Source organism: Candidatus Competibacter denitrificans Run_A_D11, assembly GCF_001051235.1.
GTDB classification, from domain to species: Bacteria; Pseudomonadota; Gammaproteobacteria; order Competibacterales; family Competibacteraceae; genus Competibacter_A; species Competibacter_A denitrificans.
Map to the genome: position 1 here is coordinate 57672 of NZ_CBTJ020000001.1, position 57671 is coordinate 115342.

At 55.2% G+C, this 57671-nt stretch carries 47 protein-coding genes and 1 pseudogene (2 of these 48 cut by a window edge); 22 read left to right on the forward strand and 26 right to left on the reverse strand.

Going from position 1 to position 57671, the window contains the following annotated elements:
* On the forward strand, positions 1-1005 hold the 3' portion of the coding sequence (locus BN873_RS00170) for a TRZ/ATZ family hydrolase (protein WP_048669842.1). Its footprint begins 324 nt before the window's first position; 1005 of the gene's 1329 nt are visible here — the last part of the coding sequence; the start codon falls outside the window, past its left edge; it ends in the stop codon at positions 1003-1005.
* 65 nt (positions 1006-1070) lie between these two features.
* A complete protein-coding gene (ubiG, locus tag BN873_RS00175; RefSeq protein ID WP_048669843.1) occupies positions 1071-1790 on the forward strand; it encodes a bifunctional 2-polyprenyl-6-hydroxyphenol methylase/3-demethylubiquinol 3-O-methyltransferase UbiG in 720 nt (239 codons plus the stop codon).
* Positions 1791-1919: 129 nt separating this feature from the next.
* On the opposite strand, the gene BN873_RS00180 is transcribed toward ubiG, so the two are convergent.
* Genes BN873_RS00180 through BN873_RS00205 form a run of 6 tightly spaced genes read right to left on the reverse strand, consistent with a single transcriptional unit; the run spans position 1920 to position 8030 of the window.
* Positions 1920-2738, reverse strand: a complete 819-nt coding sequence (locus BN873_RS00180) for a PP2C family protein-serine/threonine phosphatase (protein ID WP_048669844.1) — start codon at positions 2736-2738, stop codon at positions 1920-1922.
* Positions 2739-2755: 17 nt separating this feature from the next.
* A complete protein-coding gene (locus BN873_RS19970) occupies positions 2756-3286 on the reverse strand; it encodes an FHA domain-containing protein (protein ID WP_139031613.1) in 531 nt (176 codons plus the stop codon).
* Positions 3287-3317: 31 nt separating this feature from the next.
* Entirely contained in the window at positions 3318-3671 is a 354-nt protein-coding gene (locus BN873_RS00190) for an FHA domain-containing protein (RefSeq protein WP_048669846.1), read from the reverse strand.
* On the reverse strand, positions 3668-5743 hold the full coding sequence (locus tag BN873_RS00195) for a serine/threonine protein kinase (protein ID WP_048669847.1): 2076 nt from the start codon (positions 5741-5743) through the stop codon (positions 3668-3670). Before BN873_RS00195 ends, BN873_RS00190 begins: the two co-directional genes overlap by 4 nt.
* 33 nt (positions 5744-5776) lie before the next feature.
* On the reverse strand, positions 5777-7177 hold the full coding sequence (gene asnS, locus BN873_RS00200) for an asparagine--tRNA ligase (protein ID WP_048669848.1): 1401 nt from the start codon (positions 7175-7177) through the stop codon (positions 5777-5779).
* 52 nt (positions 7178-7229) lie between these two features.
* Positions 7230-8030 (reverse strand): helix-hairpin-helix domain-containing protein, encoded by an 801-nt coding sequence (locus BN873_RS00205; protein WP_048669849.1) that lies wholly within the window; start codon positions 8028-8030, stop codon positions 7230-7232.
* 277 nt (positions 8031-8307) lie between these two features.
* On the opposite strand from BN873_RS00205, the gene cysE reads away from it, so the two are divergent.
* From cysE to BN873_RS00220, 3 genes are read left to right on the forward strand one after another with little or no spacing between them, the layout of a single operon-like run.
* Complete coding sequence (cysE, locus tag BN873_RS00210) at positions 8308-9138, forward strand: serine O-acetyltransferase (RefSeq protein ID WP_048669850.1); 831 nt, start codon at positions 8308-8310, stop codon at positions 9136-9138.
* A gap of 13 nt (positions 9139-9151) precedes the next feature.
* A complete protein-coding gene (locus tag BN873_RS00215) occupies positions 9152-9568 on the forward strand; it encodes an iron-sulfur cluster scaffold-like protein (RefSeq protein WP_048669851.1) in 417 nt (138 codons plus the stop codon).
* 21 nt (positions 9569-9589) lie between these two features.
* Positions 9590-9913, forward strand: a complete 324-nt coding sequence (locus tag BN873_RS00220; protein ID WP_048669852.1) for a HesB/IscA family protein — start codon at positions 9590-9592, stop codon at positions 9911-9913.
* An 84-nt stretch (positions 9914-9997) separates the two neighbouring features.
* Here the strand turns inward: BN873_RS00220 and BN873_RS00225 are convergent, their stop codons facing one another.
* Together BN873_RS00225 and BN873_RS00230 are read right to left on the reverse strand one after the other, a co-directional pair.
* Entirely contained in the window at positions 9998-15742 is a 5745-nt protein-coding gene (locus tag BN873_RS00225) for a hypothetical protein (RefSeq protein ID WP_048669853.1), read from the reverse strand.
* Positions 15743-15789: 47 nt separating this feature from the next.
* Complete coding sequence (locus BN873_RS00230; protein WP_048669854.1) at positions 15790-16467, reverse strand: PspA/IM30 family protein; 678 nt, start codon at positions 16465-16467, stop codon at positions 15790-15792.
* 223 nt (positions 16468-16690) lie between these two features.
* Here BN873_RS00230 and BN873_RS00235 point away from each other — a divergent pair, with 223 nt between their 5' ends.
* Positions 16691-17491, forward strand: coding sequence for an inositol monophosphatase family protein (locus BN873_RS00235; RefSeq protein WP_048669855.1), 801 nt, complete (start codon positions 16691-16693; stop codon positions 17489-17491).
* On the opposite strand, the gene BN873_RS00240 is transcribed toward BN873_RS00235, so the two are convergent.
* The 3 genes from BN873_RS00240 to sucC form a co-directional block, all read right to left on the reverse strand.
* Complete coding sequence (locus tag BN873_RS00240) at positions 17488-19122, reverse strand: NAD+ synthase (RefSeq protein WP_048669856.1); 1635 nt, start codon at positions 19120-19122, stop codon at positions 17488-17490. The two genes, BN873_RS00235 and BN873_RS00240, sit on opposite strands and share 4 nt — an antisense overlap.
* Positions 19123-19241: 119 nt before the next feature.
* Complete coding sequence (gene sucD / locus BN873_RS00245) at positions 19242-20117, reverse strand: succinate--CoA ligase subunit alpha (RefSeq protein ID WP_048669857.1); 876 nt, start codon at positions 20115-20117, stop codon at positions 19242-19244.
* Positions 20118-20160: 43 nt separating this feature from the next.
* A complete protein-coding gene (gene sucC, locus BN873_RS00250) occupies positions 20161-21321 on the reverse strand; it encodes an ADP-forming succinate--CoA ligase subunit beta (protein WP_048669858.1) in 1161 nt (386 codons plus the stop codon).
* A 167-nt stretch (positions 21322-21488) separates the two neighbouring features.
* Here sucC and BN873_RS00255 point away from each other — a divergent pair, with 167 nt between their 5' ends.
* The 6 genes from BN873_RS00255 to BN873_RS00280 all read left to right on the forward strand — a co-directional run bounded on the left by BN873_RS00255 (position 21489) and on the right by BN873_RS00280 (position 29616).
* Entirely contained in the window at positions 21489-23204 is a 1716-nt protein-coding gene (locus BN873_RS00255; RefSeq protein WP_048669859.1) for a sensor histidine kinase, read from the forward strand.
* The gene (locus BN873_RS00260) at positions 23183-24655 is read left to right on the forward strand and encodes a sigma-54-dependent transcriptional regulator (RefSeq protein ID WP_048669861.1); all 1473 of its coding nucleotides are present in this window, start codon (positions 23183-23185) and stop codon (positions 24653-24655) included. The genes BN873_RS00255 and BN873_RS00260 overlap by 22 nt, the downstream gene beginning before the upstream one ends.
* A gap of 487 nt (positions 24656-25142) precedes the next feature.
* Positions 25143-25574: a pilin gene (locus tag BN873_RS00265; RefSeq protein ID WP_048669862.1), complete on the forward strand. Its 432-nt coding sequence runs from the start codon at positions 25143-25145 to the stop codon at positions 25572-25574.
* Between the two features lie 68 nt (positions 25575-25642).
* A complete protein-coding gene (locus tag BN873_RS19975; protein WP_139031614.1) occupies positions 25643-27619 on the forward strand; it encodes a tetratricopeptide repeat protein in 1977 nt (658 codons plus the stop codon).
* 16 nt (positions 27620-27635) lie between these two features.
* Complete coding sequence (locus BN873_RS00275; protein WP_048669864.1) at positions 27636-28856, forward strand: glycosyltransferase; 1221 nt, start codon at positions 27636-27638, stop codon at positions 28854-28856.
* A gap of 16 nt (positions 28857-28872) precedes the next feature.
* Positions 28873-29616, forward strand: a complete 744-nt coding sequence (locus BN873_RS00280; protein WP_048669865.1) for a class I SAM-dependent methyltransferase — start codon at positions 28873-28875, stop codon at positions 29614-29616.
* Positions 29617-29638: 22 nt separating this feature from the next.
* On the opposite strand, the gene BN873_RS00285 is transcribed toward BN873_RS00280, so the two are convergent.
* The 12 genes and pseudogenes from BN873_RS00285 to argE form a co-directional block, all read right to left on the reverse strand.
* A complete protein-coding gene (locus tag BN873_RS00285) occupies positions 29639-30751 on the reverse strand; it encodes a glycosyltransferase (RefSeq protein WP_048669866.1) in 1113 nt (370 codons plus the stop codon).
* 11 nt (positions 30752-30762) lie between these two features.
* Complete coding sequence (locus BN873_RS00290) at positions 30763-31683, reverse strand: glycosyltransferase family 2 protein (RefSeq protein ID WP_048669867.1); 921 nt, start codon at positions 31681-31683, stop codon at positions 30763-30765.
* Positions 31684-31705: 22 nt separating this feature from the next.
* Positions 31706-32806 (reverse strand): UDP-galactopyranose mutase, encoded by a 1101-nt coding sequence (gene glf, locus BN873_RS00295; RefSeq protein ID WP_048669868.1) that lies wholly within the window; start codon positions 32804-32806, stop codon positions 31706-31708.
* Positions 32807-32857: 51 nt separating this feature from the next.
* Positions 32858-33082, reverse strand: a pseudogene (locus BN873_RS00300) (IS701 family transposase); the annotation flags it as partial.
* 247 nt (positions 33083-33329) lie between these two features.
* Positions 33330-34787 (reverse strand): glycosyltransferase family 2 protein, encoded by a 1458-nt coding sequence (locus tag BN873_RS00305; RefSeq protein ID WP_048669869.1) that lies wholly within the window; start codon positions 34785-34787, stop codon positions 33330-33332.
* A gap of 6 nt (positions 34788-34793) precedes the next feature.
* Positions 34794-35519 carry a class I SAM-dependent methyltransferase gene (locus tag BN873_RS00310; protein ID WP_048669870.1) on the reverse strand — a complete coding sequence of 242 codons (726 nt, stop codon included), beginning with the start codon at positions 35517-35519 and terminating at the stop codon, positions 34794-34796.
* A complete protein-coding gene (locus tag BN873_RS00315) occupies positions 35519-36763 on the reverse strand; it encodes an ABC transporter ATP-binding protein (RefSeq protein WP_048669871.1) in 1245 nt (414 codons plus the stop codon). The genes BN873_RS00310 and BN873_RS00315 overlap by 1 nt, the downstream gene beginning before the upstream one ends.
* A gap of 22 nt (positions 36764-36785) precedes the next feature.
* On the reverse strand, positions 36786-37613 hold the full coding sequence (locus tag BN873_RS00320) for an ABC transporter permease (RefSeq protein ID WP_048669872.1): 828 nt from the start codon (positions 37611-37613) through the stop codon (positions 36786-36788).
* A 72-nt stretch (positions 37614-37685) separates the two neighbouring features.
* Positions 37686-38336 (reverse strand): hypothetical protein, encoded by a 651-nt coding sequence (locus tag BN873_RS00325; RefSeq protein WP_242434332.1) that lies wholly within the window; start codon positions 38334-38336, stop codon positions 37686-37688.
* 178 nt (positions 38337-38514) lie between these two features.
* Positions 38515-39399 carry a glycosyltransferase family 2 protein gene (locus tag BN873_RS00330; RefSeq protein WP_048669874.1) on the reverse strand — a complete coding sequence of 295 codons (885 nt, stop codon included), beginning with the start codon at positions 39397-39399 and terminating at the stop codon, positions 38515-38517.
* Between the two features lie 174 nt (positions 39400-39573).
* The gene (locus BN873_RS00335) at positions 39574-40491 is read right to left on the reverse strand and encodes an AEC family transporter (RefSeq protein WP_048669875.1); all 918 of its coding nucleotides are present in this window, start codon (positions 40489-40491) and stop codon (positions 39574-39576) included.
* Positions 40488-41651: an acetylornithine deacetylase gene (gene argE / locus BN873_RS00340; protein ID WP_048669876.1), complete on the reverse strand. Its 1164-nt coding sequence runs from the start codon at positions 41649-41651 to the stop codon at positions 40488-40490. Before argE ends, BN873_RS00335 begins: the two co-directional genes overlap by 4 nt.
* 228 nt (positions 41652-41879) lie before the next feature.
* Between argE and BN873_RS00345 the strand changes: the two genes are divergently transcribed.
* Together BN873_RS00345 and BN873_RS00350 are read left to right on the forward strand one after the other, a co-directional pair.
* Positions 41880-43016 (forward strand): peptidase C39 family protein, encoded by a 1137-nt coding sequence (locus BN873_RS00345; protein ID WP_048670088.1) that lies wholly within the window; start codon positions 41880-41882, stop codon positions 43014-43016.
* A gap of 30 nt (positions 43017-43046) precedes the next feature.
* Entirely contained in the window at positions 43047-44528 is a 1482-nt protein-coding gene (locus BN873_RS00350) for a RimK family protein (RefSeq protein WP_048669878.1), read from the forward strand.
* Positions 44529-44592: 64 nt separating this feature from the next.
* Here the strand turns inward: BN873_RS00350 and BN873_RS00355 are convergent, their stop codons facing one another.
* Positions 44593-44922: a high-potential iron-sulfur protein gene (locus BN873_RS00355; protein ID WP_048669879.1), complete on the reverse strand. Its 330-nt coding sequence runs from the start codon at positions 44920-44922 to the stop codon at positions 44593-44595.
* 652 nt (positions 44923-45574) lie between these two features.
* Between BN873_RS00355 and kdpF the strand changes: the two genes are divergently transcribed.
* The 8 genes from kdpF to BN873_RS00395 all read left to right on the forward strand — a co-directional run bounded on the left by kdpF (position 45575) and on the right by BN873_RS00395 (position 56875).
* Complete coding sequence (gene kdpF / locus BN873_RS00360) at positions 45575-45664, forward strand: K(+)-transporting ATPase subunit F (RefSeq protein ID WP_048669880.1); 90 nt, start codon at positions 45575-45577, stop codon at positions 45662-45664.
* Complete coding sequence (gene kdpA / locus BN873_RS00365; RefSeq protein ID WP_048669881.1) at positions 45661-47451, forward strand: potassium-transporting ATPase subunit KdpA; 1791 nt, start codon at positions 45661-45663, stop codon at positions 47449-47451. The genes kdpF and kdpA overlap by 4 nt, the downstream gene beginning before the upstream one ends.
* A gap of 18 nt (positions 47452-47469) precedes the next feature.
* Entirely contained in the window at positions 47470-49536 is a 2067-nt protein-coding gene (gene kdpB, locus BN873_RS00370; protein ID WP_048669883.1) for a potassium-transporting ATPase subunit KdpB, read from the forward strand.
* Positions 49537-49558: 22 nt separating this feature from the next.
* The gene (kdpC, locus tag BN873_RS00375; RefSeq protein WP_048669885.1) at positions 49559-50146 is read left to right on the forward strand and encodes a potassium-transporting ATPase subunit KdpC; all 588 of its coding nucleotides are present in this window, start codon (positions 49559-49561) and stop codon (positions 50144-50146) included.
* On the forward strand, positions 50143-51831 hold the full coding sequence (locus BN873_RS00380; protein ID WP_053085187.1) for a CorA family divalent cation transporter: 1689 nt from the start codon (positions 50143-50145) through the stop codon (positions 51829-51831). The genes kdpC and BN873_RS00380 overlap by 4 nt, the downstream gene beginning before the upstream one ends.
* Before the next feature lie 2 nt (positions 51832-51833).
* Positions 51834-54566 carry a two-component system sensor histidine kinase KdpD gene (gene kdpD / locus BN873_RS00385; protein WP_048669886.1) on the forward strand — a complete coding sequence of 911 codons (2733 nt, stop codon included), beginning with the start codon at positions 51834-51836 and terminating at the stop codon, positions 54564-54566.
* Between the two features lie 13 nt (positions 54567-54579).
* Positions 54580-55281, forward strand: a complete 702-nt coding sequence (gene kdpE / locus BN873_RS00390) for a two-component system response regulator KdpE (protein WP_048669889.1) — start codon at positions 54580-54582, stop codon at positions 55279-55281.
* A gap of 241 nt (positions 55282-55522) precedes the next feature.
* Positions 55523-56875 carry a deoxyguanosinetriphosphate triphosphohydrolase gene (locus BN873_RS00395; RefSeq protein WP_048669890.1) on the forward strand — a complete coding sequence of 451 codons (1353 nt, stop codon included), beginning with the start codon at positions 55523-55525 and terminating at the stop codon, positions 56873-56875.
* 2 nt (positions 56876-56877) lie between these two features.
* On the opposite strand, the gene BN873_RS00400 is transcribed toward BN873_RS00395, so the two are convergent.
* Together BN873_RS00400 and BN873_RS00405 are read right to left on the reverse strand one after the other, a co-directional pair.
* Complete coding sequence (locus BN873_RS00400) at positions 56878-57558, reverse strand: protein-L-isoaspartate(D-aspartate) O-methyltransferase (RefSeq protein WP_048669891.1); 681 nt, start codon at positions 57556-57558, stop codon at positions 56878-56880.
* Positions 57537-57671, reverse strand: partial view of a succinylglutamate desuccinylase/aspartoacylase family protein gene (locus tag BN873_RS00405; protein WP_139031615.1) — the final stretch only. Its footprint extends 855 nt past the window's final position; only the last 135 of its 990 coding nucleotides appear in the window; its start codon lies off the right edge, out of view; its stop codon occupies positions 57537-57539. Before BN873_RS00405 ends, BN873_RS00400 begins: the two co-directional genes overlap by 22 nt.

Sequence of the window (57671 nt, forward strand, 5' to 3'; positions counted from 1 at the left end):
CGTGACGGTGCTCGATTAGCGATGGCCGAAATGCTGCGCGGCGGCACCACCTGTTTCAACGATATGTATATGTTCCCCGATGTGGTGGCGACGGCAGCGCAAGAATGCGGAATACGGGCCTGCGTGGGCCTGATCGCCTTCGATTTTCCTACAAGTTACGCAAGCCACATGGATGAATATTTGACCAAGGGTTTGCAACTACACGAGAGTTTACGCGCCGATCCCCTGGTCCGCACCGCGCTGGCACCTCACGCGCCTTACACCGTTTCAGCGTCAGCCCTCGAACGGATCGGTCGGCTGGCAGAAGACCTTAACCTGCCGATTCATATACACGTCCACGAAACCGCTGCGGAAGTTGAGCAATTTCAAGCCAAGCACGGCTGCCGACCCTTAGCCCAACTCGAAAAGCTAGGCTTGTTGTCGCCACGCTTGTTGGCTGTCCATATGACCCAATTGGAACCGGCCGAGATCGAAACGCTGGCGCATACCGGCGTGCATGTCGCCCATTGCCCAGAATCTAATCTTAAATTGGCCAGCGGCTTTTGCCCGTCCGCTCGCCTGGACGCCGCCGGTGTCAATATCGGCATCGGTACCGACGGCGCGGCCAGCAACAACGATCTTGACCTATTCGGCGAGATGCACATTGCCGCTCTGCTGGGCAAAGCGGTGGCCGGCGATCCCACCGCCTTGCCGGCGGCCCGCGTATTACGCATGGCGACCCTCAACGGGGCGCGTGCGCTCGGCCTGGCTGATCAAATCGGTTCGCTAGAACCGGGCAAAGCCGCTGATATCGTCGCCATTGATTTATGCCAGCCCGAAACTGAACCGGTCTATCACCCGATTTCACAATTGGTCTACGCCACCAGCCGCCATCAAGTCACCGATGTCTGGATTGCCGGCCAACGAGTGCTCGCCAACCGCGAGCTGATGACCCTGGATGGCCCGGATTTGATTCAGCGGGCGCGAGGCTGGCGGAAAAAAATCGCCATCGAACGCCGGGCGTAAAATCTCCCCACCTCGGTCTACATTGTTAGCCTTTTCACCCTCATTAACCCTCAGTGAATCCGGATATGACGACTGCCCACCCGAATGTGGATTTTCAGGAAATCGCCAAATTTGAGGAACTCGCCAGTCGCTGGTGGGACCCGGACAGTGAGTTCAAACCGCTGCACGATATCAACCCATTGCGCCTTCATTACATCGACGAGCGCAGCGGCGGCCTGGCCGGCAAACGAGTGCTTGATGTAGGCTGCGGTGGGGGTATCTTGGCCGAAAGCATGGCCTTGCGGGGCGCCGAAGTCACCGGCATCGACATGGGGGAAGCACCGCTGGCGGTGGCGCGGCTGCATCAACTGGAATCCGGCGCAACCTTAAGCTATCGCCAGATTACCGCCGAGGAACTGGCCGACAGTGAACCCGGCCGCTTCGAGATAGTAACCTGCATGGAGATGCTGGAGCATGTACCCGATCCGGCGTCCACTATCGCCGCCTGCGCCCGGCTGCTTAAACCCGGTGGCCATGTATTTTTCTCCACCATCAACCGTAATCCGAAAGCCTATTGGCTGGCGGTCATCGGCGCAGAATATGTTTTACGACTCCTGCCGAAAGGCACGCACGATTACCGAAAATTTATCCGCCCCTCGGAACTGGCAAGCTGGGCACGATCCGCCGGGCTGACTGTCCAGCATCTCATTGGTATGCATTACAATCCTTTGTTGCACCGTTATTGGCTAAGCGCTGGTGTAGCGGTCAACTATTTAGCCCATTGCCGGGAAGCAGACAACGCTTAACTCCGTGCCGAGTGCGCCAACTCCACAGTGCCGTACCCTCCGGTAGCGGCAACAACCCCTACGCGATCATCCAAACCGACCAGGGCCGGCGGTGGCCAACCGTCAATCACTGTCAGCCACGCCCAGAGACTAACCATTCAAAACGCCGCGCGTCCATTTCAGCGGCCAAAACGACTTCTCCGTCGGCGCACAGGCCCGTTTAGCCCAAAGAACCGTAGTATTGTCCTGATAGGGATGCTCATGCGATCCGACTGCCGCCAATAATCGCTGACAGGGGGAGCGCGAGCTACGGGCCGCTTTGAGCGCGGCGGCGATTTCCCGCTCGGTCAGCGTCAGTAATCCATCGCTGGCCAGCAAGATCTGATCGTTTGGTTCCAAGGGAAACGGCTCGCGCGATAGATCGACCAGTTGCAAGCTTTCTCCAGTGACGACACTGATCAATGCGTTACGATCTGGATGACAGGCCGCCTCCTGCGCACTGATCTTGCCCACGCTCACCTGTCTAGCCAGAACTCTCCGATAGGCATGATCCTCATTTAACCGATGCAAACTGCCCCGCCGCCACAACCAGAGCGGGGAATCTCCGACGCTGATCCAATATAAACCTTCCTCAGCCAAAACCACTGCCAAGAGCGTGCAGCCCATGCCGCTCAAATGCTCTGGATCGGTCGTCACCTCCAAGGCCATCCGCCCGTTGACGTGGTGTAAGGTGCGCTCAAGACGCTCAGGCACACTGGTCGGCGGCACGATGTCATAGGTTTCGATAAAACTGCGAACCGCCAGTGCGCTAGCCAGCGCACCCGCCTGTTCGCCGCCCATCCCATCGGCAAGAACGAGTAGCATGTCGCCCGCTTCCAACTGAGGCGGTAATTCGAACACGCCGTAGTCATCCTCTTGCTTGGAACGCTGACCCTGCACCATGCCTCCGTCATGCACCCACGCCACCATAATGTTGCCCCCACAACTTAGTCGTCGTCGCGCCAGTCGAAGTCCGCACCGCACAGCGGCACAAACCGTAATCGGGTTTGCGCCAATTGCAATATTGCACCCCCAGCTAATTCCAAGGACTCTTGGGCCGGTTGGCCATTCAGCTCGACTTCGGCGGTCAGCGATTGCAGATAAAATCGGCGCGAGCGCGCGGTATAGATAATGGCTGCGTGGCTATCCGGCATGATGGCGCTGTCGCCGAAATCCAACCGGACCCGCGATTTATCGCTGCGACCGATATCATTGACTCCGTAGTGCAGTGCCAGCACTTGACCACGCCCCGGACCTGCGATGACCGCAAGCCAGCCTACGATTGGACCTGACGAAACGGCTGGAGCCGCCGAGAGACCCGTCAAAGGCGCCCTGGAGGTCCCCTTGAGGCGGGATGTTTTAGAGCATGACTTGGCCGCTGCCTCGGGGCGGGCGATACGGCGGGTCGGCTCGCCCACTAAAGGAGGCACTAATCCTGTATTCAGATTTCGACTATTCAGATTTCGATAGAGGGGCATCTCTGTTCTCCAGCCAAAAACGCATGGCCATTCAGTTTTTCTCAGACCGGAAGTAGAGGCGCACTTCGCCTAATTCCACAATGTCACCGTTTTTCAGTAGCACGGCGCGAATCCGTTGGCCGTTCACCCAAGTTCCGTTGGTAGAATCGAGGTCACAAATCTGAAAGGTCCCATCTGGAAGATGGTAAATCTCTGCATGATGACCTGAGACTGTATCGTTATCGAAACGAATATCGTTTCCAACAGCCCGACCCACTCGGCACGACGGTGAACGTAACCGAAGTGCATCCTTTTCCAGCGCATCAGTCCGAATAAAGCGGGCCGGGGCAAAGACGACTTTCGGCGTTCGCTCGCGTTGGGAAAACGGCCACTTAGGGAATTTCATTTTGAGTTAAACCCGGTCGAAGTGGGCGTCTCCCAAGGATTAGCAACTATCGGGCCAGAAGTTGATTTTGCTGGAGCGGCCGTTCCGTGGGCAACTCCTACCGGCTGGGTCCGGCTACGTTTTTTGGCTGCCTGCCGGCGAGCCGTGCGGGACTTGGGGGTATCAGCCTCGCTCGGTCGGGCATTCCCCTTACCGGCGACCATGCCTTTACCGGCTGGCTTGATGTCTGGCTCCTCCACCAGTTTGACGGTCGATGCAGATTTTGGCGATGAAGAACGCCCAGTCACGGCTGGAGCAGGCTTGTGAGAATTGCCAGCGGGAGGCGCTGCAACTGCCTCAGATTCAATCGTTCCATCTCTTACGCCAACCTTTTCTCCTACTGGCGCAACCCTTGTTCCAGTCGGCGCTACCTCTGGACCCGGACTCTCGGTCGGCGCTACGCCCACCGCAGGCTCGCTGATTGGCGTTTTCACAACGGGGGGTTCAGTCAATGCAGCCGGCACCCCAGGCGAGGGCGTCGGTGTGGGCAATGCCGGCGGCACGGGTTCAGGTGCCGACGCAGGCTGAACCGCCAGGCTAGGCGAAGGAGATACTGGAGGCGTTGCTATCGATGGCGACGATGCCGCAGTCGATGCCCCCACAGTCGGATTAATCGCCGCAGGATCAGGAGCGGGTATCGCCGGTATGCTCGGAGAGGGCGGCGCAACCGCGATGACCGCTGGTTTAGTGGGCTGTAATGGAGTTGCCGGGCTTGAACGGACAACGGCTGGGGGCCGCTCCGGTGGAGCTTTAGGCCACAGCCACACCAGGGCTACCGCTGTGATGGCCAGCGTCAACCCACCACCGAGCAGTGGTAGCCAGAATCTGCGGCGAGTGCCGTCTGCTGTATCTGATGACCCGCGCGGCTCCCCATATCCGCTCTCTTGTAACATCCCCTGCTGTTGCTCAGATGCATGACGTTCGGTTTCAAGAGGCGGTAACAGCCGCAAATCGTCGTCATCCAGCATCACGCTTTCAGTGGCGAGCAACGATTCCGTCGCCGGTAACACGGATAAAGTTGGCTGGGTCGATTTGTTACTAGGCCGCGCCAACGGCCCAAGAATCAGGGTATCGTCAGCATCCTGTTCGTTAACCAGCGATTCGTTCAAGGCGGCTTGCATCTCCGCCACGGTATTAAACCGATGTTCAGGGCGAACTGCCAACGCCCGGTCAATCATCCTCAGCAAACCGGCGCTGTAACGACCGGCACACGCGCGCGCCGCCGGCTCCATTGAGTCATCCAACAGCCTTTCAGCCGCTTCCACCGGTGGATCGCCGGTGACGCAGCGATACAACACCGCCCCCAAAGCGTAGATATCGCTCCAGGGTCCGTGACGATCATTGCGGGCGGCATATTGCTCCGGCGGCGAATAGCCCGGCGTGACCAAGCTGATGATATTTTTGCTGTGACGGCCCACAGCCTCGCGCGCGGCACCGAAATCGATCAAGATCACGCGGTGGTCACTGGCCCGCACGTACAGATTGGAGGGCTTGATATCGCGGTGCAGAAAACCCTGTTCATGCACCGCCTGGAGCGCCGGCAACACGTCTTCCAACAACCCACGCAATTCATCTTCGCTTAAAGTGTCGCTATCTTGTAAAACCGCATTCAGCGACTCCCCTTCCTCGTAATCCATAACGATATAGGCTGTACCGTGCGCCCGGAAATACCGCTTCACCCGGACCACAAACGGGTGTTGGACCCGCGCCAAAACTCGTGCTTCGTCTAAAAAGCGTTCCAGACCCCAGAGATACTCGGACATCTGGCCGTTGCCGCCGGTATTACCTCCCTGGGCATTGGAATGAACGGTCACACCGTCGGCGTCGCGGAAAGACCATTCCACCGGAAAGTATTCCTTGATGGCGACCCAGGTCTCTAACAAGGTATCCCACGCCTTGTAGGTAACGCCGAACCCGCCCGCCCCCAAGATGGTATCGATACGGTATTCGTCCAATCGGCAACCTGATGCCAGTGCATTGGCGGGGCGCGCGTCGCTCTGGAAGGGCACAGTTGGCGTGGCGGTATCGATCATGGCAACACCTGAGCAGTAACGCGGCGCAAACCGCTAATAGTCCGCGCCGCGAGGGGTGCGCGGGAATGGAATGACATCTCTCACGTTACTCATACCGGTTACATAGCTGATGGTCCGTTCAAACCCCAGCCCGAATCCGGCATGGGGCACACTGCCGTAACGGCGCAAATCTCTGTACCAATTATACGCCATTTTGTCCATCCCCGACTCATCAAGTCGTGCATCCAATAGATCCAGGCGCTCCTCGCGTTGACTACCACCGATAATCTCACCGATACCCGGCACCAGCACATCCATTGCTGCCACGGTGCGACCATCATCATTCAAGCGCATGTAAAAGCTTTTGATCTCTTTTGGATAATTGATCAGCACCAACGGCCCTTTCACATAATCCTCCGCCAGATAGCGCTCATGCTCGGACTGTAGGTCCATACCCCAGCGTACCGGAAACGCGAAAGATTGAACCGAGCGCTCCAAAATACCGATGGCTTCACTGTAATCAAGACGTTCGAAGGGTGAATTGACCACCTGCTCCAGACGCTGAATACACGTCTTATCGATCCGCTGAGCAAAAAAAGCCATATCGTCAGCACGCTCAGACAACACCACGCGAAAAATCTCTTTCAACAGCGCCTCAGCCAAATCGGCGTTGGCGTACAAATCCGCGAACGCAGTTTCTGGTTCAATCATCCAAAACTCGGCCAGGTGGCGGCTGGTGTTGGAATTCTCGGCGCGAAATGTCGGGCCAAAAGTGTAAACTTTGGACAGCGCCAGACAATAAGCTTCAACATTGAGCTGCCCAGAAACGGTCAGGAATGTCTCGCGGCCAAAGAAATCCTGACTAAAATCGATGCCACCCTCCGGCGTGCGTGGTGGATTGACCAGATCGAGCGTACTGACCCGAAACAAGGCACCGGCACCCTCGCAGTCGCTGGCCGTGATGATCGGTGTATGTACCCAAAAATAACCGTTTTCGTGCAAGAAGCGATGAATCGCCTGGGCCAGGCAATGACGCACCCGCGCCACAGCGCCGATGCTGTTGGTGCGTGGCCGCAGGTGGGCTACGCTGCGCAGATACTCGAAACTGTGCGCTTTCGGGGCGATGGGGTAGGTTTCGGGATCTTCGACCCACCCCACAACCTCGATCCGAGCAGCCCGCAACTCCACCGTTTGCCCTTTGCCGGATGAGGCGATCAGTTCGCCGGTCACGCGCAGCGCACACCCGGCGGTCAGATGGAGCACCTCACCTTGATAGTTGGGCAATTCAGCGGGAGCAATGATCTGCAACGGCTCGAAGCTGGAACCGTCATGCAGCGTCACGAACGACAGGCCCGCCTTGGAATCACGCCGGGTCCGCACCCAACCTTGCACGGTGATCTCTTGGCCCAATGGGGTTTTGCCGCCCAACACGGCAGCGATGGTGTGTACCGACATCGGCAAATCTGCTCCCGATCACGCGGGCACCAAGCCCGGTTAGAAAAGATGTTTAAACCTGTTCTTGGTATTTTTGCCCATGTTGGGCTTTGGCTTGGCCGATCCAGTCATCCCGACGAATGCGGCCCGTTGCTTTGATGGCGGCTTCCAGTTGATCGATGTCAGCCTCTGCCAAATTCGCCAGTTGACGAAAGGTGTTAATCCCTTGGGCGTGCAATTTCTTCTCCAAGGCAGGGCCAACGCCAGAAATCAATTTCAAATCATCAGGTTCAAGTTCAGCGGACACAGAGGCCGATGGTGTTTCAGTCAGGATGTCAGCCGGCGCGACGGGCCGGACCGGCCTGGGTTCAGCCGGTGCGACAGGTGGGATCGGCTTATTCTCAGCGGGGGCAACGGCTGCGGCTGCTTTAACTGCGACCGGTTTGATTGCCTTGTCCGGTTCGATTTCCGCACGCGGTGGGGCTACAGAGATCGATCCCACCCCGGCCTGATCGGGGTCCATGAACCGGCTGCCGCGCCGCAAAACCATGAAGTATTCATCCCACCACTGGTTTTGGGTTTGTACCCAGCGCTGGAGGACTTCTTCCATCTGCCGGACCCAAGCCGTCATTAATTCGGGCGCACCTTTTTCCTGAGCGACCTGTTCTACCCAGCGTTGGACCCAACTGGCTTCTTGTGACAGGGTTCGCCTGACGGCTGCTTCCCAGACATCCAGATTTTTCAGATAGGTTTCCCGCCATGCTTCGACCCCCGCCGGCGGCTGAAACGGCACCGCCGAGCACAAGCTATTCCATAAGCGTTTCTGCGCCTGGGTCCAACTTTTAAAAATATCTTCATTGATCCACGGCTTCATTCTGGCTACCCTCCACACTCGTTCAATTATTCAAATTATTATTCAGTGACCCGAAGCACCTGCTCCAGGAGCACGGTTATCGTCTCTCCGCTCACAATCTTAGGCCGGGTGGCGTTAGAAACCAATTTTGTCGGTTTTCCACGCCTTTTTACCCACCATGGGGTGCGGTTTCGTTAATACCACAGAACAACCAGACCACGAGCCGCTGCTATAATTCTCGCCCCACCCCGCCTGGGACGAGCGGTTTTTTTACTTCAGCTATCTGGATGAATTGGCTATGCGGTTTTGGCAACGTCTCCGCGAAGATATCACTTGTGTGTTCGACCGTGATCCGGCTGCGCGCACGGTCTTTGAAATTCTCACTGCGTACCCCGGCATTCACGCCGTGCTATTGCACCGGGTCCATCACGCGCTCTGGAATCTGGGCTGGAAATGGTTGGCCCGTTTCCTCTCCGCCATCGCTCGCTGGCTGACCGGGATCGAAATTCATCCCGGTGCCAAGATCGGCCGGCGCTTCTTTATCGACCACGGTATGGGTGTGGTGATTGGGGAAACCACCGAAATCGGCGACGACTGCACACTCTATCAAGGTGTCACTCTCGGTGGCACGAGCTGGAACAAAGGCAAGCGCCATCCCACCCTCGGCAACAATGTGGTGATCGGTGCGGGCGCCAAGGTGCTGGGGCCGTTTAAGGTCGGCGATAACGCCCGTATCGGCTCGAACTCTGTCGTCATCAAGGAAGTGCCAGCCAGCGCCACCGTAGTGGGCGTCCCTGGTCGAGTGGTGGAAGCCGGTGAACCTGAAGCCGACGTGCGCCGTGAAATCGCTCGCAAGCTGGGTTTTGATGCCTACGGTGCCACCCCAGACTTGCCCGACCCGGAAGCACACGCCATCAATCGGATGCTGGATCATATCCAATCGCTCGATTCAACCATCCGCCAACTCTGTCAAGCACTGCGCAACGCCGGTATTGATCCTGGTCATCTGTGCCTCGCAGCCGAACTGAAAGGGTGCGAGCTGCATTCGGCCGCCAGCCAGAACGGCTGGCACAAGACCTCCGACGGTGGCACAACCACCACCGCACCCACCGATAAAGCGCCGGTCTGAGGAAAAGATCATCATGCGGGAATTGAGCGCCGCCGCGTGGGCGCATTTCGAGCGGCCGCGCAATGTCGGCGGTCCGGCAACTGACCAACCCAATACAGTCGAGGTCCAGGTAGGTGAGCCGGTCAGCGGCGCTGTGTTACGACTGCATTTACAGATCAACGAGCAAAATGTGATCAACCAGGCTCTGTTTCAGGCTTACGGCTGTGGCTGGCTGATCGCCTGTGGCTCGCTACTGACCGAACTCCTCCAAAACCAGACTATGGTCGAAGCCGGGCACTTCCGTCACCATACGCTGGTCGAACGCTTGGAGATACCGCCGGAAAAACTGTACTGTGCAGTACTGGCGGAAACTGCGCTCAAGTCAGCGTTGCGGGCCTTCGCCGCCAAGAATTCGGCGTGCGTTGACCCGGAACCGACTGCATCACCTTAACCGCTTGAGAGGAAAAACCTTATGACAATCACTCTGACCGAAAAAGCGGCCGCTCGCGCCCGCGATCATCTCGCCCAAAAAGGGCAAGCCCAAGGCTTGCGGCTGGGCGTGCGTAACACCGGCTGTTCGGGCTACATGTATACCGTCGCTCTGGCCGAGGCCATTGAACCGGACGATCAGATTTTCGAATCCCAAGGTGTCAAAATCGTGGTGAGCACCAAAAACCTGCCTTATCTCGAAGGCATGGAAGTGGACTACGCCAAACAGGGCTTGAATGAGGGCTTTCGCTTTAACAACCCTAACGCCAAGGCGATGTGTGGCTGCGGCGAAAGCTTTAGTGTTTGACCCCTGGCCAGAAGGGCGCGGGATTTTTGCCAACCCGCGCCAGTTTCACCGCCATAGCAGATCACTATCGGTTAGCCGCTCGGCTTATTCCCATGCCGCCAAATCAGCGCGCACGATTCGAATCCGTTGCATGATTTCCTCTCGCTTGAGGTTGAACAGCACCATTCCGACCGTGATCAAGGCGCCCAAGCCGATCAAGATCAGCGCTCGGCTCAAACCTTGATCCGGGTAAAAGCGGAGCAACTGCCCCAGCACGTTCAGCACCAGAAACGCCACGCCTGCATAAAGAAAAGCCCGCACGCGCAAGGCGATACCTAAAATTACACCAGCCAGCGCCAGTGCCAGCGCCAACACAAATACCCACAGTTCCGGCCGCAAAAATACATCCAGTCCCGCCCCGGCGTACAGGGCGCTCAAAGCTGCCAGGCGTGCGGTGCTCAACACCTTGGGTCGCAACTCCCGCCGGTGCAGGTGCAAGAGCACCAGCACCGAAACCGCCGCCGGGATGAGGTAAAACTGCCACAAGCCATAACGGCCCGCCCACAGCGGCGCCCACAAATAGACTGCGCCATTGAGGGCCAAAACCCCTAAATACAGCGGCAGCGGATTACGCAGCGTGCCAGCCAACGACAAATACAACACGGCCACTGCCAACAAGGCCCCACCGGTCCACGCCGAGGCGAGTTGCCACGGAACGGTCATCAGCGCCAGCAAAGGCAACAGCAACGCCAGCCGGTACAGAGGTCGGGATGCAGTCCATTGGTGCAGTAGAAAGGCGGTATAAGCGGCAGCCAGGAGAAGGACAGTATCGCCGACCATCAACGGCGCCAGGCCGAACCACACCAGGCGCCCGTAAGCTCCCAGCAAGCCCAGCAATAAGGCCGTTGCATAAATCCAGCGGGCTTCATTCGGCTGACGCCAGGCTCGAACTCCCGCTAACCCCACCAGCAAGAGCATGGTCATCCCTGCCGGCAGGGAATTGGCGCTTGGGTCAAAATTCCAGGCTACCGCTCCCCAACCCGTTTCATAAGCCAACCTGGCGCCGACATGGGCACCGAGCCAGAGCAGCGTCAGCGTCAATAACCAGGGCAACGCTTCCTGCAATGCCTGCTCGACCTCGTACAGCCGCCCGCTGATCCCTTCATTCACCCTCGCGATCTGATCGCTTAACCAAGCCGTCAAGCGTGATTGCACAGACATCAAGATCAACATCAGAAATACTGTCTGTAAGGCGTACCAAGGTGTGAGAGCACCTAACACTCTAACCGGCAACCCCGTCGTACCGATCAACCACGCTGTATAGCTGGCAGCCAAGCCCAGCACTAAGCCCAATTTCAAGCGGGCCGCTTCGCTCTGCCACCAGCCCTGCGCCAGCACCACCACCGATAGCACCCCTAGAGTTGCCGTAATACTGCCCCACTCGAAACCGGTTAGGGTCCACAATAAGGCGAGAATGAGCGCGGGCAACACAGCCAACCAGTGCCCCAAAGCCGACCGCCAAACCAGCCAGCGATCTGCTCGATAATGCCACGCCAATAACAAAGCACCATTCCAGCAGGCCAGCACGAGCGGCATCCAAGGCAATGGCAGTGCCAATTTTAGAAAAATGGCGGCCAACAGCAGGACCAAGGCCAGCAACACGCCATGCGCTTGCAACGTTTTTGGCCGGAGATGGAAGGCGTGGCCTGCCGTCGCAGTTAACAATAAAGTTGCCGCGATCAATCCCCACAGGGCCGGTTCCGGCAAGGCCCAACGCCAAAACAATCCACACTCTAGCCAGCCTAAGCGCACTAACAGCAACACAAAGACGGCAAAGGGTAGCCAAAATAAAGGGCCGGCCAGATTAGCTTGCCGCCAACCCAGCCCGTGCGCCCACCTTTGCCCGTGGCGCTGCCAAAGTGCGCCCAGGAAAAAAATACCATTGAGCCAGAGCAAGGCAACCACTACTCTGACCAAAACCTGGCTCAAGCCAGAGATGTCAGCAGCGGAACTCCACCACGCCAGATCAGCACCAGCGAACAAGCCGACGGCGGTCAGCGTCCCGACCGCTAACCAAGCCATCCCTGGCCAAGCGGTATTTCTCAACACCAGAAATAAATAGAGCGCAACCGCTACCAACCCCACGGCAGGGGACAAAACCCCGGCCATTACACCGAACACACCGCCACCCAGCACGCAAACTAACCCCAAAAGCGGCCAGATATCGGGCGCAACCGCCCATCCTGGGTGGCGGGCATTCCAACGTGGCAACAGCAGATTACCGTCAAACCAAAGCGCGTAGCCCCAGCCCACCACCAGCCAGACTTCCGTTAACCGACTGAAATCGCCCCAGCCGGCCAAACTCCAGGCCAAGGCGCTCGACAGCAGCGCCAGGCCAAAACCGCGCCAGGCGGCAGCGTTTGGCCATGGCCGCGCCACCGGCAACAGGGCAACGCAGAGTAATGCCAGCAAAATCGGCAAGCGAATATCACCCAGCAAACCCGCCAGCAGCGCGCCGGCCAACGCCAATAGATACAGCAGCGTGCTCGACCGCTGGACAGGCAACCGCCAATAGGCCAGTGGCACGGCTTTTTCTGACTCCAGCCCTAGCCCGACCAGCGCCATACCGGCGCTCAATAAGGCATTGACCAGCGGTTGGCCCAAGCCCAGCCAACTGGGAGAGGTCCAGTCAGCCTCCAACAACCAGCCGATCACTGTCAGGGTGATCAACACCGCATAGGCATAACGCGCTGAGCGGTAATGCCAACTGCCAACCAGGAATAGCAACCCAGCGAGCACCAGCGCGGGCAATAACGCCAGAGCCGGCAAGCCCAAAAACGTCAATCCTGGGCTGGCCGCCACCAACAGCGCCGCCACCAGCAGGGCAAAGCCAAACAGGCTTTCTTCCACCTGCCGCCGTCCATCAGCGCCACCGGGAACCGTAAAATCAAGCACCTGCACCAATCGCTCAATCGCAGGCTGTGCCAGCATCACCACCGCCACGCGCCAGACGAGCAAGACGTAGAGAACAGCGACCGTCGCCAGCCAGGGCAAGGTAAACCCCATGCGCTCTAACCCAACCAGCAACCCTACTAAGCCCAGCACGAAGGGCAGCGCCGCCCAACGGAACAACCGGAAATAGCCGATCAGTAGCAGACCAGTCACTACCCCTAACCCCACAGTCACCGGCCAACGCGCTGCAAGGCCACGATTTAGCAAAGCCAAGCCAAGCTGCACCAGACCAACGGCCCAGAGCAGCGCCATCGCCTGTTCCAGCGGTTGGCGGATTAAAGTGGTAACGGATAATTCCGCAGATTCCGACAGCGATTCAACCGAGGGATTGTCGAGATCCTCCGCAGCTAACATGCGGCGCACCCGCAACCTCCAGGCCAAACGCCATAAAATGACCCATAGCGCCGCCACCAAAATAAACTCGATAATCCCAGTGCCTGGTTCTGGGAAATAACCCCGCTTGACCAACAACCCAGCACCGGCGATGCAAGCCAGCACCCCATAGAACAACGCTTGCCGGTGCAAACTTAAGCTCAGCCATAACAGCAGCGCACCCGCCAAAATGAGTAGCAGGATCGGCTCCAGGCGGCCAAACAGCGCAGGCCACAAGGCCAAGCCCATCAGCAAGAGCGCTAAGGCCACCGTCGCCAGCGCGCTCGTAACCCACACGCGGCGGTTCTCAGGCGATTGTCGGGGAGCGTGCAAGCCCAATGCGGCCCATAATCCCGCCAGGGCCAGCCAGCCGTAAGAGGTCTGCATGGCCCAATCCAGGCCGAACAGATCCGGTAGATACCCGATGGCGACCGCTGCCAATCCTGCGACCCCGTAACCGGCATAGCGCCAACGGGTATGAACTTCCGACGACGGCAACAGCCACTGAGTAGCGAGATAGGCGAGTCCCGCCGCCAAAGCAGCCGTCGTGAAACCCAACCAACCCGGCGCATTGTGCGGCAAACTCCAGGCCATCAGCCCGACCAGAAGCACCGCAAAAGCTGCTATACACTGCTGGGCCATGAGCGGCCAACGGGGGCCTGCCCAGCGGCCTAACAGCAATAGCGCCAGCAACCCTGGCGCTCCGGCTAAACCGTGCCAAGCCGGTGGCAGCCAATGCAGTAGAGCCGATCCATACAGCCCCACCGTACAGCCAAATAGAAGATACAACGGCGGTAACGTTCGATAGCGCCACGCCATCCAACCGTATAACAACACCCCCAAAGCGAGTGTCAGCAACAGCGGCAGCGTGGACTGAAAGGCTATCGCGATAGCTACCGCTGATAAGCCGTAGAGGACAAAGGTGAAGCGGGACAGGAACGCATATTTGTTGACCCACTCCTTAAGAGCGGCGTCCACCGGACAGAGCAGACCGCACAGTGCCATCAGGAATGGCCCCGTATAGCCCACCGGCAAAGCGTCAGGCCACAGCCAGGTCAAATGCACAAATGACACGATAGCGGTATAAGCCAGCATCCCAACGGCGTAATACGTAGTCAGCCGACGATCCACGAATAAGCGCCGCAACCACTCGCTGGCAAAAATCCATAAACCGTAACCAAGTAGTCCTAACAAGAGAGCGTGCAGCACCATCAAGACTCGCCAGTCAGGCACGAATCCAGCCAGTGGCGCGGCCAGTTGCACCGCCACCAATGCGGTCAAGAGCCGGGCATAACGGCCCTGCAACACTCGGTCGATCAGGGCAGCGGCCAGATTGGCCGCCCAAGCAAAGGCCACTAATGTCCCCATCGCCAGCACCAAACCGACGGTCATCGGTAGTGCATCACCGTGGCCTGTAACCACCAAGCGCGTGGACATTCCCAGCACCAAGGGTGCTAATAGCATCCCAAGCGTCACCAACATATTGCCGGCAACCGCCAGTTCCGGGCGCTTGCGTCGGAACTGATAACCGGCCCACAGCAGGAAAGCACTCGCAACGAATAAACTGGCGAAGACCACCAGTGCGTTAAGAAAGCCGGAGGTGTTAGCGATCAAGAACAACGCACCGGCGATAAAACAGAAGCCGCCCACGAACCAGCCGACGTTCTGCGCTAGAAACGGCGCAATCAGCTTCGGCCAACCAGACATGGCCTGCAATGCCTTTTCCAGGGGACTTGGTGGCGCAGGCCGCCAAGCGGTGGCGTCCAGTGCGGTCATGTCCTTGACCACTCGCCCAGCAGGTAGCGCCGCCTCCACCACGGGACGCGCTATCGGTCGCTTAGCCGATTCTTCGGCATCACTTGGGCCAGCCGGAATAGCAGGGGGCACCGGCGAGGCCGCAGCCGACGGAGCGACCGTCCAGGCTGGCAACGGCGGTATCGTCACCGGCAAGGGTTCTTCATCGGTGACATGCTCTGGAGCGGCTCTCTTCTGAAGATCCGGGACAGCCGCTACGGTGGCCGGCGACCAGGGCGGCAATCCTGGCGGCGTTTCGGCTCCTTGTGCTAGCAACCGCCACGCCGCTAGCCGCCGCCGCTGCCAGTTGGCATCCTCTGCCTGTACTCCACTTTCTCCCAGATGCCGTTGCCAAAGCCGATCCAATCCGCTGGCGAGTTGCTGGTGCTGGGCTGAAGCCAAGGCGCCCGAATCGAGCAACCGGTTTAACTCCAGCCGTAACAGCACCAGATTTTCCATATCGACCGGCCCATAGCGCGAATCACCGCCGGCCAAATCGAGAATTGGCGGCGACCGCTCAAGCGGTGGTGACGCTTCTATCGGCCTGGACGGCTCCGCTAATCCGTCGCGTAATAACCGGACCTGACGACGCGCGATGACCAAAGCGATCAATAGGATGATCGGTGAAATCAGCCAGGCTCCAAGCAGTACTATCAAGAAGACTAATTCCATGATCGCTCTTTACTCCACAGATGAACCCGTCACCCCGCAGCGCCCGCTCATTCCTTGCGGGTCACTTGCTGCTTGAGCGCAGCAAGTTCTAGCTCCACTTCAGTATGGGTTTCCATCTTCAGGAACTCCCGTTCGATTTGGCTGTACTCTCCGTATAGCTCTTCGCGTGCTTCCATCACCGATTCCATTTCGCTCACCTTATCTGCCATCCGACCGAACGAATTGTTGAGATCAAGGCCGGTCTGGAAGCGGTCGCGGACGTAATCCATCTGTTCACGCGCTTGCGCCGCCCGCTGCCGAGCGACCAAGCTGCCTTTTTTCAATCGTGCTTCTTCTAGCTTCATCTCCAGCGCCCGTAATTGGGTTTTGAGACGTTCGCTAGTCCGCCGTGCCGATTCCCAAGACATCTCCAGATTGGCAACGATATGATCGTGGTCTTTCTTGCGCATCAGCGCCTCCCGCGCGAGCGCTTCATTGCCAGATTCCACTGCGCGTCGCGCGCGTCCATGCCATTCTTCAGCCTGCCGTCGCTGGCTCTCTAGCTCCTTGGCCAACTGCTTTTCGCTGGCAACCGCATCAATCACTCCTTCGCGAGCACTGTTGATGTTCTCCTCCATCTCGCGAATGAGTTGTTTGATCAACCGTTCCGGGTCCTCGACCCGATCTACCAGATCATTGAGATTAGCGGTAATAACGTCGCTGATACGCTTGAATAGATTAGCCATATTCGCCTCCAATGAGTGACAATTTAGGGAAAGCATAGTCGGATTATAGGGGAGAATTAATCTTATGAACAGTGTTTAATTTTAATTTTTTAAGAATCTGTCAAATCATCGATACCCAGCCATTCCAGGAATTCCGCTAGCCGCCGAGCGGGTTTTAGTCTGCTATCATGACGCGCTCGCACCGGACACCCCGGCCCCTGTTCCGCACATCACCCGAACCGCCATGAACCCAGTTTTAACGATAGCTCAGCGTGCCGCTCTCAGCGCCGGCCGCATCCTGCTTCGCCATTTCGATCACCTCGAACGGCTCAATGTCACCGCTAAACAGCGCAATGACTTCGTTAGCGACGCCGATCTGCAAGCCGAGCAAGAGATCATCCAAACCTTGCGCAAGAGTTATCCCAATCACGCCATCCTCGCCGAGGAGAGCGGTGCCCAACCGGGACAAGAAGAGTATCAATGGGTCATCGACCCATTAGACGGCACCACGAATTTCCTGCACGGCATTCCGCACTTCGCTGTTTCCATCGCTTTGCGCCATAAAAACCGTCTGGAAGCGGCCCTGATTTACGATCCAATCCGGCAAGAGATGTTTACCGCTGCACGCGGTGGCAGCGCGCAGATGAACGACCGGCGCATCCGGGTCAGCGGCGTCAACGCGCTGGAAAACTCGCTCTTAGGCACCGGATTTCCGTTCCGCCATCCCACCCATCAGCCGGCTTACCTCAACATGTTCAGTGGCCTGTTCGGTAAGTGCATGGAGATTCGCCGGGCTGGGGCCGCGTCGCTGGATCTAGCTTATGTCGCTTGCGGCCGCTTAGATGCGTTTTGGGAGATTGGCTTAAAACCGTGGGATATCGCGGGCGGCGCTTTGTTGGTACAAGAAGCAGGCGGGCTGGTTAGCGACTTCGGCGGCGGCAACGACTTTATGCAAACGGGCAATATCGTTGCCGGTAATCCGAAACTATTCAAAGCGTTGCTACAAGAGATTCAGCCTCACCTCACCTCTGAGCTAGCCCGTTAGCGCCGAAACCCTGAAGTGATCGGATAGCGGCGGTCGCGGCCAAACGCGCGCGGCGTAATGCGTACGCCAGGCGCCGCCTGACGGCGCTTGTATTCATTGACGATCACCAGCCGCGCCACCCGCTCCACCGTCGCCCGATCAAACCCTGCCGCGATCAATTCCTCAACCGAGCGGTCTTGCTCCACGTAGCCGTGAAGAATGGCGTCCAATACATCGTAGGGCGGCAGGCTGTCCTGATCGGTTTGATCCGGCCGCAATTCCGCTGACGGCGGCCGGTCGATTACCCGTTGCGGAATCACCGGCGACAGGCTGTTGCGATAGGCCGACAGTCGATACACCATCGTTTTCAGCACATCCTTAATCGGCGCGAAACCGCCCGCCATGTCACCGTACAATGTGGAATAGCCGACCGCCGTTTCGCTCTTGTTGCCGGTGGTCAACACCATCTTGCCGGTCTTGTTGGAAATCGCCATCAGCAACACACCGCGGCAGCGGGCTTGGATATTCTCCTCGGCGATACCCGGCGGCAACCCGGCAAACACCGGCTGCAACACCTGCAAGAAGGCTTGAAAGGTCGGCTCGATGGGCAGCGTGTAATAGTTAACGCCCAAGGCGTTGGCTTCCAATTCGGCATCGGTATTACTCATATCGGCGGTGTAGCGCGAGGGCATCGACACCGCCTCGACCCGCTCCGCACCCAAAGCATCCACCGCGATGGCCAGGGTCAGCGCCGAGTCGATACCGCCGGATAAACCCAGCACCACGCCGGGAAAACCGTTTTTCTGCACGTAATCGCGCACGCCCAGCACTAAGGCTTGATAGATGCCTTCTTCCAAACCCGGCTCGGCGGCAATTGGCCCCTGAACGGGCACCAGACCGGTCTCAGTGTGCTGAAAATCGACTGGATAGAGACCTTCTGCAAAGAAAGGCGCTCGTTGGATCAACGTACCGTCCGCACCGACCACCATCGACCCGCCGTCGAACACCAATTCGTCCTGGCCACCGAGCAGGTTAACGTAAACGATGGGAACGCCGTTCTCCGCGACCCGCTGGCGCAGCACATCCAGCCGTTGATTGCCTTTACCAGCGTGGTAGGGCGAGGCGTTGAGGTTCACCAACAATTGTGCCCCAGCCTGGGTGGCTTGCGCCATCGGGTCAGGCTGCCAGGCATCTTCGCAAACCGTCATGCCGACCCGAACGCCTTTAACCGTTGCGATGCCCGGCTCGGTCCCGGCGATAAAATAGCGTTTCTCGTCGAACACGCTGTAGTTCGGCAGTAGTTGCTTGCAGTAAGTCGCCTGGATCGCGCCATCGTCCAGCAGCACAGCCGCATTACGCAACCCTGCCGATGTCCTATTGGGGCAACCGATCACGGCGGCGATGCCTGGCATCGCTTGGCGCAGCCGCTGTAGCGCCGGTTCGACCTGAGCGATAAAGCCAGGACGCAACAGCAAATCTTCCGGCGGATAGCCGGTGAGCGCCAGTTCGGGAAAAACGATCAGATCGGCCTGCAACCGGTCGCGCGCCGCCAGCGCGGCGGCGATGATTTTGTCGGTGTTACCGGCGATATCGCCGACCAGGAAATTCAACTGGGCCATCACGACCCGAAAAGGGGTAGCGGGAGCGATCATGGCGGACGGCGATCTCCTCGGCGACTGTCGGTCAATAAACCAACATTAAGGCTTGCAGATAGCAAAAGGGGCGCTTTCGCGCCCCCGATTGGCTGTAAACTCGGACAGGAATCCGACGATTACGGGAAGAACTTCTTCATCGCCGCGCCGATATCGGCCGGAGAACGGACGATAGTCGCGCCCGCCGCTTCCAGCGCCGCGAACTTGTCAGCCGCCGTACCCTTGCCACCCATGATGATCGCGCCCGCATGGCCCATACGCTTGCCGGGAGGTGCGGTGACGCCGGCGATGTAGGCCACCACCGGCTTTTTGACATTGGCTTTGATGTAATCAGCCGCTTCTTCCTCGGCGCTGCCGCCGATTTCACCGACCATCACGATGCCTTCAGTCTGCGGGTCGTCCTTGAACAGGGTGATGACATCGATAAAGCTCATGCCGTGAATCGGGTCGCCGCCGATGCCAACGCAGGTCGATTGCCCCAGCCCGGCGCGGGTGGTCTGATCGACTGCCTCATAAGTTAGGGTGCCGGAGCGGGAGACGATGCCGATTTTGCCAGGCTTGTGGATATGGCCGGGCATGATGCCCATCTTGCAGCCGCCGGGGGTGATCACACCCGGACAGTTGGGGCCGATCAGATAGGTGTTGGGATAGTTGTTCATCAACACCGCTTTCACTTTCAGCATGTCCGTGACCGGAATGCCCTCGGTGATACAGGCGATAACCTTAATACCAGCCTCAGCCGCTTCCAAAATCGCGTCACCGGCGAAGGCCGCCGGCACGTAGATCATACTGGCCTCGGCCCCGGTGGCCTCGACCGCTTCGCGCACGGTGTTGAACACCGGCTTGTCCAAATGCTTGGTGCCGCCCTTACCGGGGCTGATGCCGCCGACCAGATTGGTACCGTAAGCGATGGACTGTTCAGAGTGGAAGGTGCCCTGCGAGCCGGTGAAGCCCTGGCAGATGACCTTGGTGTCTTTGTTGATCAGAATGCTCATGGTCGTCTCGTTCTCTCTAAATCGTGGAAACCGAATGCGCCGATTACTTGACGGCGGCTACCGCCTTTTTGGCGGCATCGGTGAGATCGTCGGCGGCCATGATGTTCATGCCCGATTTGGCCAGCATCTCACGGCCCGCTTCCACGTTGGTGCCTTGCAGGCGCACCACCACGGGCAGGGTCAGCCCCACTTCCTTGACGGCGGCGATAATGCCTTCGGCGATGGTGTCGCAGCGGACGATGCCGCCGAAGATATTGACCAGAATCGCCTTGACCTTGGACGAAGACAGAATCAGTTTGAAGGCGCGAGCGACACGCTCAGCGGTGGCACCGCCGCCCACATCCAGGAAGTTGGCTGGTTCGCCGCCTTGCAGTTTGATGACGTCCATAGTCGCCATCGCCAGGCCAGCGCCGTTGACCATGCAGCCGATACTGCCGTCCAGCGCCACGTAATTGAGGCCGATTTCGTGGGCAATATGCTCGCGCTCGTCTTCCTGGGTGGGATCGCGCATCTCGGCGGTGTCCTTGTGCCGGTAGAGGGCGTTGTCGTCCAGGCTGACCTTGGCGTCCAGCGCCATCACCTGACCGTCGGTAGTCACGATCAGCGGATTGATCTCGACCATGCTGCAATCCTTTTGCGTGAACAGGTTATAAACCCCGCTCAAAACTTTAACCAGTTGATCAACCTGCTTCTTTTCCATGCCCATGCGGAAACCCAGATCGCGCGCTTGGTACGGCTGAATGCCAGCGACCGGATCGACGGTAATGGTCAGAATCTTCTCGGGCGTCTTGGCGGCAACTTCTTCGATGTCCATGCCGCCTTCCGAGGAGCCGATCAGGATCACGCGCTTCTTGCTGCGATCCACCAGCGCACTCAGATAATATTCCTTGGTGATGTCCACCCCGTCTTGAATCAGCAGGGCGTGAACTTTGACACCATCCGCGCCGGTTTGCTTGGTCACCAGGGTCGATCCCAGCAGCTTGCCGGAGATATCCTCGACATCTTGCAGGCTGCGCGCCAGCTTGACGCCACCCGCCTTACCGCGACCGCCCGCGTGAACCTGGGCCTTGACCACCCAAAGTGGGCCGCCAATTTGCTTGGCCGCTTCGACCGCTTCCTGCTGGGAAGTGACCTTAATGCCGCGGGGTATCGCCACGCCGAATTGCTGTAGGAGTTCTTTTGCTTGGTATTCGTGCAGGTTCATGCGGATTACATCCCCCTTTTTCAGTGAGGTTGTGATTGTACCCCGAAATCTCTCATCGTTCACGCCCGCCTTAAAATCGGTGACGGCCGGCCCATTCGGGCGCCGATGGAGTTACAATTATAGCTGATCATAACCCTTTCAGAAAAATCCCTTCCTCTTGCCTCGCTATGGCCGCCGCTGAGTATTCCGCTGGTCTATCCGCCGAGCTTCATCTGGATCGTCGCCATCGGTGGCGAGCTTTCCGGGTCGCTAATGTTTACCGAGTAACCCTGGCTATCGTCCTATTAACGGCATTGGCCCTGGGTGAGCAAAACCGCCTGTTCGGCAAGCAAAATCCTTCACTTTTTCTCACGACTGTCCTTGCTTACATGGCCTTGGCGTTGGCAGGCATCGCCGGCAGCTACTGGCGACGACCAGCACTGATGATCCAGGCCCATGTACAGATGCTGGGGGACTTGATAGCGCTAACGCTGATGATCCATACCTCTGGGGGCCTAGCCAGTAGTCTGAATAACTTGATGATTACCGCTATTGCCGCCAGCAGCATCCTGTTACCACTGAGTTCGGCCTTGCTGTCCGCCGCAGTGGGATTTTTTCTATTGGCCGGCTCCTGGGCCATCACGCAATGGCAAGCCAGCGACCGGACAGGGCAAGGGTTTCGCCTGCCTGATGGTGGGTTCGATATTCCTTCTTGGCTGGGCGTCTCCGACGATCTGGTGCGGTTGGGGGTTTTAGGGGCCGCCTTGTTCATTGCGGCTGGCCTGAGCCATGCTCTGGCGGAACGGGCACGCCGTAGCGAGGCCCTCGCGCGACGGCGCACCTGGGAGCTAGTGGAAATCGCCGAGTTGAACCAGGGTATTATTCAGCGTTTACAGAGTGGTGTGGTGGTGGTAGACCGAGCCGACCAAGTGCAATTGTTGAACGACACCGCACGAGAATTGTTGGATTGCCGTTGGGCACAACCCCCCGTACCCTTAGGGGAGCTATCGCCACCGCTGTATCGGCAGTTGCAAGCTTGGCGCGCCAATGCTGGCGATATTCCAGTGTTCCGAGCGGTCGAGCATCGACCGGAACTGATCCCACGTTTCGCTCATCTTGGTGGTAGTAATGAAGCGAATACATTGATTATGTTAGAGGATTCTGAACAGGCCGCCGAGCGGCTCCAGCAGATCAAGCTAGCCGCTTTAGGCCGCTTGACGGCGGGTATCGCCCATGAAATCCGTAACCCGCTCGCAGCCATCAGTCACGCCGCCCAACTTTTACAGGAATCTACTGATGCCAGTACCGGCAACCGCCGGCTCGGCCAAATTGTCCATGACAACGTCCAGCGCGCTAACCGCATCATCAACGATGTGCTTGATCTTGCCCGGCGAGATCGGGTACGGTCAGAGCGACTGGGGCTTGAGCCTTGGCTCGCGACGTTTGTTCGGGAGTTTCGGCACGGACCGGAAGGAGTAACGCCTACTTGGCAATCAACCGTTGATCCCGCCGATCTGGAGATCATGTTCGACCCCCACCAGTTACGGCAAGTGCTTTGGAATCTCTGCGCTAATGCGTGCCAGTACGGCAGCCAGCCCGGCCAAAGCCCGATAATTACTTTGAATGCCGGCCTAGAAGCAGAACGTGGCCGGCCGTTTCTGGATGTACGCGACGCAGGTCCTGGCGTCAGGCCAGAAAATATTGAAAAGCTATTCGAACCGTTTTTTACTACCCGCTCGAAAGGCACTGGCCTCGGGCTTTATCTGGCACGCGAACTGTGCGAAGCCAACCGCGCCCATTTACAATATTTAGCTATTGCTGAAGGTGGTAGCTGTTTCCGTATCACCTTCGCTTCCGCGAGTTCAGCTACCGAGATGGATTTATGGACGACCGCAACGCCCTGATCGTGGACGATGAAGCCGATATCCGCGAATTGATTGAACTGACTCTGGCACCGCTGGGGGTGACATGTTTTTTGGCCGAAACCCTGGATGAAGCACGGGCTTTGCTTAAACGCCAACCCCTCAGTTTCTGCATTACCGACTTGCATCTGCCCGACGGTAACGGTCTGGAGCTGGTCGCGCATATTCAAAAACATCACGCGGCATTGCCCGTCGCGGTGATCACCGCCCATGGCAATGTCGAAAGCGCGGTGGAAGCCCTGAAATTGGGCGCGTTCGATTTCATTTCCAAACCCTTTGAGCTTTCAACGCTGCGTGACATCGTAGCAACCGCCCTGCGCCTGAATCGAGGTAGCGAAACGCGCGCCGGTGAAAACCGCCCCAGCGACAGCCGCTCCGGCGATCTGCGGCAACCTGTGTTACTCGGTCATTCCGTGGCGATGCAGGATGTTCGGGCGCTGATCGCCAAACTGGCCCGTAGCCAAGCCCCGATCCTGATCACTGGCGAATCCGGCACGGGTAAGGAGGTGGCCGCTCGGCTTGTTCATCTGTCGGGGCCGCGCGCTGACAAGCCTTTCGTGCCTGTGAATTGCGGCGCAATTCCCGAACAACTGATGGAAAGCGAGTTGTTCGGCTATAAAAAGGGCAGTTTTACCGGCGCCACGCAGGATAAAAGCGGCTTATTTCAGGTCGCTCGCGGCGGTACGTTGTTTCTGGATGAAGTGGCCGAATTACCAATGCACATGCAAGTGAAGCTGTTGCGAGCCATCCAGGAGCGAGCGGTGCGGCCGGTCGGTGCCCCATCCGAAATTGCCATTGATGTGCGGATTCTCAGTGCGACCCACAAAAACCTAGCGGCTCTGGTGCGTAATGGGGCTTTCCGCCAGGATTTATTCTACCGTTTAAATGTCATTGAGTTACAGATGCCCAGCTTGCGTGAACACCCGGAAGATATTCCTGAATTGGTCGCGGCCACCTTCGAGCGGCTGAGCCAGCAACCAGGAGCACCCAAACTAGGGGTCACGCCTTCCGCACTGGAAGCGCTGCAACGCCATACTTTTCCGGGCAATATCCGTGAGCTGGAAAATATTTTGGAGCGGGCGTTCACACTCTGCGAGAACGGAGTCATCCAACCGGAAGATTTGCTGCTACCGGCACCGACCAGTGCACTATCGTCCCCCGTGGTTCGCGCCGCTCCACCGTCTATTGACCATCCGCCGCCACGCGCTGAACCCGCAAAGCCGGTTATGCCCCTACGTCATGCGGATGAGGCAAAAACCCAGCCGATGACTCCCGTTGTCAGCGATCTGGAAGGTTATCTGGAGGGCTTGGAAAGAGCCGCTATCCTCCGCGCTCTGGAAGCGACTCGCTATAACAAGACCGCTGCCGCTGAAAAACTGGGGATTAGCTTTCGGGCTTTACGTTATCGGCTGAAAAAGCTGGGGCTGGAATAGCAGGATAGCCCCCAGCCATCTCTTGGCGGGCCGGAATCGCCATGTGCTGCGGTGAGTTTTGCAGTTAGCTACCTTAACCAAGCGTGGTTTGGCATCCTAAATGATCCCAAACTCCTCTCTCAAATCTGAAAGCTTTATCTGCGTCATAGCGATGCAGGTTCTTCCCAAAAATGTCAATTATCGTAACCCCCTACTACAGCAGTAAAAGTTACTTATCCAAGCAACCTTGGACTGACATTTTTTGTCATGCACGCTCAATTTATGTCACTAAAAAAAATCATTTAAGCCATTTAAGATCTTTAACTTGTTGAACAAAAAAACCTAAAAAATTATTTTATTAATATTTTTCAAAAAGTTATTAATAAATTATTTTATAATCCTTGTATTGGCACGACTTCTGCAATCCTTAACCTCGAAGGGATCGCAAAGTGATCCCCGATGATTCCCAAACCAAAGCGGTTATCTTATCAAAAATAAGGAGTTGGCAATGAATAAGTTCCAAAAAGGCTTCACCCTGATTGAACTCATGATCGTCGTAGCGATCATCGGCATCCTGGCTGCCATCGCGATTCCGGCATATCAGGATTATACGATTCGCGCACAAGTTTCGGATGGTATGAGCCTAGCCTCTGGCGGAAAAACCGCTGTAAGCGAATACAAGATGACCAAAGGCACTTATCCGGCTGATAATCCTGCCGCTGGCGTGGCTGATGCTACCGATATTAAGAGCAAATACGTGAGTAGTGTTGCTATCCTTAATGGTTTGATTACCGTAACTTACGATGGCCCCGATGCGAACACTAAGCTCAAGCCTAAAACTCTTCTGCTAAGCCCTGTCTCGAATGTTGGCAGCATTGACTGGGTATGCAAAGGTGGCACAGTTGATTCCAAATACTTGCCTTCTTCTTGCCGCCGTTAATTACTGTCAGTTAGCTTAACCAGAAAAGCCTGGCTTCGGCCAGGCTTTTTGTCGTCGGATTTTTATAGATGGCAAGAAAAACACACATAGTCGTCATTAGTATTTTACTGGCTACCAGCTGGATCCTAGCTTTCTTAATTTACACACCAGGATTGAAAGGGCCCTTCTTATTTGATGATTTTCCTAATTTAGAAAAAATTGGCGCACTCGGCCCGATTAAAAACTGGGAGCTTTTTCAAGCCTATATCTCCAGTGGATTTTCTGGTCCAACAGGACGTCCTATTTCTCTACTCAGCTTCCTTCTGAATACCAATGACTGGCCAGCTGATCCTGAACCATTTAAGCAAACTAATCTCTTAATTCATCTTCTTATTAGCGTTATTCTTTTTTCAACAATTCGCAAACTCCTAGTTTCCATCAGCCGATCCTGGCATGAAGCTAATTGGATCGCGCTGATCGCTACAACCCTGTGGCTACTCAATCCATTTCTAGTTTCAACAACGCTGTATGTCATACAACGGATGACACAGCTTGCTGCCCTATTTTCCATTCTAGGTATTTGGGGTTACTTACAAGGGCGAAGCTGGCTATCTACCCGACCATATCTCGGGTATATCACTATTAGCTTTAGTGTGGGATTAGGAACATTTTTAGCAGTCTTTAGCAAAGAAAATGGTGTGCTATTGCCATTGCTTATTCTAGTCATTGAGCTAACGCTAGCTTTTCACTGGAAAACACCTGCTCCAAACTGGCGTTGGACTATAGTATTTTTAGGATTACCTGCGCTAGTTATCATTGCTTATCTAGCTACCCCGCTTAGTCATATTGCAAGCCCGATCCCAACCCGAAATTTTTCCTTATTAGAGCGGCTGCTAACCGAGCCTAGAATACTTTGGGACTATCTATTCCACCTATTCATCCCACATATTCAAACTCGCGGCCTCTATCAAGATGGCATTGTCGTTTCGAAGGGATTTTCTACTCCTTGGACAACACTGACCGCGTTATTAGGACTGATTATCTTAACTATAGTTGGATGGTTAGTACGACAGCGCTGGCCATTGGTGAGCCTGTCTATATTATTTTTCTTAGCCGGACATTTGCTTGAGTCGACGACTATAGCACTTGAGCTCTATTTTGAACATCGCAATTATTTACCAGCTATATTTCTGTTCTTACCCATTGGATCTGCGCTCATGGCGCTAAATGAACGACACAAACTAGCGCTCGGCACTCTAGCAGCTATTTTTATATATGGTACTTATGCCATTGCAACCTGGCAGGGCGCGCGTCTCTGGGGTAATGAGAATCAACTGATGCTAGTATGGGCAGAAATGAACCCGCTTTCACCTCGTGCTCAAAGTTCAGCGGTCCAAGCCTTGTTACAAATGGGTAAGCCGTCTGAAGCTTATGTGCGCATGGAACAAGCTTTGCGAAAGATCCCTGATAGCTCACTCCTTACCAGTAGCTATCTCTCTCTCAAAGCTAATCTAGGTGTCCTCAATACTAGTGAATTTACTGAACTTGCCAACCGCTTGCGACAACAGCCATTCGATGCACAGATGCTGCGCGCCCTAGAACATTTGGTCGATACTTTGAATACAAATGCGCCCCTACCTGAGCACAGCGCGATCATGATGTCTCTGTTAAGTGGATTGCGCGATGATCTCAAGGGGCGGGTTTCTGTAGCTCATCGCTACACTTATTATTTACAAGCACTATTATTGTTAGATCAATGCGATGGGAATAAAGCTTACCCCTATTTTAAAGAAGCCTTATCACATTACAGAAGGGTACAAACCGGCTTATATATCGTTAGCCTCCTTGCGACTCGCGGTTACTATCAGCAAGCAATGGATATATTGGATCATCTCAAGGAAGTGTTAGACGTTCAACCTGATAGCGCGCTTGATCGACAACGTGACACCTACAAGCAAGAAATTGTTCGATTGCGTAATATCCTACAGAAAGATATGCTCAACCCTTCCCAGACGGCGGATAAAGCTCATCAATGCCTCTGGCTCCAAAATCAGATCAATCACTAAAAAATTAGAGAGGCGTATGATTCCAGATAAAAAATTACTTGTTTTATCATCTAGTTACCCAAGATGGCTTGGAGACCACGAGCCGGGTTTTATCCACGAACTATCAAAAAGACTCACTGATCAATTTCAAGTAAGGGTGCTCTGCCCACACACGGCAGGCACGGCAGTGCATGAAAATTTCGAAGGGGTCCAAGTAATACGTTATCGCTACGCGCCGGATTCACTGGAAACTTTGGTAAACGATGGCGGTATCATTAATAACTTAAAGCAGCAGCCGTTGAAATGGTTACTAGTGCCACCTTTTTTATTCGGGCTACTTTGGCGGACTTGGCGCGAGATTAATCGTTGGAGACCCGACTTAATTCATGCCCACTGGCTGCTACCGCAAGGTTTAGTGGTGGCATTGCTCAGTCTGCTGAACCGGCAGACCCCACCTTTTCTAGCGACGTCCCATGGCGCTGATCTGTTTGCTCTGCGTGCTTGGCCACTAAAATTTCTTAAAAGCATTGCTGTTCAGAAAGCTGCTGCCTTAACGGCGGTGAGTCATGCGATGACAACAGAATTAGCAGCCCTCGGAGCACCTCTTGACAAAATTAATGTACTACCCATGGGAGTTGATATCAACCAACGCTTTACTCCCTCATCCAATCAGCCTCGCTCATATGATGAGATTCTATTTGTTGGGCGTTTAGTGGAAAAAAAAGGGTTACGTTATCTACTTGCTGCCATGCCGGAGATCATCGCCAATCATCCTTCAGTGTCTTTGACGATTGTAGGTTTCGGGCCAGAAGAAAGCGAACGGCGTGCCCAAGCTACTGCACTAGGTATTGCACACAAAGTCAATTTTATCGGCGCGCTAGCGCAAACGGAACTTCCAGTTCTTTATCGGCGTGCGGCTGTCTTCGTTGCGCCTTTCATTCGTGCTAGATCCGGTGATCAGGAGGGTTTACCCGTTACCTTGATGGAGGCAATTGCTTGCGGTTGTCCCGCAATAACCGGTAATCTGGAGGCTATGTCTGACCTGTTTGAAGCAGAAGAAATGGATATGTGCGTCGCGCCTGCTGATATTGGGATGCTGGCAAAACGTATCATCATCACCCTCAAACGGCCGGATGATGCCCGATACCGTGCCGAATGCCTGCGCCTACGACTTTCGCAGCGCTTGAGTTGGGAAACGATTACACAGCAATACAATACTTTATTGCAAAATATGTTGCCCTCTCCCTTTCCTAAGTAGCCTATTAAGAATACTCATGAGAAATAAGCAACCTAAACTCGTTCTAAGAGAAAGCTGTATTGAAGATTTAACACATTCCTGGATACCAGGTTATTTTCTTGAAGTAGGCGCTGGAACCGGTTACATGACGGTAAAATTTTTAGAACGTGGTTTCTACGGTAGTTGTTATGATTTGGGCCAAGAAAGCAGGAATCGACTAAGAGAGAATTTAACTACCTTCCAAGGGTATATCAATGTTTTAGATGATTTAAATTTTCTTACTCCCAATACATTCGATTACCTATTTGCTTTCGAGGTTTTAGAACATATTGACGATGATGGAGAAGCCTTAAAGCATTGGACAAAATATCTTAAACCAGGAGGTAGAATTTTAATAACTGTACCCGCACACACCAAGAAATTCGGAAAGTCCGATGAGGTCGTTGGCCATATTCGCCGCTATGAGCGACAGGAATTAATTAATATTCTCAAGGAAGCAGGATACAAAAATATCTCCTTAATTAATTACGGATTTCCTCTAACTGAAATCACCAGAATCATATCAAATTTACTAATCTCTAATGAGAATAGCTATTTAAAACTTACGCCTACAGAGAGGAGTACACGCAGCAGTTTTTCAAGGCCCCAACACATTCAAAAACTCCTCAGTAGATTAAACGAGAATATATTTTACCCTTTCAAGTTTATTCAGCGGATATTTTACGAAAAAGATTGGGGGGATGGTCTAGTGGCTACTGCTCAAAAGTTACAATCATTATAGGAGTAATATATTGACAACTATCTTAGAAAGGCGCATCATTTTCGATGCAGTCCAAATAAGCTTGTTCCATAGGTATGGCTATTTCACTCCAATCTTGAATTTTCAACTTTATTAACTCAGGCTGCATCAATTGATTTTTTAAGCATCTCGCTAAGCTTGATATATCATCTGCATCATAAAGTATTTGCTCGGAAGATTGAAACAGCGACGCCATTGACCCTACACACGCAACAGCAAGCGGTATTTCGCAAGCAACCATTTCATAAGCTTTTTGTGGAAAACTATAACGGCCGTAAGGCGTATCCCGCAGATAAACCACCCCAACATCAAGCATATTAAACAATTCGGCAGTTTGGGCATGAGGTAACACCCCTAAATAATGTATACGCGGGCTATCTGGCAGTGGACACTGCCGGTCCAAGGGACCAGCCAGGACTAAGTGCACATTTGGATCTTCCTTGCTCAACTGCTCAAAGGCCCGATACAGTGGTTCAATACCCTTCTCGCGCGACAGCCCACCGGCCGTACCAATGAGCTTGGCATCCGGTGGTAATCCCAAACTTTTCCGGCAAACACGGCGGTCGCGCGGATAGAAAATTGTCCGGTCGATGGTGCTCGGCAGCGCAAGTACCGCGCCGCGCGCCCGATAGTCGGTTCGCACCAAATCAGCCAGTGGCTCCGACACGCAGGTCACTACCGCTGCCCGGCGCAAGGCCCGGCGGTAGAGCGCAACCAAGCCAGGCAAACGAGATAAACCGAAGCTCTCGAAATGATCATACAGATCGACCGCCAACGGCACCTTCAGTCGTCCTGCCAACCAACTCGTCAAAACGATGATCGGCGCATCCGAAGCGCCCACCATGATATCAGGCGAGAAGGCATGCAACAGGCGCAAGGCTTGGATCGGGTAAGTTAGCCCACCGAAATCCGGTGTTAGACCAACCCAGCGCAAACGGCCCGGGCTGGCAGTATGCCACTCGTCTCGATGCTGCGTAGCACGATAGCTAAAACACAGACCCAGCACCTCATGGCCGCGCAGCGCCAGTTGACGCGGTTGTTCGTACAGTCGCGCATAGCGATCCACGATCACATCATGGCTCATATACTGACGCTTGCAGAGATAGGCGATGCGCATGGCGAGTTTTCTCAGGGTGGCCGGCGGCGGGCGCCGAGCCGACCGCCAAATCCATCCCAGAAACCTTGCAGGTAAGCGTGCATTTGGTGCCAGCGGTCGGGGTCGTGATATAAGCAATCTATCAGACGAATCAACAATCCAGGGATGGTTTCAGTCCAAAGTCGCCGGCCGTAATGGCGACGCGCGATGACTATCCGGTTACGCACGTCATAATAGCGTTTCCAAGGCGGCAGGAGCAGATTGTCGAACTGACGACCCAGCAGTGCGATCGTTCGACGGCCCGGTAAAGGATGGTTAAGGACACTGCCTGTAACCAGAAACAAGCGAGCGCCCATTCTGCGGGCACGCTCGCAATAATCGATGTCATCCCCGGCCAGAAACATCTCGGCATCAGGCAAACCGATTTGTTCGACGGCGTGGCGGTGGGCGAACAAACCCAGAAAGGTCAACGCGGCGACTTCAAGCAACGGCTCGGTCAGTTCGCCACTATATTTCAGGCGCGAGCCACCCGACACGGCCATGGCTGGCCAACACAACCGGCGTTGTGGATCATCCAATGCTATAGCGACCGAGCTGTATAAATGCGGCGGCCGCGGCTGGCAAGCAAGCAGCTGGGCTAGCGCCGATGGGTCCGGGCACGCGTCGTCATCCATCAACCAGAGCCAATCGTAACCGCCGTTTAAGCCATGGCACACGCCGGCATGGAAACCGCCCGCGCCGCCCAGATTCTCGGCCAGCCGGAGATAATCGATACGTGGATCATTGATGTAACCCCCTGCTCGCAACCATTCAGCCGTGCCATCGGTCGAGGCATTATCAACTAGGATGATTCGGTCTGGTGGCCTCGTCTGGTCGAACAACGCTGCTAGACAGACGGCAAGCAAGTGCAGTCGATTGTAGGTTACTAGAACGGTGGCGACGGTAGCAGCCATGGAGGTTGTATGTGCGCACCGATCAGGCCGAGCCGAGAATCCGCTCGGCGGTTTTTAAAGCAGCGGCAATCACTTGATCCATGTTGTAGTACCGATATTGCGCCAGCCGGCCGACGAAAAAAACGTTCCTCTCAACAGCAGCGAGTGCCTTATATTGCTGGTACAGAGCTTCGTTCTCCGGACGCGGCACTGGGTAATAGGGATCGCCTTCGGCTTGCGGATATTCGCGGACGATAGCAGTGTGCGAGTGTTGTTGGCCAGTCAGGTATTTGAATTCGGTAATGCGGGTATAAGCATGGTCATTGGGATAGTTGACCACCGCCGCCGGTTGATAGCGGGAAATCCCCGGCAGATGTTCGTGCTCGAAACGCAAGGAGCGGTACGGTAAACGGCCATAACAGTAATTGAAATAAGCGTCGATAGGACCCGTATAAATGATAGTTTTAGCTTTTATCTGCTGGCGTATGGCGAAAAAATCGGTATTGAGTTCGAGATGAATGTTTGGATGGTCCAGCATCCGCTGGAATAAAGCGGTGTAGCCATCCTTGGGCATGATCTGGAACTCATCGTTGAAATACCGGTCATCCCGATTGGTGCGTACCGGAATGCGGGCAGTAACAGCAGCATTGAGTTGGGAAGGGTCAAGGCCCCATTGCTTGCGCGTGTAGCCTCGGAAGAATTTTTCGTAGAGATCACGGCCGACAGTATTGAGGACGACATCTTCGCTGGTTTTGATCGGATCGCGGGGTTCCCGTACTCGCTCGAAATACGCTTGAATACCAACTTCATCGAGATTCAAACCATAAAGGCGGTTGATGGTATCTTGATTGATAGGGATAGGCAGCAATTGGCCTTCAACACTGGCAAGGACGCGATGTTCGTAAGGCAACCAGTCGGTAAAACGAGAAAGATAATCGACCACACGCTGAGCGTTGGTGTGGAAGATATGAGGGCCATAACGATGAATGAGGACACCTTGGGCGTCACACTCATCGTAGGCATTACCAGCAATGTGAGGACGCTGGTCAAGAACCAGTATTTGGTGACCTGCTCTCGCAAGTTGCTCAGCAACAACACTGCCAGCGAATCCGGAACCAACTATTACTATCTTAGTAGTACTCATAGCTATCTATTTATAGTCATCATTTAAAATTATTAGTTAATCTATTAGGAGTTACGTAGTTGCGGGCAAGTTATAAAGTGGATTAGCCAGGTAGGCCCGAACGCCGGGGCGGATGACAGCGAGCTTTGCCTCCAACCAACTGAGGCCGGTTTTGTAGCAATGCCATTCCAAGCGCAAGAAGGCGCGTAACGCGAGACCGATGTGGTTGCGTTGAGCGCGCGCGACGCGGACTTGATCCTGCTCGATACTACGGTACTGCTTGATCGCACGATGATACGTTGCCGTTTTACGTACGGTGCTGCTTCTCGCCACAGCATCAGCGCATCCGGCTCCAATCGGTGCAGCAAGTGGGTAAACGTATCATGCGCCAAAGCCTGATTCTCGTCCGATTGTGCCCGCTCCGCTACCGTCGCGCTGCACACCTTCGAGGTCGCAATCAGAAACTGGACGTAATCTTCATCGGTCACTTTTGGTGGGTTCATTTCGCCTTTTACTCCTTCATCTCCAACTACGTAACTCCTATCTATATTAATTTTCTTGATTTAGCTAAATTTCTAAAAAAATTTGGGTTCATGAAAATTTTGCTTAGAATCATAATGAAACCATTAACCATTCCTATAAATCTCCTTAAAGATATATTGGCCCACAGGGAAAAACCATTATATAATCTAAAATTAGATACTTTTATAATTTCACCTGTGTTAGACACAGTCAATTGATTCTTTGTTAAAGAAAAAAGGATTTTTATAGGCACGTTTTCAAAAATAAAAATAGATTTTACCTTATTTATTTTCATTTGCTTGTATAAATAAAAGTCCCTGAAAATCCCTTTCCTTATCCACAAATCATTATGATTATACCATCGAAAAAGATATTTTCTAGAATAATTTACTAAGATAATAAAGCGAGTATTAGGGAACCTCCCTTTTAAAACATCAATAGTAAGCTTTACTACCGCGACAGACCGATCAGCAGATAAAAGAACAACATTATTAGTGCCAAAAAGAGCTTCAATATCTTTATCCTTAAAAAGATCACCAGAGCCAGCACAAGAAAAAGCCTCAATAGATCTATCCATCTTTCCAAATTTGGCTTCACAAAAATCTCTGAACGCCAAATTATATGCTTTTACAAAAGGAAAGTTCTTATTAACATACTGCGCATTAATTTTAGCAGCATGCAAAAGCCCAGAAATATAACAAAGATAAAATATTCTTCTAATACCAGAGTAAGTAACAGCGATAAAATAAAGATGATTACGCCAAGCATAGTAAACAAAAAGCGGACTAAGTGTGCGCTCCGAAAAACCCGGGTGAACCACCTCCGAAAGACTAGTCGCAACGACTCGATACCCATGATTGCGAATCCTCATACCCCACTCCATATCATCCCACATAAGAAAAAATCTTTCATCTAAAGCCCCAAAGGTATTTAGTAAGCTAACCCTAACTAGAGCCGAGCAGATCGCAACATAATCAACATCAATTATCTGTGCCTTCAAATCCAGATTAGGAATATTTGAAAACTGGGGAATGGGAAAAGTCGAAAAGGCACTAATCTTAGCCCCTAACTCACTAATAATGCTAGAATCATCACGATGCAAAACCTTTGAGCCAACCAGGGCAATTTTCTGATCAGATTCCATAGAAAACATAAGCCCTTGAAAAGCACCGGGCAGAACTTCTGCATCATTATCAAGCAACCAAGCAAAATCAAAACCTTGGGTTGCCGCATATCGCAAGACTGTATTGAATCCGCCGCTGCCACCTAAATTTGTATTATTAATAATCTTCTTAAGGTCTGGAAATTCCAAATCAAGCATCTGAATAGATTTATCTGTGGATGCATTATCAATTACAGCAACTTCAAAATTATAATTGGATTGACCCGATAAATCTTTTAAAACAGATTTAATTAATCTACGCAAATCGTCACAGCGATTCCAATTCAACAATCCAACAAAGACCTTCATACTGTTCATGTAATTTCACCCTATAAGCCTAACTGCAACCTGCTCGTGAAATTTATTATAACAAAGATATTCATAATCTCGACCTGATTTATTGATAAACTCCGAAAATGCTAGAAACTCGTGTTTTTCCCAGCCAGGATAATTAAAATACTCATCAAAAACAATTATAGTTCCAGGCATCAAGCGATCATTCAAAAAATCGAGAATAGTTTTAGTAGATGAATACAAATCACAATCGATGTGCAACAAGCTAATTGACTCTGAATACCTTAATAAAAATTCTGGTAGAGTCTCGTGAAAGTATCCCTTAATAAGCTTCACATTTTTTTCATAATTGAAATTATCGATATCAAAACCAAAAATCCCTTTCTCAAATCCATAACGCCAATTCTCAGGTAACCCTTCAAATGAATCAAAACCGAGGACATCTTTCTTAACCTTTTTTGCAATATAATTAATTGTTTCACCTTGATAGACGCCAAACTCGCAAATTAAGCCATCTAACAAATTCATTTGAGAAAGACAGAAATCAAGCACTTCAAATTTGCTATAAAGGGGCTTTGCCATCAGCATGTTTTCTTGAATATATTTCGCACTTGAAATTGTCGCAACCAAGGATGCCATTTCCGATAGATTAGAAAACTTTTCAGAAAACAAATTAATCTCATTTAGTTTACTATCAATCTCATCAATCCCAATAAATTTTCTAAGTCTCCTTTGAAAGTAAGTTACTAGTCTCATTAATTAAACTCCCAGCCTCCAGAGAGGCGAAAAAGCCCTTTGGACTTTCCTACCGCTATATCAAAACGGTTATCTCTATAAACCAGGAAGGTAAAATAACACTCGTTTTGCTCAATAATCTGCTGATCTTGTGATAATGCCCCTTCGATACGGTATTCGCCTGGATTTAAAAATTGAGAAGGTATTTTTATTTTTAGCTCTTTAGAATCTTGTGGTATAAACTCTCGGCTATCTGTAGTAACCCCAGAAAAAATTCCTACATCCTCTGAGTTAAAAATAGTAAACCCGAATGACAGTCTGTTCTCATTCAGAGTGCAAATCCTAAATAATAAAAAAGCATCTTGACAAGAATCAATTGAATCAACTTTAACATTATTCCATAAATAAATTCCAGCATGTTTAATATGTGGTCTCCTTAGATTTTTTAAATTTGCTTCCAAAAAGAAATGCCGAGACATCCTTAAATATTTTTCTGCTACAGATACAGAGTCATTAACACAGATAACTTCACCATTGTTTAATAATATTGCAGTTTTAGTCATATTTCTAATTGCTGACATATTATGACTAACTAAAATAATAGTCCTCCCCAATCTTGATACATCCTGCATTTTTCCAAAACACTTCTTTTGAAAAGCAGCATCTCCTACAGCTAATACCTCATCAACGACTAAAATCTCTGGTTCTAAATGAGCTGCAACTGCAAATGCCAATCTAACGTACATCCCTGATGAATAACGCTTAACCGGCGTATCCAAAAATCTTTCAACTTCAGCAAAATCAACAATCTCATCAAACTTGCGCTTAATCTCTTGGCGCAACATACCTAGAATAGCTCCATTCAAATAAATATTTTCTCGACCAGTTAATTCTGGATGAAAGCCTGTGCCAACTTCCAATAAACTAGCAACTCGTCCTCTAATACTTAGCCTGCCAGCCGAGGGTTCAGTAATCCGGCTCATAATTTTTAATAAGGTACTTTTACCAGCTCCATTGGAACCAATAATTCCAACAGACTCACCCCTCTGGATTTCAAAACTCACATCGCGCAATACCCATACTTCTTCTTGCTCATCACCGTATACAATAGGTTCACCTCGAAATAAAGCTTTAGACTTAGACCAATAATCACGTACATTTCGAACCATTACATCACGCAATGCCACATAACGTTCCCTCTCAGCCTCATGCCCAATTAAATATTTTTTCCCTAAACCCTCAGCTTTAATCACAATATCGGACATATAATATTTCTAACTTTTCTAATTAAATCAAATCAGCGAAAGATTTCTCCGCCTTCCTGAAGGAACCTATCCCTAGATAAAGAAAGCCAGTCACAACACCCAAGCTGAGTATAAAGCCTGGCCAATATAATGGGCTACCCCCTCCTAAAACACACCAACGAAAACCATCAATCACTCCAACCATCGGATTTAGGCTATATAGCAAACGCCAGTTCTCTGGTACCACTTGGCTACTAAAGCCCACAGGCGAAACATACAACCCAAACTGTACCAAGAAAGGGATAATATAGCGGAAATCTCGATACTTAACATTAAGCGCCGTAATCCACAACCCTGGCCCCAAACTTGCCAATAGTGCCACCAAAACAAACAAGGGTAACCAGAGGATCTGCCAGCTAGGTACAAACTTGTACCACACTAGCAACCCCAGCAAAATTATGAAGCTAATCAGAAAATCCACAAACGCTGAGATAACTGCTGCGGCCGGCATAATAATTCGTGGAAAATAGACCTTAGTAATTAAATTAGCGTTATTAATCAGGCTATTAGATGCATCGCCTAATGCAGTAGCGAACAGAGACCAAGGCAGCATGCCAGCAAAAACTAATAGCGTGTAAGGAGCATCACCATCACTCGGTAGCTTGGCTAGTGAACCAAAAATGACTGTAAATACTACCATCGTTAACAACGGTCTAAGCACTGCCCAGGCCACTCCAATGATGGTCTGCTTATAGCGGACGGCGATGTCACGCCACGCCAAAATTAGGAACAACTCTCGATAACGCCATAAGTCAGCCCAGTAGTTCTTCTCAGCACGACCTGGTTCAAGAATTAGTAATGGCTCATTCACAAAATTGTTTACTTTTATAGGTTGGCTTAAACAGCCTCTTAGGAGATGACCTCTTAAAAATCACCCTTAAACTCAAAAAACCATTAACTCTCGCCGCATAACTGCCAGTTCCCGATAACCGAACACAGCACTTAGATGATGCAACAACACATGGCCACCCTCACCCTGCCAAAGGTTATTGAGCACCCGCTCGATAGCGATATAACGCGCTATCAACTCACCAGGTAATTCCTGTTTTTTTCCTATCTCGAGGATTAACTCCAACCACAATCGGCTTACTCCCATAATAAAATATGGCCAAGCAGCACGCACCTCTGGTGACCAGCTTGGATCTGAGGTATCACTGATTTCCGGCCGAGTAATCTGGTTCGGCTCATCGTAGAGCACAGTTTCTACCACCCCGTCTTTCTGTAAACGTACCAATAATGGATCGGTAGCGATTAGAATATTAATACGCCTCGCTACCAATGCGGATGATCGAAAGATGAAACTGAACTGCCGACCAGCTTGATCGCGGGCAGCACGGCGATGAAACCGCCATAAAAGAATTTCATCTTGTTCAGCATCAAGTATTGGTCCAATAACCCGATCCGCCAGCAACAAATCTGGATACCAAATTGCTTCCTTGCTATCCGGCCATCGCAAGCGAAACTGCACATACCACCAACCTAATTTCTCATCAGAAGTTGGTTTGACGCTCGGCTTAACGCTCGCATCAGCCATCGTGGGTTCTGGCGAAATAGCACAACTGCTCAGTAGAATGAATAGGAAAAATAAGCTGATCACCCACCCCCACGAACGATCAACCATGAAGAAAGCCCTATTCACAAACATAATTTTTATGAAAACCTTTGTAGCAACCTACACCGCCTAGCCAATACCAGTAGTCGAACAATTGGGCCTAATCTCGCCGAGTCCGCCGCTGGTCATCCTCAACCCCTTTATAGTGCAAAGCAGAAATCTGTTCTGAAATAAGTCCGATCAAAAATAATGATAAGGAATAGATCAGTAACACAGCACTCATATTAGTAAATCGGTGCATGGTAAGATAGGTATAGCCGTAATACCCCATGCCGATCAGCAAAAAAACCAAACTTAATGGTAAAAAAAACCGCATCGGCGAAAACAGCGCGCCCACTTTAAGAATGATAAGAAAGAATTTTGTCCCATCTCGCAGTAACCGAATATGGCTTTTACCCCCCCGCTGACCTGCTCGAATAGGCACATAGGCAACTGGAAAACCCGACCGAAAAAAAGCCATCGTACTGGTGGTGGGATAAGAAAAACCATTCGGCAATAAATAGATAAACTTACGGAAATGGCGAGCACGAGCAGCGCGAAAACCGGAGGTTAAGTCCTCAATATGATAGCCTGTCATCCAGGAGGCTAAACGATTGTAACTGTGATTCGCCAAACGCCGGCCAAACGAGGCGTGGGTATCGGCCTGACGAGCACCCACTACCATTTCGTATCCTTCAGCCATTTTCGCTAGCAGCCGCTCAATGTCAGCCGGATCATGCTGACCATCGGCATCCATAAAGACCAGCACATCACCCGTGGCATGACGCGCACCTGTCTTGATCGCTGCTCCATTACCCATCGAATACGGATGCCGCACCACGCGCGCCCCATGGTCCTGCGCTATTTGGGCGGTGGTATCAGTCGAACCGTCGTCCACAACCATGATCTCCGCTACTGGAAAGCGCTCTCGCAGCCGAGCCAACAGCGGCGGCAAATTCACCGCTTCGTTCTTGGCAGGCAAAATGATGCTGAAGGTAGAATTCATCAAGGTCCAGGCCCAAGCAAAACTGCCACAAGGTAATCCACTCGTTGATCGGTACCTATCCGGTACCGCAAGATTAGCGTTTATCCGAATTGACGTATCGATTATTATGCAAGTGAAAACATCATTTGACTACTAACAATCCACTGGTTTCTCATCATTCCAGGCTGCTTCCTTTCACAACACCGACATGAGGATTATAGGCAATGTTATTAATGCCAGCGCAGTTTCAACTGTGAGAATAGCGGCGATCAATGGAGCATCACCGCCCAATTGCCGAGCCAAAATATAGGCTGCCGAAGCGCTGGGCAGGGCCGCAAATGTCACCAGCACGCCTCTCTCCAATGATCCAAGACCCATCATCCAGCAGAATATCCCAGCCAGCGCAGGCATCACCAGCAACTTCAACACGCTTGTGCTGATCAATAATCCCGGTCGCATGAGCGCATCCAGTCGCAGACCCGCCCCTACCGCCAGCAAGCCGAGTGGCAGGGCTGCCCGGGCCAGCGCATCAAGTACCGCTGCCGATCCCCATGGCAGGCCCACACCCCCTACGTTCAGCCCGATACCGGCCAGGCAAGCCAGGATCAACGGGTTCGTGACTAAGCCCCGCAACACGCTGCCCACAGTCGCCTTTCCACCCGCGTGTGTATTCAGCACCACCACGCACAATACGTTGATTAGTGGGATCATGATCGCCATCACTAACGCCGCCATCGTGGCGCCTGCGGTACCAAACACCGCCAGCACCACCGACAACCCGACATAGGTGTTGAAGCGAATCACGCCCTGATAGACCGAGGTGAAAGCCGGGCCATCCACCTTAAGCCATGTTCGAACCCCATAGATCACTGCTGTCATCCCCAACAGCAAGGCGACGATCACCGTGGCGACAGGACCCACCGGATAATCAGCCAAACGGGCTAAGGCCAAATGATGCAGCAGCAAAGCTGGGAATAGAATCCAATAGGTGAAACGCTCTGTCGCTGGCCAGAAATCCTCTCCAGGAAACCCCAAGCGCCGCAATCCCAATCCCAACAACATAATCGCGAAAATCGGCCCCAGAGCGCCAAGGATCAGTGGAAGATCCCTCATGCGCTCGCCACACAGAAACGATTAATCAATCCACGCAAGAGCGCGAGCGTTGGTGGGATCGTCGCCAACGGCAAAAACTCGTCCGGCTGATGCGCGCAACGGATGCTGCCGGGGCCGATGATCACGGTTTCCATGCCCAAAGCGTTCAGATAAGGCCCTTCGGTGCCGAATCCCACCACGCCGGCCGGCGCGCCGGTCAGTTCTTCAGTCGCGCGCACGATGGCCGCCGCTGCTGGGGTTTCCAGCGCTTCGATACCGGCAAACAGGGGCCGGAAACTCAACAGCAAGCCGCTCTCGACCAGCAAATCGCTCAGACGCTGATGCAACGCTTCTCGCAAATCGGCCAGCATCATGCCAGGCAGCGGCCGGATATCGATATGCAACTCACAATCGGCACAAATGCGGTTAGGGTTATCACCACCATGAATATGGCCTAGATTCAGTGTCGGCACCTCGACCGCAAACAGTGGGTTCCGGTAGCGCGCCTGCAATTCTTCACGCCAGCGCAGCAACTCACCGATTACCCGATGCATTCCTTCCAGAGCACTGACGCCTAGTGCCGGATCGCTGGAATGACCGGAGCGACCTTCCAGACGAATTGCCTCCATCAAAATCCCCTTGTGCATCCGCACTGGCTGCAAACCGGTCGGTTCACCGATCACGGCATGGCGTCCCAGCGGCCGCCCGGCCAGCGTCAGCGCCCGCGCACCGGCCATGCTGCTTTCCTCGTCAGCGGTCGCCAAGATCACCAGAGGCTGGCGTAAATCGCGTACCGCAAATTCGCTGGCCGCCGCAATGGCTAATGCCAAAAAAGCCTTCATATCCGCCGTGCCCAAACCGTAGATGCATTCGTTAGCGACTACGCCCCCAAACGGATCGTAATGCCAACGGCCCGCATCGAACGGCACGGTATCGGTATGGCCCGCCAAAACCAGCCCCCCCGGACCACGACCCAGCGTGGCGATCAAATTTGCTTTATCCGGCTGCTGGGGCAGCGGGATAATTTGTACCGCGAAACCGGCCTCCTCTAGCCAGCCAGCCAACATGTCGATCACAGCCCGGTTGCTCTGATCGAATTGCGGAGAAACGCTGCTGATCGACGGTGTGGCGATGAGCTGACGAATCCGACTCAACACGCTGGAAGGAGAATCAATCGGCATCACGATTTTCACTGGCGAGGGTGGTTGGTACTGCGCGATAATAACCATAGTACGCTGTCCCAAGCGAGCCACCTTTTATAGCGCGGCGCATCTCTTGAGTAGCTTCATCGTACCGTTAATTTTCTGGCTTGCACCCGCGCCTCCACCGCCGCCTTCAAGCTGTTGTGCCTATCATCGCTCGCTCTTTAGCAAAAGCCTCAGATCGTTGGCTTCATGTCTCAAATCGCTATGCTGCGTCATGCCACGTTGGACGATGTTCCTATACTCCTCGCCATGGAACGGCGTTGCTTCACCACCGACCGCCTATCCCGACGCAGTTTCCGTCACTTGCTGACGCACGGCAACGCAGTGACCTTGCTGGCGGAACAAAATGGCGAGATTCAGGGTTACGTCTTGTTGTTATTCTCGCGGGGGACATCGACAGCCCGACTGTATTCCATCGCCGTTGCGCCTGAGTACGTGCGCCAGGGTCTCGCCGACCGGCTGGTAGCGGCGGCGGAAAAAGCTGCTTTAGAGCGATCCTGCGTCTCAATGCGTCTGGAAGTCCGGCGTGACAACACCGCCTCGCTGAGGCTTTTCCAGCGGCGCGGTTTCCGGCAATTTGAGGTCACGCCGGATTATTACGAAGATCACATGGACGCGCTACGCTTTGAAAAGCGCCTGATCCCAGATTTACGCACTGAACTGATCAAAGTCCCTTACTATCCGCAATCCCTCGATTTTACCTGCGGTCCAGCAGCACTGATGATGGCGATGAAGGCGCTAGACCCTGCCATGGAGCTGAATCGCACCCTGGAGCTGCGGTTGTGGCGTGAGGCCACCACCATCTTTATGACCTCCGGCCACGGCGGTTGTGGCCCCTATGGACTGGCCCTGTCCGCGTACCGGCGTGGCTTCTCCCTAGAGATCCATGTCAATGAAGATGGCGTTTTTCTGGTGGACTCGGTACGTAGCGCAGAAAAAAAGGAAGTGATGCGCTTGGTTCAGGAAGATTGGATTGATGAGCTAAGCCGCTTACCGGTGCTGTTACGCCGAGGCAGTCTGGGTGTAGATGAGTTACGGCAAAAGTGCGATGCCGGTGGTATCGCGCTGGTGCTAATCAGCTCCTACCGAATCTACGGCGAGCGGTTTCCCCATTGGGTGGTGGTCACCGGCTTTGATGCCCACTATATCTACGTCCATGATCCGCTGGTCGATGTGAAGGCCGGCGAAACCGTCACCGATTCCATCAATATGCCAATCCCACATCGAGAATTTCAACGCATGGCACGCTACGGTAAAGCCGGACAAAAGGCCGTGCTGATCCTCTACTCTGCCAGCTGTCGGCCCGAACTGCCGACCCCCTTCACTGCCGTTACTGGATAATTGCCGCGTCAGGAGTACCGCTTTACACCGATGGCCGATCATATCATTTTGGTGGAAAACCCCACCGACTGGAAATCCCATTTTCCGAAACTGCCCGTCGTTGCTGCTAAGGACTATCTGGCTAAACCCGAATATTCCTCCGCTGGCCGCAATTTGCGGGTCCTCAATCTTTGCCGCAGCTACCGCTATCTCAGCGTCGGTTATTATTGTTCGTTGTTGGCTGAAGCGCGCCGTCATCGGGTCATCCCCAGTGTGCGCACACTCAACGATCTTAGCCGCAAATCCATCTACAGCCTTGATATTGAAGATCTGGATGATCATGTGCAGCAAGTGCTGGGCAAACCCCGGCCCGGCTTTACCGCTACCGCTTTCGAGCTGGATATCTATTTCGGCCAATGCCCCGCTAAGGAGCTACAAGAGCTAGCCCGACAGTTGTTCGGCGTTTTTCGGGCGCCTTTGCTGCGGGTTGAATTCCGCTTGCAGGGCCAATGGCGCATTGCGACGCTCAAGGCGCTTCATCTGCATTCGCTCTCGACGGAACAGGAAGAGATTTTCTTGGGTGCGCTGGCCACTTATTTAAGCCGACGCTGGCGGCAACCACGCGCGCGCAACAACTATCGTTACGATCTGGCGATGCTGCACAACCCCAAGGAAGCGATGCCGCCTTCCAACAATAAGGCACTGCAACAGTTCATTCGGGTCGGACGCGAATGCGGTGTCAACGTCGAACTGATCGAGAAGAAGGATTACGGCCGACTGGCCGAATTCGATGCGTTATTCATCCGCGATACCACCGGCATCGATCACTACACGTACCAATTCGCCAAGAAAGCGGAAAGTGAAGGCATGGTGGTCATTGATGATCCTGATTCGATCCTGAAATGCACCAATAAAGTGTATTTGGATGAATTGTTGCGGACACATCGCATCCGTATGCCCAAAACCGTCATTGTCCGGCGCGATAATCTGGAACGAGTGGACAGCGAAATCCCCTATCCCATCGTGCTAAAAATCCCCGATGGCTCGTTCTCGCGCGGCGTGTTCAAGGTCAATGATCGCACCGAGCTGCTGGAAGTGGCAGGACGGCTGTTCAAAGCATCCGATCTGGTGCTGGCGCAGGAATTTCTATACACCGATTTCGATTGGCGGGTCGGCATCCTCAACCGCACCCCGCTGTTTGTCTGCCAGTACTTCATGTCCAAGGAACACTGGCAGATTTATCACCACGAGCCTGGCGAAGGCCGCACCACGCGGGAAGGAGATGCTAAAACCTTCCGAGTCGAAGACGCACCGGAAATCGTCATCAAGACCGCTGCCAAGGCGGCCAGCTTGATCGGCAACGGTTTTTACGGCGTTGATTTAAAACAGACCAGCAAGGGTATCGTCGTCATCGAAATCAACGACAACCCCAACATCGACCACGGCGTCGAGGACACGGTGCTAAAGGAAGATCTCTACCGCAAGATCATTGAAGATTTCGTCTGGCGGCTTGATCGAAAACGAGGCAAATAAGCATCCGAACCCAGTTAGCGGATTTCCCGCAAACGACGGGGCCTCCGCTAACTATCTGAGTAGATTAGGCCGCCTTCTTGGCCCAAGCGCTACACCAACCCTGGGCAGTCACCAGCTTGCCCTGGAAAATGGAGCAAGGGCCGGAGGCGTCGCCCGCCTTGCCGGTATACAACGCGCAACTGGCGCAGGTCTGGGTAGCATCCTTACGCTCTGCGGCCTTGGTGGCATCCGCCTTATATTTCATCGCGGCCGCCAACGGATCAGTTTCGCTGATCGGTTCGGCAGCACCAGCAGTCCCGGTCAACAGTGTGTTAGCAAAAGGTGCAGCAGCCAGCCCGATAGCGGTCAGCTTGATGAAACGGCGGCGGCTGCTGTCAGTGACATGTTTCGCCATAAAATTTCCCTCATAAGTTGTTGTCAGGTTTTGGGAAACCCGCGCGAACTGGCTAAGCGCGAGTACGCGGATTATAACATGGACCGCTAGGCAGCGGCCTGGGCATTAGACAGGGTTGGCCGGCGCTAATTCTGCCTGCAAACCACATTCGTTTTGCCCACCGATGACCCCGGATATGGCAACTTATCGGCACCCTCCGGTACGGGACCGTTCAGGCCGGTTTCGGTCGAATCGCCCGGCCAACCGCTGAACGATGGCCTCATCATCGGCCTCCCGGTACTCACCGTCTAAAAACTTACACTTTCCTAACAACCTCCCCCGCCAATCCTTACACCTTCCTTGCAACGCTTCTTGCAAACTACACAGGGTTGAAACGACCGTGTGGAGACGCGCTGTGGACGATTTATTCATGCTCGGCATAATAGGCGGTTTTTTCCTGTTGATGACCTTGTTAATCGAATTATGCGCCTGGCTGGCGCACCGGCGCTGACGCTTCTCTGTTCCCGGAAGTTTTTCATTCCCTGCCTGTTCACTATCTGCCTGTTCACTATCGGAGAAATCTAATGGATTTCGCCTATCTGGCTGGGCTGTCCCTGCTTTTTATTCTGGTCAACGGTCTGGCGGTTGGCTGCGTCAGGCTCGGAGGTAGGTCATGAGCGGTATTTACCTGCTGGCGGGAGTGATCGCCGTCGGACTGCTGGGCTATCTGATTTTCGCGCTGCTCAAGGCGGAGGATTTATGACCCCGCACGCCTGGTTATTACTCGGCCTTTACCTGCTGGTTCTGCTTCTTCTGGCCAAGCCGCTCGGCGTTTATTTAGCGGCGGTGGTGGAAGGACGTGCGGCCTGGGCGGCGCGGGTCGGCGGCCACATTGAGGCGGGGATTTATCGTCTGTGTGGCGTCCATCCAGCGGACGGCATGGGTTGGCTGAGCTATGGACTGGCCCTCCTGTTATTCAACGGGCTGGGCCTGCTCGCCACCTACACCCTGCAACGGCTGCAACTCTGGCTGCCGCTTAACCCGCAGCAACTCGGCAATGTCAGCCCCGATTCTGCCTTCAACACCGCCATCAGCTTTGTCAGCAACACCAACTGGCAAGGCTACGGCGGCGAGACGACGATGAGCTATCTGACCCAGATGCTGGCGCTGACCGTGCAAAATTTCCTGTCAGCGGCCACCGGCATCGTTGTCGCCGTCGCTTTGATGCGTGGCTTCGCTCGGCATTCGGTGCGCGAGATCGGCAACGCCTGGGTCGATCTGACGCGAATCACGTTGTATGTGCTGCTGCCGCTGGCGGTCGTCGTGGCCGTGCTGCTAGTGGGCCAGGGCGTCATTCAGAATTTATCGCCCTATCAAGAGGCCACGACGGTGCAGGCCACGGTGTATGACGCGCCCAAGCTCGACGCGACCGGTCAGCCGGTGAAAGATGTCCAAGGGAATCCAGTGACCGCAGCCGTCACCCTGCCGACCCAGACGCTGGCAATGGGGCCGGTCGCCTCGCAGGAAGCCATCAAGATGCTCGGCACCAACGGCGGCGGGTTTTTCAACGCCAATTCGGCGCACCCCTACGAAAACCCGACGCCGCTGACCAATTTGCTGGAAATGCTGGCGATTTTGCTGATTCCCGCCGCGCTGTGCCATACCTTTGGCCGTCTGGTCGGCGATGCCCGCCAGGGCTGGGCCGTGCTGGCGGCGATGACCGTGCTGTTCGTCGTCGCGGCAATGGCGGTAATGAGCTTCGAGCAGCAGGGCAATCCCACATTCGCCGCGTTGGGCGTCGATCAGGCGGCCGGTAATCTGGAAGGCAAGGAATTGCGCTTTGGCAGCGCCGATTCCGCCCTGTTCGCCGCCGTCACCACCGCCGCCTCGTGCGGGGCGGTCAACGCCATGCACGACTCGTTTACGCCGCTGGGTGGCATGGTGCCGCTGGTGCTGATGCAACTGGGCGAAGTGGTGTTCGGCGGCGTGGGTTCCGGCCTGTACGGAATGCTGGTGTTCGCCATCATGGCAGTGTTCATCTCCGGGCTGATGATCGGCCGCACCCCGGAGTATCTGGGCAAAAAAATCGAAGTCTACGAGATGAAAATGATGGCCATTGCCATTCTGGTGACGCCGCTGCTGGTGCTGAGCGGTACGGCGGTCGCCGTGATGACGACCAGCGGCCGGGCCGGCATCCTCAATCCCGGCGCGCACGGCTTCTCGGAAGTGCTGTACGCCTTCACCTCGGCGGCCAACAACAACGGCAGCGCCTTTGCCGGGCTGTCCGCCAACACGCCCTTTTACAACGTGCTGCTGGGCATCGCCATGTGGCTGGGCCGGTTCGGGATCATCGTGCCGGTGTTGGCGATGGCCGGGTCGCTGGCGGCGAAAAAACGCTTGGGCGAAACCTCCGGCAGTTTGCCGACCCACGGGCCGCTGTTCGTGACGCTGTTGATCGGTACGGTGCTGCTGGTGGGCCTGCTCAACTACGTTCCCGCGCTGGCCCTGGGGCCAGTGATCGAGCATCTGCTGCTGTGGGCTGGCCGGTGAGGCTAAGGAGAACAACCGATGTCGCGTAAAACCTTAACCCTGTTCGACCCGGCGCTGGTGAAACCCGCCATCGTCGATGCGTTCAAAAAGCTCGATCCGCGCTTGCAATGGCGCAATCCGGTGATGTTCGTGGTGTATGTCGGCAGCCTGCTGACCACGGTGCTGTGGCTGCACGCGCTGGGCGGCCACGGCGAAACCTCGTCCGGTTTCATTCTCGCCATCACCTTATGGCTGTGGTTTACCGTGCTGTTCGCCAATTTCGCCGAAGCGCTGGCGGAAGGCCGTAGCAAGGCGCAGGCGGCCTCGCTGCGCGGAGCCAAGAAAACCGTGATGGCGAAAAAGCTGCGCGAGCCGCGTTACGGCGCGGCCACAGACACAGTGGCCGGAACCGACTTGCGCAAGGGTGACGTGGTGCTTATCGAAGCAGGCGACATGATTCCCGCCGACGGCGAAGTGATCGAAGGTGTGGCCTCGGTCAACGAAAGCGCCATCACCGGCGAATCCGCGCCGGTCATCCGCGAATCCGGCGGTGATTTCAGCGCCGTCACCGGCGGCACCACCGTATTGTCCGACTGGATCGTGGTGCGCATCGTGGTCAATCCGGGCGAAGCGTTTATTGACCGGATGATTGCGATGGTGGAAGGGGCCAAACGGCAGAAAACCCCCAACGAAATCGCTCTGACTATCCTGCTGGTCGCTTTAACGATCATTTTTCTCGGCGTGACGGTGACCCTGCTGCCGTATTCGCTGTTTAGCGTCGCGGCCACTCAATCCGGTTCGCCGGTGAGCATCACCGTGCTGGTCGCGCTGCTGGTCTGCCTGATTCCCACCACGATTGCCGGCTTGCTGTCGGCCATCGGCGTGGCGGGGATGAGCCGGATGATGCAGGCCAACGTCATCGCTACGTCGGGCCGTGCGGTGGAAGCGGCGGGCGATGTGGACGTGCTGTTGCTGGACAAGACCGGCACCATCACCCTCGGCAACCGGCAGGCCAGCGCTTTTCTACCCGCCAGTGGGGTAACCGAAACGGTGCTGGCCGACGCCGCACAACTGGCCTCTCTGGCCGACGAGACGCCGGAAGGCCGTTCCATCGTGGTGCTGGCCAAACAGCAGTTCAACTTGCGCGAGCGCGACATCCACGCCCTCGGCGCAACCTTCGTTCACTTTTCCGCCCAGACCCGGATGAGCGGCGTCAACCTGAAGGACCGGCAAATTCGCAAAGGCTCGGCGGACGCCATCCGCGCCCACGTCGAGGCGCAAGGCGGCCATTTCCCGGCGGACGTGAGCGCCGCTATCGACACGGTGGCCCGGCGCGGCAGTACCCCGCTGGTGGTGGCCGATGGCGTGAACGTGCTGGGCGTGGTCGAACTCAAGGACATCGTGAAAGGCGGCATCAAAGACCGCTTCGCCGAATTGCGGCGCATGGGCATCAAAACGGTGATGATTACCGGCGACAACCGACTGACCGCCGCCGCCATCGCCGCCGAAGCGGGGGTGGACGATTTCCTGGCCGAAGCGACGCCGGAGGCCAAGCTGGCGCTGATTCGTCAACATCAGGCCGAGGGGCGGCTGGTGGCGATGACCGGTGACGGCACCAACGACGCCCCGGCGCTGGCCCAGGCCGACGTGGCGGTGGCGATGAACAGCGGCACCCAGGCGGCCAAGGAAGCCGGCAACATGGTCGATCTCGATTCCAACCCGACCAAGCTGATCGAGATTGTCGAGACCGGCAAACAGATGCTGATGACGCGCGGCTCGCTGACCACCTTCAGCGTCGCCAACGACATTGCCAAATATTTCGCCATCGTCCCGGCCGCCTTCGTCACCACCTATCCGCAACTCGCGGCGCTCAATGTGATGGGCCTGGCCACTCCGGCCTCGGCGATCCTGTCGGCGGTGATTTTCAACGCCCTCATCATTGTGTTTCTCATCCCATTGGCGCTGAAGGGTGTCCCCTATCGGCCGCTCGGCGCGGCGGTGCTTCTGCGGCGCAATCTGCTGATCTACGGTCTGGGTGGGGTGGTCGTCCCCTTTATCGGCATCAAACTGATTGACTGGCTGATTGCGCTCGCAGGCTGGGCGTGAGTTTTAGGGAGAGTAACGCACCATGAAAACCTTGATTCGTCCCGCAGTGACGCTGTTTATCCTGCTGTCGCTCATCACCGGCCTGATTTATCCGCTGCTGGTGACCGGCATCAGCCAACTGCTGTTGCCCGATCAGGCCGCCGGCAGCTTGATTGAACGAGAGGGCAAGTTGATCGGCTCCCGCCTGATCGGCCAGAACTTTACCGATCCCAAATACTTCTGGGGCCGACCCTCAGCCACCGGACCTTATCCTTACAATGCCGCAGCATCTGGCGGCTCCAATCTTGGCCCATTGAATCCGGCGCTGAAAGACGTGGTGGCGGCGCGCGTTCAGGCGTTGCGCAATGCCGATCCCGGCAACACCCAACCGGCGCCGGTGGATTTGGTCACGGCGTCGGGTAGCGGCCTCGATCCGCACATCAGTCCCGCCGCCGCCGACTATCAGGTGGCGCGGGTGGCGCGCGCCCGTGGCTTGCCGCCGGAAACGGTGCGCGATGCTGTGGCGCAACAGACACAAGGCCGTCAGTGGGGTATTCTTGGCGAAGTGCGCGTTAACGTGCTCGAATTGAACCTCGCCCTGGATCATCTGCCGCTCACTAAAAATCCATGAACGCCCCGCTCCCTGCCACAACGACCGCCGAGACTGCCCCGACCGGCGCCACCACGCCACTCGTGCGTCATTTTCGCCAGATGTTGCTCTGGCCGCTGCGGATTATCGGCCAGAGCAAAGCCGTACACAGCGCCAAATACTGGGAGTTGCTGGAAAATCCGGGAGCAGGCTGTCCGTGGCAGCAAGTCGCCGATGAATTCGGCGACCCCAAAAATTTCCAAGAACGGCATTACAAGGAATTCATCACCTTTCTGCCTTACGTCCAGCGCTTTCTCTACGGCGAGAGCGCCAGCCGCAACGGCCAGGTCGGCTACGGCCAATCGCCGATCCGCGTCTTCCGGCGTAGCGACATTGCCCGAATGCGGGTTCAGCTCGATACCACCACCCCACCGCTGGTGCTGGAACTGGCCCATGTCGATCTGTATTTTTTCTACGACATCGACATCATCATCCTGGTGGTGGAATTTTTTGCCAACGACCTGCCGCTGGTACTGGTCGAGGATGTGCTGTTCAAAGTCGGGCGGGCGTATCCGGGCTTTTGGGAGGCGAACGGCCAGGGCGGCCAATGCCCGTACCGGGTGGAATGGCTGGGGGCGTCCGGTGAAACGCTGGCGGTGTCCGATTACGAGAATCGGGAAAAGTACCTTGCCTTCACTTGTGAGCACCGTTCGCCCAACATCTGCGCCCACTGGGAGTATCTGTTGCGACCGCTGGCCCTGTATCACGGTGAGCGGGAGGGCCTGATCGCCTACCGGCAAATTGAATATCACCGGATGCCGCTGCTGGCGTATCTCAGCTTCAACGACCCGGAGGAACTGACGCGCGGCGATTTCGCCCGGCTGGCGCTGATCACCAAAGCCGGGCCGTCCGATGCCTTGCCGTACTCGGCCAAGGAGTTGCGGCGCTTCGAGCATCACTATTGCTATGACAAGTTTTGGGAACCGGGCAATCCGGCATTGACCAGCCGCTACCTGTGCTGCGGCCACGCCTTTGTGGTGGTCGGCAAGGCCAGCCAGCCCTTTTTCGTCAATGCCGAAACCGGCCTGCTGGGTCAGTTTCGTCACCAGTATTTTCTGGTGAATCTGATCGCCCATTTTCAGAAATCAGCGCTGATGCTGTTTTCGGAATGGCTGGTGGTGGCCATCAGCCAGTTGCACGTCCACGATTTGGATTCGGTGCGGGACTTCAAGCGGGAAATCCGCCGCATTCTGGCCACGTTTCTGCGCTTCACCGAACGCTACTGGTTCCACGAAGTGTCCAATCAGGCGCAAGTCCGGGATTTGTTTCGGTTGCTGACTCAGCATCTCAACACCGACCGGATGTATCAGGATGTCAGCGCGTCGGTCAAGGACATGAACCAGTATCTGGACAGCGACAGCCAGCGCCGCCAGGCCAATACCGTGGTTCGGCTGACGGTGGTGACAACTTTAGGTCTGATCGCCACTGTCTCCACCGGCTTTCTCGGCATGAATCTATTCGACTTCACCGGCGAATCACTGTTGGTCAAGGCGCTGATTTTTGGGATGGTGCTGACACCGACCATCCTGCTGGTCAACTACGCGGTCGCCCATTCCAAGGTGCTGTCCGATTTTCTGGAGGCGCTGGCCGACCGTGACCTGAGCTGGTGGCAGCGGACGAAGATCTTTTTGCGTATTTGGTGGCCACCCCCGCCGAGGAAGAACTAGCCATGAGCGGTCAGGCCAGCGACGCCCGCCCCAATCCCGACCAGTTGTTACAGCGCATCCAGCAGGAAGAGGCGCATTCCCAACGCGGCAAGCTGAAAATCTTTTTCGGCGCATCGCCAGGGGTGGGGAAAACCTACGCCATGCTGCAAGCCGCCCGTCGTTTGCGCGAGCAGGGCATAGATGTGGTGGTGGGTCTGGTCGAAACCCACGGCCGCCAGGAAACCGCCGCCTTGCTGGAGGGCCTCGAACAACTGCCGCTGAAAGAGGTGTCCTATCGGGAGCGGACGCTGCGGGAATTTGATCTCGATGCGGCACTGGCGCGGCGACCGGCGCTGATTTTGGTCGATGAACTGGCGCACAGCAACGCCCCCGGCAGCCGCCATCCCAAACGCTGGCAGGACATCGAGGAACTGCTGGATGCCGGCATCAATGTGCTGACCACCATCAACGTCCAACATCTGGAAAGCCTCAACGACGTGGTGGGTGGTCTGACCGGCATTCGGGTGTGGGAAACCGTGACGGATCGGATGTTCGATCAGGCCGACGAGGTGGTGCTGGTCGATTTGCCGCCCGATGAGTTGCTGCAACGGCTGAAGGAAGGCAAGGTCTATCTGCCGGAGCAGGCCGAACGCGCTATCGAAAATTTCTTCCGCAAGGGCAATCTGATTGCGCTGCGCGAATTGGCGCTGCGGCGCACCGCCGACCGGGTGGACGACCAGCGCGAGCACTATCAGCAACTGACCGGCGGCCCGTCGCTCTCCACCCGCGAGGCGCTGCTGGTGTGCATCGGCCCGGAACCGGGCGAGGAAGGGCTGGTACGTGCCGCCAGTCGGCTGGCCAACAAGCTCGACGCGGAATGGCACGCGCTGTATGTCGAAACGCCCGCATTGCAACGCCTGCCGGAAGCCCGGCGGCGGGCGATTCTCGGCACCCTCAAGCTGGCCCAGGACCTGGGCGCGCAAACCGCCACCCAGGCCGCCGCCGACATTGCGTCGGCCATTCTCGCCTACGCCCATCAGCACCGCCTGGGGCAGGTGGTGGTCGGACGCCGCCGACCGGGCCGATGGCGGTTCTTTCGACGCGCGCTGGCCGAGCAACTGGCGCAGCAGGCTCCGAAACTCGACCTGCTGGCGTTGGCGCGAACCGACGCTCCGCAACGCCTGCCCGCCCAAAGCGCTGGCGTGAACGTCGAAGACCGAACCGCCCAAGCCGCCGCGCTGTGGCAAGCCTACGGGGTCACGCTGCTGGCTTGTGTGGGGACAGCGCTGGCCACGACCCCACTGTTGCCCTATCTCGACCTGACCAATATCGCCATGTTGTTCCTGCTGGGGGTGGTGGGCGTGGCGGTGCGCTACGGACGCGGGCCAGCGGTGTTGGCGGCTATCGTCAATGTTCTCGCCTTCGATTTCTTTTTCGTCCATCCTCGTTTCTCTTTTGCGGTCGGCGATGTGCAGTATCTAATGACCTTCGCTGTCATGTTGATTGTGGGTCTGGTCGTAGGCCAGCTCACGGCCCGTTACCGCTATCAGGCCCAGGTCTCCGGCGCTCGCGAGCAACGTGCTCGTCATCTTTATCAGATGTCCCGCGACCTCTCCGGCGCGTTGACCGTCGAGCAGATGATCGAAATCAGCGAGCGCTCGGTCGAGGCCAGTTTTCGGGTCAAAGCGCGCTTGTTGTTGCCCGATGACCGAGACCGTTTCCAACCGCTGCCACCGCAGCCGGGCCAGCTCAAGGTCGATGTCGCCATCACCCAATGGAGTTTCGACCGCAACGAAGCGGCTGGACTTGGCACCGATACGCTGCCGGGTTCATCGGTGCTGTATCTGCCGCTTAAGGCCCCGCTGCGAATGCGCGGTGTGCTGGCCGTGGCCCCGGAACAACGGCGCCTGGTGTTGATCCCGGAACAGCGCCGCCTGCTCGACACCTTCGCCGCGCTCATTGCCATCGCTTTGGAACGGGTGCATTTCGTCGATGTCGCCCGCGATACGCTGGTCAAAATAGAAGGTGAGCGGCAGCGCAACTCCCTGCTGGCGGCGCTCTCCCACGATTTGCGCACCCCGCTGACCGGCTTGATCGGGCTGACGGAAACGCTGGCACTGGATTTGGCCGCCGAGGAATCACCGCACCAGGACGCGCTGGCGGACATCCGCGAACAGGCCGTGCGCATGGCGCTGCTGGCTGACAATCTGCTGGACATGGCCCGGCTGCAAACCGGCGGTATCCGCCTGCGCCAGGACTGGCAATCGCTGGAGGAAATCCTCGACTCGGCATTGCAACTGCTGGAGCAGCCGCTGCGCTTACATCCGGTGCATCTGGCGCTGGACCCAAAGCTGCCGCTGCTGTACTGCGACGGGGCGCTGATGGAGCGGGTACTGGTCAATCTGCTAGAAAACGCCGCCAAATACACCCCGCCCGGCACCGCCATCGGCGTCACCGCCACGGCAGCGGCGCAGCAGGTGCGCATTGATGTCTGGGACGAAGGGCCGGGACTGCCTGCCGGTCGGGAGCAGGCGCTGTTTGCCAAATTCAGTCGCGGCCAGGCCGAATCCGCCGCGCTGGGCGTCGGCCTGGGGCTGGCGATTTGTCAGGCGGTGGTCGAAGCTCACGGCGGGCAGATTCAGGCCGCCAACCGGCCCGGCGGTGGCGCGAGTTTTCTGGTGACGCTGCCGCTGGCGGAACTGCCGCCGGTCGATAGCGAGGCCGAGGCAGCGGACATCCCTGCCAGTACTTCCTAAATCCTGAACGGTCATGACGTCGCCACTGAAGCCCCAGCTCACGGTGCTGATCGTCGAGGACGAACGCACCATCCGCCGCTTCGTGCGCACCGCGTTGGAACGGGACGGGCATCGCGTCCATGAAGCGGAAACGCTGGCGCAGGGGCTGCTGGACGCTGGAACGCGCCAGCCCGATCTGGTAATCCTCGATCTGGGGCTGCCGGATGGCAACGGCATGGACTTCATCCGCAACCTGCGGGCCTGGACCAACAGGCCGATTATGGTGCTGTCGGCGCGAGTGGAAGACTACGACAAAGTGGCCGCTCTGGACGCCGGGGCGGACGATTATCTGAGCAAGCCGTTCAGCGTGATGGAATTGTTGGCGCGGGTGCGGGCGGTGTGTCGGCGTCAGGTCGGTGCCGCGACGGCTGAGGCGGTAGTGTGCTTTGGCGAGGTGCGCATCGACTGGGCGCATCGCACCGTAACCCGCGCCAACCGACCGGTGCATCTGACGCCTATCGAGTTTCGCCTGCTGGCCGCGTTGCTGGCGCAACCTGGTAAAGTGTTAACTCATCGACAACTGCTATGTGAAGTCTGGGGTCCGGCTTACGTTGAACGCGGCCACTATCTGCGTCTCTTTATGAGCCAGCTTCGGCAGAAGCTGGAAGCTAATCCCGCCCGCCCGCGCTACTTGCGCACCGAAATGGGTGTCGGCTATCGCTTCTCACCCGGTTAGTTGAGCCATCAGCGAAGCCCCTTTTTGATGCTCAATTGTCGCCAGCATTGCACTTTTGAAGGGTAGTTTATGACACAGTGGCCTTTACAGCCCATAAGCTGAGCTAGCTTACCCACAATTTGACGCGCTGGGACTCAAGTCGGATAACCGCTCAGCATCTCTGGCATGAGCCAGCCTTCAGAGTGCGCTACAGAAAAATCCGCTATTCTTGGCGCTATTTCCACATCACCGATCCGACCGTATGGACTGGAACCGTCTGCTTTCTCGTGCTCGACTCGGCTTATCCCGGTTACACGCGGACAACGAGGCGCGCACCGATTTTCAGCGGGATTTTGACCGCATCGTCTTTTCTTCCGCATTCCGACGCTTGCAGGATAAAACCCAGGTCTTTCCGCTTTCGCAAAGCGACTATGTGCGTACCCGGCTGACGCATAGCCTGGAAGTCTCCAGCGTCGGCCGCTCTCTGGGTACCATGGTCGGTGACAGCGTGATCAAGCGGCACCTGTTGCAGGGGGTTTATCCGCAGGATTTCGGTGCCGTTGTGGCTGCGGCCAGCCTCGCGCACGACATCGGCAACCCACCGTTTGGTCATGCCGGCGAAGACGCCATCCGGCTTTGGTTTACTGAGTCCCACACGGGTCAAACTGTGCTGGAGCAGTTGACCGAACCGCAGCGTCATGACTTTCTTCATTTTGAAGGCAACGCCCAAGGTTTTCGGATCATCACCCGCTTACAAAGCCCCGACAATCGGGGCGGTATGCAACTGACCTGCGCCACGCTCGGTACGTTTACCAAATATCCGCGCGCCTCGACGCTACCGACCACACCGCCGCCGGCCATTGCTTTTAAGAAATTCGGCTTCTATCAGGATGATGCGGATTTATTCGCTGAAATCGCCGATCAACTGGGGTTGGACAGGGTACAACCCGGCGCCTGGAGCCGGCATCCGCTGACTTACCTGCTCGAAGCGGCCGATGATATCTGCTATCGGATCATCGATATTGAGGATGCCTTCCGGCTGCAACAACTGCGCTTTGAGGAGGTGCGCGACCTCCTGCTTCCCCTGACTGGTGAACCGGATCGCGCCCGCCGCAAACTGGAACACATCACCCGCGCCAAGGAGCGGATCGAATATCTGCGGGCCAAGGCCATCGGCGTTATTATCGAACAAGTTCATCAATGCTTTATGGCGCATGAGGATGCGATCCTCGCCGGTGTGTTTGCTGAGGAACTCTTGGACGTGATTCCCGCTGCTGAAGCCATGCACGCGCTCAAAGCCTGCGGCGAGCATCAGGTGTATGTGTCAAAACCGGTGGTGGAAGTGGAAGCGGCAGGTTTCGAGGTTCTGGGGGGTTTACTGGAAGCGTTCGTTACCAGCGTGAACGATCTCGCTGCCAACGGCGCAAGCGCGTCTCCCAAAAGCCGAATGCTGGTCCATTTGATTCCCGAACAGTTCGCCGGGCCAGGTCGGCAACCCACGGCCGATCTCTATCGCCGGGTGCTCGCTATCACCGATTTCGTGTCTGGAATGACCGATTCCTATGCCGTCTCGCTCTTTAAGAAACTGACCGGCATCTCGCTGCCGAATAGTTGATTTCAGGCGGGATCGTGCACCAGCGGCACAAACGCTACGGGCAGGACAGCGCGTGCTTCCACGATGTTTCTGGCATCTTTCTGGAGGACGCGCAGCATTTGGCATCGGCTCGGCTCGCCCACAGGGATCACCAGCCGTCCGCCGGGCTTCAACTGGTGCACCAGGGCCGGTGGTACATCGACCGCCGCTGCCGTCACTAGGATACCGTCGAATGGCGCGTTCTCCTCCCAGCCATACCAACCGTCCGCGTTGCGAATCTCGATATTGCGATAACCTAACTCATGCAGTCGGCGCGTAGCGCTCTCGGCCAGTTCAGGAATCCGTTCCACTGAATAAACCCGCCGTGCGAGCTGAGCCAGTACAGCGCTTTGATAACCGGAGCCGGTGCCGATTTCCAACACAACCGCTTGCGGGTTCGGTTGCAGCAATTCAGTCATCAGCGCCACGATGAAAGGCTGGGAGATCGTCTGGCCCCGGCCAATCGGCAAGGGCTGATCAACATACGCCACATCGAGTTGCTCGGCCGATACAAAACAGTGGCGGGGAACGCCATCCAAGGCGGCCAGCACACCAGCGCTCAAGACATAGCAACCGGTTAGATCGCCCGTTTCGCGGGTTTCTGCTACCACCCGCTCCAGCAAACGCCGGCGGGCAGCGTGGATTAAGTCTGACCCATCGGCCATGCAGCCTTCCCGACCGGCGTGAGTCGGCCCCTGCTGGAGGCACCGGTCGGCACCAGAATGCGTGCCAGTAATTCTCCCTTACACAGCAAGGGCTGTCGCCGCAAGCTCGCCAC

Excerpts from the sequence above, each read along its gene's own strand:
- ubiG (WP_048669843.1), top strand. The coding sequence starts at position 1,071 with ATGACGACTGCCCACCCGAATGTGGATTTTCAGGAAATCGCCAAATTT.
- BN873_RS00180 (WP_048669844.1), bottom strand. The coding sequence starts at position 2,738 with ATGGTGGCGTGGGTGCATGACGGAGGCATGGTGCAGGGTCAGCGTTCC.
- BN873_RS19970 (WP_139031613.1), bottom strand. The coding sequence starts at position 3,286 with ATGCCCCTCTATCGAAATCTGAATAGTCGAAATCTGAATACAGGATTA.
- BN873_RS00190 (WP_048669846.1), bottom strand. The coding sequence starts at position 3,671 with ATGAAATTCCCTAAGTGGCCGTTTTCCCAACGCGAGCGAACGCCGAAA.
- BN873_RS00195 (WP_048669847.1), bottom strand. The coding sequence starts at position 5,743 with ATGATCGATACCGCCACGCCAACTGTGCCCTTCCAGAGCGACGCGCGC.
- asnS (WP_048669848.1), bottom strand. The coding sequence starts at position 7,177 with ATGTCGGTACACACCATCGCTGCCGTGTTGGGCGGCAAAACCCCATTG.
- BN873_RS00205 (WP_048669849.1), bottom strand. The coding sequence starts at position 8,030 with ATGAAGCCGTGGATCAATGAAGATATTTTTAAAAGTTGGACCCAGGCG.
- cysE (WP_048669850.1), top strand. The coding sequence starts at position 8,308 with ATGCGGTTTTGGCAACGTCTCCGCGAAGATATCACTTGTGTGTTCGAC.
- BN873_RS00215 (WP_048669851.1), top strand. The coding sequence starts at position 9,152 with ATGCGGGAATTGAGCGCCGCCGCGTGGGCGCATTTCGAGCGGCCGCGC.
- BN873_RS00220 (WP_048669852.1), top strand. The coding sequence starts at position 9,590 with ATGACAATCACTCTGACCGAAAAAGCGGCCGCTCGCGCCCGCGATCAT.
- BN873_RS00225 (WP_048669853.1), bottom strand. The coding sequence starts at position 15,742 with ATGGAATTAGTCTTCTTGATAGTACTGCTTGGAGCCTGGCTGATTTCA.
- BN873_RS00230 (WP_048669854.1), bottom strand. The coding sequence starts at position 16,467 with ATGGCTAATCTATTCAAGCGTATCAGCGACGTTATTACCGCTAATCTC.
- BN873_RS00235 (WP_048669855.1), top strand. The coding sequence starts at position 16,691 with ATGAACCCAGTTTTAACGATAGCTCAGCGTGCCGCTCTCAGCGCCGGC.
- BN873_RS00240 (WP_048669856.1), bottom strand. The coding sequence starts at position 19,122 with ATGATCGCTCCCGCTACCCCTTTTCGGGTCGTGATGGCCCAGTTGAAT.
- sucD (WP_048669857.1), bottom strand. The coding sequence starts at position 20,117 with ATGAGCATTCTGATCAACAAAGACACCAAGGTCATCTGCCAGGGCTTC.
- sucC (WP_048669858.1), bottom strand. The coding sequence starts at position 21,321 with ATGAACCTGCACGAATACCAAGCAAAAGAACTCCTACAGCAATTCGGC.
- BN873_RS00255 (WP_048669859.1), top strand. The coding sequence starts at position 21,489 with ATGGCCGCCGCTGAGTATTCCGCTGGTCTATCCGCCGAGCTTCATCTG.
- BN873_RS00260 (WP_048669861.1), top strand. The coding sequence starts at position 23,183 with ATGGACGACCGCAACGCCCTGATCGTGGACGATGAAGCCGATATCCGC.
- BN873_RS00265 (WP_048669862.1), top strand. The coding sequence starts at position 25,143 with ATGAATAAGTTCCAAAAAGGCTTCACCCTGATTGAACTCATGATCGTC.
- BN873_RS19975 (WP_139031614.1), top strand. The coding sequence starts at position 25,643 with ATGGCAAGAAAAACACACATAGTCGTCATTAGTATTTTACTGGCTACC.
- BN873_RS00275 (WP_048669864.1), top strand. The coding sequence starts at position 27,636 with ATGATTCCAGATAAAAAATTACTTGTTTTATCATCTAGTTACCCAAGA.
- BN873_RS00280 (WP_048669865.1), top strand. The coding sequence starts at position 28,873 with ATGAGAAATAAGCAACCTAAACTCGTTCTAAGAGAAAGCTGTATTGAA.
- BN873_RS00285 (WP_048669866.1), bottom strand. The coding sequence starts at position 30,751 with ATGCGCATCGCCTATCTCTGCAAGCGTCAGTATATGAGCCATGATGTG.
- BN873_RS00290 (WP_048669867.1), bottom strand. The coding sequence starts at position 31,683 with ATGGCTGCTACCGTCGCCACCGTTCTAGTAACCTACAATCGACTGCAC.
- glf (WP_048669868.1), bottom strand. The coding sequence starts at position 32,806 with ATGAGTACTACTAAGATAGTAATAGTTGGTTCCGGATTCGCTGGCAGT.
- BN873_RS00305 (WP_048669869.1), bottom strand. The coding sequence starts at position 34,787 with ATGAACAGTATGAAGGTCTTTGTTGGATTGTTGAATTGGAATCGCTGT.
- BN873_RS00310 (WP_048669870.1), bottom strand. The coding sequence starts at position 35,519 with ATGAGACTAGTAACTTACTTTCAAAGGAGACTTAGAAAATTTATTGGG.
- BN873_RS00315 (WP_048669871.1), bottom strand. The coding sequence starts at position 36,763 with ATGTCCGATATTGTGATTAAAGCTGAGGGTTTAGGGAAAAAATATTTA.
- BN873_RS00325 (WP_242434332.1), bottom strand. The coding sequence starts at position 38,336 with ATGGCTGATGCGAGCGTTAAGCCGAGCGTCAAACCAACTTCTGATGAG.
- BN873_RS00330 (WP_048669874.1), bottom strand. The coding sequence starts at position 39,399 with ATGAATTCTACCTTCAGCATCATTTTGCCTGCCAAGAACGAAGCGGTG.
- BN873_RS00335 (WP_048669875.1), bottom strand. The coding sequence starts at position 40,491 with ATGAGGGATCTTCCACTGATCCTTGGCGCTCTGGGGCCGATTTTCGCG.
- argE (WP_048669876.1), bottom strand. The coding sequence starts at position 41,651 with ATGCCGATTGATTCTCCTTCCAGCGTGTTGAGTCGGATTCGTCAGCTC.
- BN873_RS00345 (WP_048670088.1), top strand. The coding sequence starts at position 41,880 with ATGCTGCGTCATGCCACGTTGGACGATGTTCCTATACTCCTCGCCATG.
- BN873_RS00350 (WP_048669878.1), top strand. The coding sequence starts at position 43,047 with ATGGCCGATCATATCATTTTGGTGGAAAACCCCACCGACTGGAAATCC.
- BN873_RS00355 (WP_048669879.1), bottom strand. The coding sequence starts at position 44,922 with ATGGCGAAACATGTCACTGACAGCAGCCGCCGCCGTTTCATCAAGCTG.
- kdpF (WP_048669880.1), top strand. The coding sequence starts at position 45,575 with ATGAGCGGTATTTACCTGCTGGCGGGAGTGATCGCCGTCGGACTGCTG.
- kdpA (WP_048669881.1), top strand. The coding sequence starts at position 45,661 with ATGACCCCGCACGCCTGGTTATTACTCGGCCTTTACCTGCTGGTTCTG.
- kdpB (WP_048669883.1), top strand. The coding sequence starts at position 47,470 with ATGTCGCGTAAAACCTTAACCCTGTTCGACCCGGCGCTGGTGAAACCC.
- kdpC (WP_048669885.1), top strand. The coding sequence starts at position 49,559 with ATGAAAACCTTGATTCGTCCCGCAGTGACGCTGTTTATCCTGCTGTCG.
- BN873_RS00380 (WP_053085187.1), top strand. The coding sequence starts at position 50,143 with ATGAACGCCCCGCTCCCTGCCACAACGACCGCCGAGACTGCCCCGACC.
- kdpD (WP_048669886.1), top strand. The coding sequence starts at position 51,834 with ATGAGCGGTCAGGCCAGCGACGCCCGCCCCAATCCCGACCAGTTGTTA.
- kdpE (WP_048669889.1), top strand. The coding sequence starts at position 54,580 with ATGACGTCGCCACTGAAGCCCCAGCTCACGGTGCTGATCGTCGAGGAC.
- BN873_RS00395 (WP_048669890.1), top strand. The coding sequence starts at position 55,523 with ATGGACTGGAACCGTCTGCTTTCTCGTGCTCGACTCGGCTTATCCCGG.
- BN873_RS00400 (WP_048669891.1), bottom strand. The coding sequence starts at position 57,558 with ATGGCCGATGGGTCAGACTTAATCCACGCTGCCCGCCGGCGTTTGCTG.